Origin of the sequence: Pseudomonas sp. GOM7, assembly GCF_026723825.1 — a bacterium.
Taxonomy (GTDB): Bacteria; Pseudomonadota; Gammaproteobacteria; order Pseudomonadales; family Pseudomonadaceae; genus Aquipseudomonas.
In genome coordinates, this window is the sequence record NZ_CP113519.1 from 5246248 (window position 1) to 5303918 (window position 57671).

Annotated in this window: 50 protein-coding genes (2 of these 50 only partly in view); 31 read left to right on the forward strand and 19 right to left on the reverse strand. The window is 64.2% G+C overall.

The annotated features are described in order from the left end of the window. From OU800_RS23370 to OU800_RS23425, 12 genes are all read left to right on the forward strand, one after another. Positions 1-882: the 3' portion of a bile acid:sodium symporter family protein gene (locus OU800_RS23370; RefSeq protein ID WP_268179896.1), read on the forward strand. Its footprint begins 114 nt before the window's first position; 882 of the gene's 996 nt are visible here — the last part of the coding sequence; its start codon lies beyond the left edge, outside the window; the stop codon is at positions 880-882. 55 nt (positions 883-937) lie between these two features. Continuing rightward, positions 938-1441 (forward strand): hypothetical protein, encoded by a 504-nt coding sequence (locus tag OU800_RS23375; protein WP_268179898.1) that lies wholly within the window; start codon positions 938-940, stop codon positions 1439-1441. 72 nt (positions 1442-1513) lie between these two features. After that, positions 1514-2575 (forward strand): PA0069 family radical SAM protein, encoded by a 1062-nt coding sequence (locus tag OU800_RS23380; protein ID WP_268179900.1) that lies wholly within the window; start codon positions 1514-1516, stop codon positions 2573-2575. A gap of 61 nt (positions 2576-2636) precedes the next feature. Continuing rightward, positions 2637-3542: an AraC family transcriptional regulator gene (locus tag OU800_RS23385; RefSeq protein WP_268179902.1), complete on the forward strand. Its 906-nt coding sequence runs from the start codon at positions 2637-2639 to the stop codon at positions 3540-3542. Positions 3543-3769: 227 nt separating this feature from the next. Further along, positions 3770-5080, forward strand: coding sequence for an ABC transporter substrate-binding protein (locus OU800_RS23390; protein ID WP_268179903.1), 1311 nt, complete (start codon positions 3770-3772; stop codon positions 5078-5080). A 157-nt stretch (positions 5081-5237) separates the two neighbouring features. After that, positions 5238-6173: a carbohydrate ABC transporter permease gene (locus OU800_RS23395; protein WP_268179905.1), complete on the forward strand. Its 936-nt coding sequence runs from the start codon at positions 5238-5240 to the stop codon at positions 6171-6173. A 10-nt stretch (positions 6174-6183) separates the two neighbouring features. Beyond that, on the forward strand, positions 6184-7017 hold the full coding sequence (locus tag OU800_RS23400) for a carbohydrate ABC transporter permease (RefSeq protein WP_268179907.1): 834 nt from the start codon (positions 6184-6186) through the stop codon (positions 7015-7017). Positions 7018-7029: 12 nt separating this feature from the next. Continuing rightward, the gene (locus OU800_RS23405; protein WP_268179909.1) at positions 7030-8133 is read left to right on the forward strand and encodes an ABC transporter ATP-binding protein; all 1104 of its coding nucleotides are present in this window, start codon (positions 7030-7032) and stop codon (positions 8131-8133) included. Positions 8134-8159: 26 nt separating this feature from the next. After that, positions 8160-9635, forward strand: coding sequence for a mannitol dehydrogenase family protein (locus OU800_RS23410; protein WP_268179911.1), 1476 nt, complete (start codon positions 8160-8162; stop codon positions 9633-9635). Positions 9636-9637: 2 nt separating this feature from the next. Then, positions 9638-11137: a xylulokinase gene (gene xylB / locus OU800_RS23415; protein WP_268179913.1), complete on the forward strand. Its 1500-nt coding sequence runs from the start codon at positions 9638-9640 to the stop codon at positions 11135-11137. 18 nt (positions 11138-11155) lie between these two features. Next, positions 11156-12103 (forward strand): carbohydrate kinase family protein, encoded by a 948-nt coding sequence (locus OU800_RS23420; protein ID WP_268179915.1) that lies wholly within the window; start codon positions 11156-11158, stop codon positions 12101-12103. 182 nt (positions 12104-12285) lie between these two features. Then, on the forward strand, positions 12286-13014 hold the full coding sequence (locus tag OU800_RS23425) for a carbonic anhydrase (protein ID WP_268179917.1): 729 nt from the start codon (positions 12286-12288) through the stop codon (positions 13012-13014). 246 nt (positions 13015-13260) lie between these two features. Here the strand turns inward: OU800_RS23425 and oadA are convergent, their stop codons facing one another. Both oadA and OU800_RS23435 read right to left on the reverse strand, forming a co-directional pair. Then, positions 13261-15075, reverse strand: a complete 1815-nt coding sequence (gene oadA / locus OU800_RS23430; RefSeq protein ID WP_268179919.1) for a sodium-extruding oxaloacetate decarboxylase subunit alpha — start codon at positions 15073-15075, stop codon at positions 13261-13263. 97 nt (positions 15076-15172) lie between these two features. Continuing rightward, entirely contained in the window at positions 15173-16588 is a 1416-nt protein-coding gene (locus OU800_RS23435; protein WP_268179921.1) for an acetyl-CoA carboxylase biotin carboxylase subunit, read from the reverse strand. Between the two features lie 154 nt (positions 16589-16742). Between OU800_RS23435 and OU800_RS23440 the strand changes: the two genes are divergently transcribed. After that, a complete protein-coding gene (locus tag OU800_RS23440; RefSeq protein ID WP_330221397.1) occupies positions 16743-17687 on the forward strand; it encodes a LysR family transcriptional regulator in 945 nt (314 codons plus the stop codon). 28 nt (positions 17688-17715) lie between these two features. Here OU800_RS23440 and OU800_RS23445 read toward each other — a convergent pair whose 3' ends face one another. Beyond that, positions 17716-17919 carry a PA3496 family putative envelope integrity protein gene (locus tag OU800_RS23445; RefSeq protein ID WP_268179923.1) on the reverse strand — a complete coding sequence of 68 codons (204 nt, stop codon included), beginning with the start codon at positions 17917-17919 and terminating at the stop codon, positions 17716-17718. Between the two features lie 94 nt (positions 17920-18013). Then, a complete protein-coding gene (gene hexR, locus OU800_RS23450; protein ID WP_268179924.1) occupies positions 18014-18880 on the reverse strand; it encodes a transcriptional regulator HexR in 867 nt (288 codons plus the stop codon). Between the two features lie 194 nt (positions 18881-19074). Here hexR and zwf point away from each other — a divergent pair, with 194 nt between their 5' ends. From zwf to OU800_RS23490, 8 genes are all read left to right on the forward strand, one after another. Beyond that, positions 19075-20496: a glucose-6-phosphate dehydrogenase gene (zwf, locus tag OU800_RS23455; protein WP_268184422.1), complete on the forward strand. Its 1422-nt coding sequence runs from the start codon at positions 19075-19077 to the stop codon at positions 20494-20496. Positions 20497-20781: 285 nt separating this feature from the next. Then, a complete protein-coding gene (locus tag OU800_RS23460) occupies positions 20782-21300 on the forward strand; it encodes an Hcp family type VI secretion system effector (RefSeq protein WP_003241180.1) in 519 nt (172 codons plus the stop codon). 174 nt (positions 21301-21474) lie between these two features. Continuing rightward, positions 21475-23562 carry a type VI secretion system Vgr family protein gene (gene tssI, locus OU800_RS23465; RefSeq protein WP_268179925.1) on the forward strand — a complete coding sequence of 696 codons (2088 nt, stop codon included), beginning with the start codon at positions 21475-21477 and terminating at the stop codon, positions 23560-23562. Next, positions 23559-26762, forward strand: coding sequence for a hypothetical protein (locus OU800_RS23470; RefSeq protein ID WP_268179926.1), 3204 nt, complete (start codon positions 23559-23561; stop codon positions 26760-26762). Before tssI ends, OU800_RS23470 begins: the two co-directional genes overlap by 4 nt. Beyond that, complete coding sequence (locus OU800_RS23475) at positions 26759-27982, forward strand: hypothetical protein (RefSeq protein ID WP_268179927.1); 1224 nt, start codon at positions 26759-26761, stop codon at positions 27980-27982. Before OU800_RS23470 ends, OU800_RS23475 begins: the two co-directional genes overlap by 4 nt. A 557-nt stretch (positions 27983-28539) precedes the next feature. Continuing rightward, a complete protein-coding gene (locus OU800_RS23480; protein WP_268179929.1) occupies positions 28540-29055 on the forward strand; it encodes a hypothetical protein in 516 nt (171 codons plus the stop codon). A gap of 37 nt (positions 29056-29092) precedes the next feature. Then, on the forward strand, positions 29093-29572 hold the full coding sequence (locus tag OU800_RS23485; protein WP_268179930.1) for a hypothetical protein: 480 nt from the start codon (positions 29093-29095) through the stop codon (positions 29570-29572). Between the two features lie 276 nt (positions 29573-29848). After that, on the forward strand, positions 29849-30496 hold the full coding sequence (locus OU800_RS23490; protein ID WP_268179932.1) for a hypothetical protein: 648 nt from the start codon (positions 29849-29851) through the stop codon (positions 30494-30496). A gap of 132 nt (positions 30497-30628) precedes the next feature. Here the strand turns inward: OU800_RS23490 and OU800_RS23495 are convergent, their stop codons facing one another. Both OU800_RS23495 and znuA read right to left on the reverse strand, forming a co-directional pair. Continuing rightward, positions 30629-31894, reverse strand: a complete 1266-nt coding sequence (locus tag OU800_RS23495) for an MFS transporter (protein ID WP_268179933.1) — start codon at positions 31892-31894, stop codon at positions 30629-30631. Positions 31895-32110: 216 nt separating this feature from the next. Then, a complete protein-coding gene (gene znuA, locus OU800_RS23500) occupies positions 32111-33049 on the reverse strand; it encodes a zinc ABC transporter substrate-binding protein ZnuA (protein ID WP_268179935.1) in 939 nt (312 codons plus the stop codon). A 66-nt stretch (positions 33050-33115) separates the two neighbouring features. Here znuA and zur point away from each other — a divergent pair, with 66 nt between their 5' ends. From zur to OU800_RS23535, 7 genes are all read left to right on the forward strand, one after another. After that, entirely contained in the window at positions 33116-33601 is a 486-nt protein-coding gene (gene zur, locus OU800_RS23505; RefSeq protein ID WP_268179937.1) for a zinc uptake transcriptional repressor Zur, read from the forward strand. Next, complete coding sequence (gene znuC, locus OU800_RS23510; RefSeq protein ID WP_268179938.1) at positions 33598-34386, forward strand: zinc ABC transporter ATP-binding protein ZnuC; 789 nt, start codon at positions 33598-33600, stop codon at positions 34384-34386. Before zur ends, znuC begins: the two co-directional genes overlap by 4 nt. After that, positions 34386-35174, forward strand: a complete 789-nt coding sequence (znuB, locus tag OU800_RS23515) for a zinc ABC transporter permease subunit ZnuB (RefSeq protein ID WP_268179940.1) — start codon at positions 34386-34388, stop codon at positions 35172-35174. Before znuC ends, znuB begins: the two co-directional genes overlap by 1 nt. Positions 35175-35280: 106 nt before the next feature. Beyond that, the gene (locus tag OU800_RS23520) at positions 35281-35652 is read left to right on the forward strand and encodes a hypothetical protein (protein ID WP_268179942.1); all 372 of its coding nucleotides are present in this window, start codon (positions 35281-35283) and stop codon (positions 35650-35652) included. A 164-nt stretch (positions 35653-35816) separates the two neighbouring features. Continuing rightward, complete coding sequence (locus OU800_RS23525; RefSeq protein ID WP_268179944.1) at positions 35817-36824, forward strand: methionine ABC transporter ATP-binding protein; 1008 nt, start codon at positions 35817-35819, stop codon at positions 36822-36824. Further along, a complete protein-coding gene (locus OU800_RS23530; RefSeq protein ID WP_268179946.1) occupies positions 36824-37492 on the forward strand; it encodes a methionine ABC transporter permease in 669 nt (222 codons plus the stop codon). Before OU800_RS23525 ends, OU800_RS23530 begins: the two co-directional genes overlap by 1 nt. Positions 37493-37556: 64 nt before the next feature. Further along, a complete protein-coding gene (locus tag OU800_RS23535; protein ID WP_268179948.1) occupies positions 37557-38327 on the forward strand; it encodes a MetQ/NlpA family ABC transporter substrate-binding protein in 771 nt (256 codons plus the stop codon). A gap of 197 nt (positions 38328-38524) precedes the next feature. Here the strand turns inward: OU800_RS23535 and OU800_RS23540 are convergent, their stop codons facing one another. From OU800_RS23540 to OU800_RS23590, 11 genes are all read right to left on the reverse strand, one after another. Then, positions 38525-38953, reverse strand: a complete 429-nt coding sequence (locus OU800_RS23540) for a GFA family protein (RefSeq protein WP_268179950.1) — start codon at positions 38951-38953, stop codon at positions 38525-38527. A 126-nt stretch (positions 38954-39079) separates the two neighbouring features. Then, entirely contained in the window at positions 39080-39478 is a 399-nt protein-coding gene (locus tag OU800_RS23545) for a YbaN family protein (RefSeq protein WP_268179953.1), read from the reverse strand. Next, on the reverse strand, positions 39471-40058 hold the full coding sequence (locus OU800_RS23550; protein WP_268179954.1) for a biliverdin-producing heme oxygenase: 588 nt from the start codon (positions 40056-40058) through the stop codon (positions 39471-39473). The genes OU800_RS23545 and OU800_RS23550 overlap by 8 nt, the downstream gene beginning before the upstream one ends. Positions 40059-40098: 40 nt before the next feature. Next, positions 40099-41436, reverse strand: a complete 1338-nt coding sequence (locus tag OU800_RS23555; RefSeq protein ID WP_268179956.1) for a TolC family outer membrane protein — start codon at positions 41434-41436, stop codon at positions 40099-40101. Beyond that, positions 41433-42749, reverse strand: a complete 1317-nt coding sequence (locus OU800_RS23560; protein ID WP_268179958.1) for an HlyD family type I secretion periplasmic adaptor subunit — start codon at positions 42747-42749, stop codon at positions 41433-41435. Before OU800_RS23560 ends, OU800_RS23555 begins: the two co-directional genes overlap by 4 nt. Further along, positions 42746-44503, reverse strand: a complete 1758-nt coding sequence (locus OU800_RS23565; RefSeq protein ID WP_268179960.1) for a type I secretion system permease/ATPase — start codon at positions 44501-44503, stop codon at positions 42746-42748. Before OU800_RS23565 ends, OU800_RS23560 begins: the two co-directional genes overlap by 4 nt. Positions 44504-44669: 166 nt before the next feature. Further along, positions 44670-45287, reverse strand: coding sequence for a heme acquisition protein HasA (locus OU800_RS23570; protein ID WP_268179962.1), 618 nt, complete (start codon positions 45285-45287; stop codon positions 44670-44672). 105 nt (positions 45288-45392) lie between these two features. Beyond that, positions 45393-48074, reverse strand: coding sequence for a TonB-dependent receptor (locus OU800_RS23575; RefSeq protein ID WP_268184424.1), 2682 nt, complete (start codon positions 48072-48074; stop codon positions 45393-45395). A gap of 1128 nt (positions 48075-49202) precedes the next feature. Beyond that, on the reverse strand, positions 49203-50153 hold the full coding sequence (locus OU800_RS23580) for a FecR family protein (RefSeq protein ID WP_442964798.1): 951 nt from the start codon (positions 50151-50153) through the stop codon (positions 49203-49205). 101 nt (positions 50154-50254) lie between these two features. Next, entirely contained in the window at positions 50255-50761 is a 507-nt protein-coding gene (locus tag OU800_RS23585) for an RNA polymerase sigma factor (protein ID WP_268179964.1), read from the reverse strand. A gap of 60 nt (positions 50762-50821) precedes the next feature. Next, complete coding sequence (locus tag OU800_RS23590; protein ID WP_268179966.1) at positions 50822-51682, reverse strand: LysR family transcriptional regulator; 861 nt, start codon at positions 51680-51682, stop codon at positions 50822-50824. Between the two features lie 108 nt (positions 51683-51790). Between OU800_RS23590 and OU800_RS23595 the strand changes: the two genes are divergently transcribed. Continuing rightward, positions 51791-52216, forward strand: coding sequence for a VOC family protein (locus OU800_RS23595; protein WP_268179968.1), 426 nt, complete (start codon positions 51791-51793; stop codon positions 52214-52216). A 308-nt stretch (positions 52217-52524) separates the two neighbouring features. Here the strand turns inward: OU800_RS23595 and OU800_RS23600 are convergent, their stop codons facing one another. Together OU800_RS23600 and OU800_RS23605 are read right to left on the reverse strand one after the other, a co-directional pair. Then, the gene (locus OU800_RS23600) at positions 52525-53178 is read right to left on the reverse strand and encodes a hypothetical protein (RefSeq protein ID WP_268179970.1); all 654 of its coding nucleotides are present in this window, start codon (positions 53176-53178) and stop codon (positions 52525-52527) included. Positions 53179-53298: 120 nt separating this feature from the next. Next, a complete protein-coding gene (locus OU800_RS23605) occupies positions 53299-56181 on the reverse strand; it encodes a putative bifunctional diguanylate cyclase/phosphodiesterase (RefSeq protein WP_268179972.1) in 2883 nt (960 codons plus the stop codon). A gap of 298 nt (positions 56182-56479) precedes the next feature. Between OU800_RS23605 and OU800_RS23610 the strand changes: the two genes are divergently transcribed. Both OU800_RS23610 and OU800_RS23615 read left to right on the forward strand, forming a co-directional pair. Next, positions 56480-57187 carry a DUF1266 domain-containing protein gene (locus tag OU800_RS23610; RefSeq protein WP_268179973.1) on the forward strand — a complete coding sequence of 236 codons (708 nt, stop codon included), beginning with the start codon at positions 56480-56482 and terminating at the stop codon, positions 57185-57187. Further along, positions 57184-57671, forward strand: the beginning of a protein-coding gene (locus OU800_RS23615) for a DUF805 domain-containing protein (RefSeq protein WP_268179975.1). Its footprint extends 2185 nt past the window's final position; only the first 488 of its 2673 coding nucleotides appear in the window; it begins with the start codon at positions 57184-57186; the stop codon falls past the right edge of the window. The genes OU800_RS23610 and OU800_RS23615 overlap by 4 nt, the downstream gene beginning before the upstream one ends.

Genomic DNA, 57671 nt, shown 5'->3' on the forward strand with positions numbered 1-57671 from the left:
ACCGACCTGGCCATCGCCCTGCTGTTCTTCCTGCATGGCGCCAAGCTGTCGCGCCAGGCGATCATCGCCGGTGCCGGGCACTGGCGCCTGCATCTGCTGGTGTTCTCCTGCACCTTCATCATCTTCCCGCTGCTCGGCCTGCTGCTGCGCCCGCTGCTGGAGCCACTGCTGGGTACCGAGCTGTTCATGGGCATGCTCTACCTGTGCGCACTGCCGGCCACGGTGCAATCGGCCATCGCCTTCACCTCGCTGGCGCGCGGCAATATCCCGGCGGCGATCTGCAGCGCAGCAGCGTCCAGCCTGCTGGGCATCTTCGTCACGCCGCTACTGGTGGCCTTGCTGATGGGCGTGCACGGCGACAACGGCTCGACCCTCGATGCCATCGGCAAGATCAGCCTGCAACTGCTGCTGCCCTTCGTGCTCGGGCAGATCGCCCAGCGCTGGATCGGCGGCTGGGTCAACAGGAACAAGAACTGGCTGAAGTACGTCGACCAGAGCTCGATCCTGCTGGTGGTCTATACGGCTTTCAGCGCGGCGGTGATCGGCGGACTGTGGCAGCAGGTGCCACTGATCACCCTGCTGGCGTTGACGCTCGCCTGCTGCGTGCTGCTGGCCCTGGCGCTGCTGACCACTCACCTGCTCGGCAAGTGGCTGGGCTTCAACCTGGAAGATCGCATCACCATCCTCTTCTGCGGCTCGAAGAAGAGCCTGGCCACCGGCGTGCCCATGGCCCAGGTGCTGTTCGCCGGCAGCACCATCGGCGTGCTGATCCTGCCGCTGATGCTGTTCCACCAGATTCAACTGATGGTCTGCGCGGTGCTGGCGCAGCGTTATGCGCGCCGCCCGGAAGCCGAGGTGATCGAAGCCAGGACGGCTTCCTGAACACCCCCGCAATGCGCTAGCGTGCAGGGCGTCGATCACCCTCACAAGGATGTCCATGCGCACGCTCGCACACCTGATCGGCGCGGCCCTGCTCGGTGCCGCGCCGCTCGCCATCGCCACCGATTTCGGCCCCTCGATCTACGCCGGGATGACCGCCCGCTTCGATACCGCCACCACGTCGCCCTACCAGAACCCGGAGCCCGAACTGCGCGTCCTGCTGCAGTCGCAGAAGGCCTATGGCAGCCGCAACCACTTCTGCATGGTCGGCTATCGCTGGCCGGATGGCATGCAGTTCGCCTCCGTGCACTGGCGCGAGGGCGGTCTGATCCTGCGCTGGCATGGCGGCAGCGACTGGTCTGACGATGAATTCGAGTGGTATCTGAACAAGGCCATCGATCTGCAGACCGGCGTGATCGACGCCGATGATCCGCAGGGCAGCACCTTCCTCGTCACCCGTCGTGACGCCAACGGTACCCTGGAAGACTGCCGCCGCCATGGCCGCCAGTACCTGATCGAGCCGTTCACGCCGCCGCCTCCACCTGTCGAGGAGGACGACTGAGCGACGCTCAGCACTGGCGCGGATCGATCAATCCATATACTGTTCATCCATACAGTATATGGAGCGTTTCCCATGGCCCTGAATCTGCCCACGCGCGGTCGCGGTACCGCCAGCAACCCACACAACCGCTATGCGCCGACCCGCTCGGAGCAGGAAGACGACGGCTGGTATCAGGACGAAACCCCACCAAGCCGCGCCACTGAGGTGCGCAAGGAGAAGGCGAAGACGGCGATCACCCGCAACGACTCGCCGGACGTCGGCTTCGACCGCTCGGTGAACCCCTACCGAGGCTGTGAGCACGGCTGCATCTACTGCTTCGCCCGGCCCAGCCACGCCTACTGGGACATGTCGCCGGGCATCGACTTCGAGACCCGCCTGATCGCCAAGACCAACCTGGCCGAGCGCCTGGAAGAGCAGTTGCAGAAGCCGGGCTACGTGCCGCAGCCCATCGCCCTGGGCATCAACACCGATGCCTACCAGCCCATCGAACGCGAACAGCGCCTGACCCGCCAGGCGCTGGAGATCCTGCTGCGCTACAAGCACCCGCTGAGCATCATCACCAAGGGCTCGCTGATCCTGCGCGACCTCGACCTGCTCAGCGAGCTGGCCAGCCACAACCTGGTCAGTGTCGCCTTCAGCCTGACCACCCTGGACGACGAGCTCAAACGCATCATGGAACCGCGTACCGCCGCTCCAGCCGCCCGCCTGCGCGCCATGCGCACGCTGCATGAAGCCGGGGTGCCGGTGAGCGTGATGTGCGCGCCGATGATCCCCATGATCAACGACATGGAACTGGAAGCGTTGCTCGAAGCCGCTGCCGATGCCGGCGCACGCTCGGCCGGCTACGTGCTGCTGCGCCTGCCGCTGGAAATCGCCGGCTTGTTCGAGGAGTGGTTGCAGGTGCATTTCCCCGAGCGCGCCGCCCATGTCATGAGCCTGATCCGCCAGAGCCGCGGCGGCAAGAACTACGACAGCCGCTTCGGCAGCCGCATGCGCGGCGAGGGCCAGTTCGCCGAGCTGCTGGCCCAGCGCTTTCGCCTGGCACGGCGCAAGCTCGGCCTGGACAAGCGCGAGCGCGTGGTGCTGGACTGTTCACAGTTCTGCCCGCCGGGGCTGCAATTGAGCCTGCTATGACTTGGCGTCCGCCGTCGATATGTTAAAACGTCGCAATACGAGGCATTGAGCGACGCAGCCCATGACCCGCACCTCCCGCGTAGCCGACCCGTCCTACGAGCTGATGGACGACCACGAAGGCCATTCGCTGATCTACCGTCAGCACGGCTTTCCTTCGCCGCTGGTGCGCTGGCATTTTCACAAGGAATACGAGCTGCACCTGATCGTCGCCAGCTCGGGCAAGGTGTTCATCGGCGACTACATCGGCAACTTCTCTCCCTACACCCTGTTCCTCACCGGCCCCGGTCTGCCGCACAACTGGATCAGCCAGGTCGCGGACGGCGAGGTGGTGCAGACCCGCGACATGCTGGTCAACTTCACCGACGAGGTGCTGGAAAGCGGCAGCGCGGTGTTCGCCGAGCTCAAGACCCTGCAGCCCTTGCTGGCGCGCGCGCAGTTCGGCATCGAGTTCCGCGACCCGCAGGTGATACGCGAGGCCGCCGTGCTGCTGCGCAGGATCGCAGACAGCCAGGGCATCACCCGCCTGGGGCATTTCTTCATCCTCATGGAGCTGCTGGCCGCCAGCGAGGATTACCAGTTGCTCTCGACCCTGACCTCCTCGGAGCTGGGCGACGAGCAGCATGTCGAGCGCATCAACCGCGCGGTGGACTACATCTTCCAGCACTACGCCCAGGGCATCGGCCAGGAGGAAGTGGCCGAATACCTGGGCATGACCCCCACCTACTTCTCGCGCTTCTTCAAGCAGGCCACCGGGCGCGGCTTCGTCGAGTTCGTCAATCGCCTGCGAGTGAGCAAATCCTGCGAGCTGCTGAGCCAGAGCGACAAGCCGGTGACCGAGGTGTGCTTCGAGTCCGGCTTCGGCAACATCTCCAACTTCAACCGCCGCTTCCAGCAGCTCAAGGGCATGACGCCCTCGGGTTATCGCAAGCTGGTGGTGCAACGCCTGACCGAGCAAAACCTGTACTGAATCGGCCACGGCCTTCTCCTGCAACCTCCTCTTCAAGCCTAGTGCCAGGCAGATTCGTCTGCCGTCCGGGCAGTTTTTCACTGCTCATAGAGTGCAAAAAAGTATCGGTCACTGTGCGCTCAAGGATTTGTTCGCACGCCCTTGCGGGGGTGTAATCCGGCCCGAGCGAAACAAAAACAATAGCGTTCTTCCGTAGCCGCCCCGGCGCGGAAGAGGAGTTCACAAGCATGAACCACTCGATCAAGGCCCTGGTGGCCACCTCTTGCCTGTCCTTCGCCGTGCTTGCTCAGGGCGCCGAAACCCTGACCATCGCCACGGTCAACAACAGCGACATGATCCGCATGCAGCGGCTGGCCAAGACCTTCGAGCAGCAGCACCCGGACATCAAGCTGAAGTGGGTGGTGCTCGAAGAGAACGTGCTGCGCCAGCGCCTGACCACCGATATCGCCACCCAGGGCGGCCAGTTCGACGTGCTCACCATCGGCATGTACGAAGCGGCGCTGTGGGGCGAGAAAGGCTGGCTGGCGCCGATGACCGGGCTGCCGGCCGACTACGACCTCGACGACGTGTTCCCCTCGGTGCGCGAAGGCCTGTCGGCCAAGGGCACGCTGTACGCCCTGCCGTTCTACGCCGAAGCCTCGATCACCTATTACCGCAAGGACCTGTTCGAGCAGGCCGGCCTGACGATGCCGGAGCAGCCGACCTGGGAGCAGATCGCCGAATTCGCCGGCAAGCTGCACCAGCCGGATCAGGGCATCTATGGCCTGTGCCTGCGCGGCAAGGCTGGCTGGGGCGAGAACATGGCGCTGATCACCACCCTGGCCAACGCCTTCGGCGCCCGCTGGTTCGACGAGCAATGGCAGCCGGAATTCACCGGCAGCGAGTGGAAGAACGCGCTGAACTTCTATGTCGACAACATGAAGCAGTACGGCCCGCCCGGCGCCTCCAGCAACGGCTTCAACGAGAACCTGGCGCTGTTCAACAGTGGCAAGTGCGCGCAGTGGGTCGATGCCAGCGTGGCCGGCTCCTTCGTCACCGACAGCTCGCAGAGCAAGGTGGCCGACTCGGTAGGCTTCACCTTCGCCCCCACCCAGGTCACCGACAAGGGCGCTTCCTGGTTGTATTCCTGGGCGCTGGCGATTCCCACCAGCTCCAAGGCCAAGGACGCCGCCAAGACCTTCGCCGCCTGGGCCACCTCCAAGGACTACGCCAAGCTGGTGGCCGACACCGACGGCGTGGCCAACGTGCCGCCGGGTACCCGTGCCTCCACCTACAGCGAGGCCTACATGCAGGCGGCGCCATTCGCCAAGGTCACCCTGGATTCGCTGAAGAAGGCCGACCCGGCCAACCCCAGCGCCAAGCCGGTGCCCTACGTCGGCATCCAGCTAGTGACCATTCCCGAGTTCCAGGCCATCGGCACCAGTGTCGGCAAGCTGTTCGCCGCCGCGCTCACCGGGCAGATGCAGCCGGAGCAAGCGCTGCAGGCGGCGCAGCAGAGCACGGCACGGGAGATGAAACGCGCCGGGTATCCGAAGTAAGCAAACCGCCGTCCCGCAGGGTGGGTTAGCGCCGCCATTCGCCAAGTATGTAGGGTGGACAACGCGAAGCTTGTCCACCGCTCTATGTCGCCAATGGTGGACAAAAAGAGCGTTGTCCACCCTACGTTTCACCACGACACCGCCTTTCGGAGGCATGATGAACTCTTCGGCCATCAATACTCCTGCTGCCGCACAGGTCAGCACGCCAGGCGGGCGCAAGCCCCGGCGCCTGGCGCCCGGCTGGTTCCTGGTCAGCCCCTCGGTGGTTCTGCTGCTGATCTGGATGATCGTGCCGCTGGGCATGACCGTCTATTTCTCGCTGATCCGCTACAACCTGCTCTACCCCGGCGAGAACGGTTTCGTCGGCCTGGAGAACTTCGAGTACTTCGTCACCGATGCCGCCTTCCTCTCCGGCGCCGGCAATACCCTGTTGCTGGTGGGCAGCGTGCTGTTGATCAGCGTGGTGTTCGGGGTACTGATCGCCGCCCTGCTGGAGGCCAGCGAGTTCTTCGGCCGCGGCATCGTGCGGGTGCTGCTGATCTCGCCATTCTTCATCATGCCCACGGTCAGCGCGCTGTTGTGGAAGAACCTGATCTTCCATCCGGTGTCGGGGATTCTCGCCGCCGTCTGGCAGTTCTTCGGCGCCCAGCCGGTGGACTGGCTGGCGCACCACCCCATGTTCTCGATCATCCTGATCGTGTCCTGGCAGTGGCTGCCGTTCGCCATCCTGATCCTGATGACCGCCATGCAATCGCTGGATCAGGAGCAGAAGGAAGCCGCGCGCCTCGACGGCGCCGGCCCCATCGCCATCTTCTGGCACCTTACCCTGCCGCATCTGGCGCGGCCGATCGCGGTGGTGGTGATGATCGAGACCATCTTCCTGCTCTCGGTGTTCGCCGAGATCTACACCACCACCAGCGGCGGCCCCGGCTACGAGTCCACCAATCTGGCCTACCTGATCTACACCCAGGCGCTGCTGCAGTTCGACGTCGGCATGGCCTCGGCCGGCGGGCTGATCGCGGTGGTCATCGCCAACATCGCCGCCATCGTGCTGATCCGCATGATCGGCAAGAACCTGACCGAACGGCAGTGAGGAGCGCAGCATGCTGACCCTGAAACAGTCCCGGCGCCTGCACAGCCTGGTCATCGGCCTCCTGGCCTGGGCCATCGCCGCGCTGATCTTCTTCCCGATCTTCTGGATGGTGCTGACCAGCCTGAAGACCGAGATCGACGCCTTCGCCACGCCGCCGCAGTTCATCTTCACCCCGACGCTGGAGAACTACCTGCACATCAACGAGCGCAGCGACTACTTCGCCTTCGCCTGGAACTCGGTGCTGATCTCCGTCTCGGCGACGCTGCTGGGCATGCTCCTGGCGGTGCCGGCCGCCTACTCCATGGCCTTCTTCGAGACGCGCCAGACCAAGCGCACGCTGCTGTGGATGCTGTCGACCAAGATGCTGCCGCCGGTGGGCGTGCTGGTGCCGATCTACCTGCTGGCCAAGCAGTTCGGCCTGCTCGATTCGCGCCTGGTGCTGATCATCATCTACACCCTGATCAACCTGCCGATCCTGGTGTGGATGGTGTACACCTACTTCAAGGACATCCCCGTGGACATCCTCGAAGCCGCGCGCCTGGACGGCGCCACCACCTGGCAGGAGATCGTCCGCGTGCTGCTGCCGATCGCCCGTGGCGGCCTGGCCTCGACCATGCTGCTGTCGCTGATCCTGTGCTGGAACGAGGCGTTCTGGTCGCTCAACCTGACCAGCTCCGCCGCCGCCCCGCTGACCGCGCTGGTGGCCTCCTACTCCAGCCCCGAGGGCCTGTTCTGGGCCAAGCTTTCCGCCGTTTCGACCCTGGCCTGCGCGCCCATCCTGATCTTCGGCTGGATCAGCCAGAAGCAGCTGGTGCGCGGCCTGTCGTTCGGCGCCGTCAAATAAGAGGTTCATGTCATGGCTGATCTGAAGATCCGCAATCTGCAAAAAGGCTTCGACGGCACGGCGATCATCCAGGGCGTCGACCTGGACATCCGCGACCGCGAATTCGTGGTGTTCGTCGGCCCCTCGGGCTGCGGCAAGTCCACCCTGCTGCGCCTGATCGCCGGGCTGGAAGAGGTCAGCAGCGGCCATATCGAACTCGATGGCCAGGACATCACCGATGTCGCCCCGGCCAAGCGCGACCTGGCCATGGTGTTCCAGACCTACGCCCTGTACCCGCACATGACCGTGCGCAAGAACCTGTCCTTCGCCCTCGACCTGGCCCGCGTGGGCAAGCAGGAAGTCGCAGCCAAGGTCGCCAATGCCGCGCGCATCCTGCAGCTCGAAGCCCTGCTCGAACGCAAGCCCAAGCAGCTTTCCGGTGGCCAGCGCCAGCGCGTGGCCATCGGCCGCGCCATCGTGCGCAACCCGAAGATCTTCCTGTTCGACGAGCCGCTGTCCAACCTCGACGCAGCCCTGCGCGTGCAGACCCGCCTGGAGCTGGCGCGGCTGCACAAGGAACTGCAGGCCACCATGATCTACGTGACCCACGACCAGGTCGAAGCCATGACCCTGGCCGACAAGGTGGTGGTGCTCAATGGCGGCCGTGTCGAGCAGGTGGGCTCGCCGCTGGAGCTCTATCACCACCCGGCCAACCTGTTCGTCGCCGGTTTTCTCGGCACGCCGAAGATGGGCTTTCTGCGCGGCACCCTGCACAAGGCCCAGGACGATAGCTGCGAGGTGCAACTGGAATGCGGCGCGCAACTGAGGCTGCCGCTGTCCGCCACCGGCCTCGAGGTCGGCAGCGCGGTGACCCTGGGGGTGCGCCCCGAGCACCTCAATCTGGTCGGCGAGGGTGCCGGGCGCCTGCAGGTAAGCGCCGACGTCAGCGAGCGCCTGGGCAGCGACACCTTCTGCCACGTGCGCTGCGCCTCGGGGGAGATGCTCACGGTGCGCGTGCGTGGCGACTTCGCCCCGCGTTATGGCGAGGCGCTGAAGCTGGATTTCGACCCGGCGCACTGCCACCTCTTCGACGCCGCCGGCCAGGCCGTCGCCAAACCCTTGCAGCAGGCCGCCTGACGCCACTTCATGACGGGATCATCCAGATGAAACTCAATCGCCAGCAGCTTTCCCAGCTTGGCGGCGCCGTCGCGCTGCCGCAATACGACCCGCGAACGCTCCGCAACGGCATCGCCCATATCGGCGTCGGGGGCTTTCACCGCGCCCACCAGGCGGTCTACACCGACGCCCTGATGAACCGCGGCCAAGCCCTGGACTGGGGCATCTGCGGGGTCGGCGTGCGCAGCGAAGACCGTGCCATGCGCGACGCCCTGGCCAGCCAGGACTTTCTCTACACCCTGGTGGAACTGGGCGACGAACCGAACCTGCCGGTGCGGGTGATCGGCGCCATCACCGACATGCTGCTGATCGAGGAATCGCCACAAGCGCTGATCGACAAGCTGGCCGACCCGGCCATCCGCATCGTCTCGCTGACCATCACCGAAGGCGGCTATTGCATCGACGACAGCACGGGAGAATTTCTCGCCGAGCTGCCGGCCATCGCCCACGACCTGCGCCACCCCGAGTCGCCGCGCAGCGTGTTCGGCCTGCTCTGCGCCGCCCTGGCCAAGCGCCGCGCCGCCGGCATTCCGGCCTTCACCCTGATGTCCTGCGATAACCTGCCGCACAACGGCGAGGTCACGCGCAAGGCGCTGCTGGCCTTCGCCCACCTGGCCGACCATGAGCTGGCCACCTGGATCGACCATCACGTGAGCTTCCCCAACGCCATGGTCGACCGCATCACACCGATGACCAGCGCTGCCCATCGCCAGCAACTGGCCGAAGAACATGGCGTCGAGGACTCCTGGCCGGTGGTCTGCGAGCCCTTCGTGCAATGGGTGCTGGAAGACAGGTTCGTCAACGGCCGCCCAGCCTGGGAAGAGGTGGGCGTGCAGTTCACCGACGACGTCACGCCCTATGAGGAGATGAAGATCAAGCTGCTCAACGGCAGCCACCTGGCGCTGACCTACCTGGGCTTTCTCAAGGGCTATCGCTACGTTCACGAGACCCTGAACGACCCGCTGCTGCGCCGCTACGTGCGCACCTTCATGGATCTCGACGTAACGCCACAACTGGCGCCGGTGCCGGGCATCGACCTGCACGTCTACAAGGACACGCTGATCGAGCGATTCTCCAACCAGGCCATCGCCGATCAACTGGAGCGGGTCTGCTCGGACGGCTCGTCGAAGTTTCCCAAGTTCATCGTGCCCACCCTCAACCGCCTGATCGAGGACGGTCGGCCACTGGAACGCGCTGCGCTGGTGGTCGCGGCCTGGGCGCTATACCTCAAGGGCGTCGACGAGAACGGCGCGCACTATCGCATCCCCGACCCACGCGCCGAGTTCTGCCAGGCGCTGGTAGCCGATGACGACCAGGTGCGCCAGCGCGTGCTCGGCGTCGAGGCGATCTTCGGTACGGCGATACCGCAGTCGGCAGCCTTCGTCGCGGCCTTCGAGCTGTGTTACGACAGCCTGCGCAAGCTCGGTGTGACCCGCACCCTGCAGACCCTGCTGGGCGATTGAGCATGTACCTCGGTATCGATTGCGGCACCCAGGGCACCAAGGCCCTGGTGCTGGATGCCGGCAGCGGCCAGGTGCTCGGCGCCGGCAGCGCCAGCCATAGCCTGCACAGCGGCGCCAATGGCCGGCGCGAACAGCAGCCGCAACAGTGGCTGGAAGCTTTCGAGCAGGCGACCCGACAGGCGCTGGCGGCTGCGGGCATCAGCGGGGAGCAAATCCTCGGCATTGGCGTGTCCGGCCAGCAGCATGGCCTGGTGCTGCTCGACGAACAGGGCGACGTGCTGCGCCCGGCCAAGCTCTGGTGCGACACCGAATCGACCCCGGAAAACCAGCGCCTGCTCGCTCATCTCGGCGGCGAGGCTGGCTCGCTGCAACGCCTGGGCGTGGCCATCGCGCCCGGCTACACGGTATCCAAGCTGCTCTGGACCAAGGAGCAGCACCCCGATGCATTCGCCCGTATCGCCCATATCCTGCTGCCCCACGACTACCTCAATCACTGGCTCACCGGCCGCGCCTGCAGCGAGTACGGCGACGCCTCCGGCACCGGGTATTTCGATGTGCGTACACGTACCTGGGATACCGAACTGCTGAGCTTCATCGACCCCAGCGGGCGCCTGCGCAAGGCGCTGCCAGAGCTGATCGAGCCGGATCAGCCGACGGGCCGCATCCGCCCGCAGATCGCCCGGCAACTGGGTCTGAACCCGGAGGCGGTGGTGGCCAGCGGTGGTGGCGACAACATGCTGGGCGCCATCGGCACCAGCAATATCCGCCCCGGCGCCATCACCATGAGCCTGGGCACTTCCGGCACGCTCTACGCCTACAGCGACCAGCCGACGGTCAGCCCGCACGCCCAGGTGGCCACCTTCTGCTCATCGAGCGGTGGCTGGCTGCCGCTGATCTGCACCATGAACCTGACCAACGCCACCGGGCTGATCCAGCAATTGCTGGAGCTGGATATCCAGACCTTCGGCAAACTGGTCGAACACGCCCCCATCGGTGCCGAGGGATTGCTGTTGCTGCCCTTCTTCAACGGCGAACGGGTGCCGGCCCTGCCCCGCTCGCGCGCCAGCCTGCTGGGCATGGACAGCGACAACCTGAGCCGCGCCAACCTGTGCCGGGCGGTGGTCGAAGGCACCGCCTTCGGCCTGCGCTATGGCCTCGACCTGCTGCGCGCCAGCGGCTTGCAGAGCGAGACCATCCGCCTGATCGGCGGCGCGGCGAAGAGTCCGGTATGGCGCCAGGTGATCGCCGATATCATGGGCACCCCGCTGGTCTGTCCGCAGCACACCGAAGCCGCCGCCCTCGGCGCGGCCATCCAGGCTGCCTGGTGTCTGACGCCGGGCAGCGACCGCCAGGCGCAACTGGCCGCGCTGTGCAAGCGCTGCGTGCATCTGGATGCCAGCACCCAGACGCAACCCGACCCGGCGCGCACGGCGCAGTACGAGGTGGTCTATCAACGCTATCGCGAGCAGATCAGCCGACTCGCCGAGAGCGCCTTGGCTTGATTCATTACGGAGACGCATATGTACCTGGTCTGTGGCGAAGCACTGTTCGACGTGTTCATCCAGAACGACGGCGGGCGCAGCAACGAGCTGGCCTTCAAGGCCATCGCCGGCGGCTCGCCGTTCAACGTGGCGCTGGGCTTGCGGCGCATGGGCGCCGACTCGGCACTGTTCACCGGGATCTCGTCGGACAGCCTAGGCCAGCGTCTGCGCCAGGTGCTGGGTGAAGAAGGCGTGAGCGATTCCTACCTGATCGCCAGCGAGGCACCGACCACCCTGGCCATGGTCGGCCTGGACGCGGCCGGTTCGCCGCATTATTCCTTCCGTGGCGAGGGCTGCGCCGACCGCCAGCTACTGGCCGAGCACCTACCGACATTGGATGCACGGGTGCGCGGCCTGCACGTTGGCTCCTACTCGTTGGTGGTGGAACCGGTAGCCAGCACCCTGCTGGCGCTGGTGCAGCGCGAGCATGCCCGGCGCCTGATCAGCCTCGACCCCAACGTGCGCCTCGGCCCGGCGCCGGATATCGCCCGCTGGCGCGAGCGCGTCGAGACCTTCGCCGGCTACGCGCACCTGATCAAGGTCAGCGAGGAAGACCTGCAGGTGCTCTACCCCGAACGCGACCCGCAAGCGGTCGCGGCAAGCTGGCGCAACGAGCGCTGCCAACTGGTGTTCCTCACCCATGGCAGCGCAGGCGCCAGTGTGCATAGCCGCCACGGGCAGTGGTCAGTACCCGCGCAGGCCGTGCACACCCGCGACACCGTCGGTGCCGGTGATACCTTCCAGGCCGCGCTGCTCAGCTACCTGGCACGGCACCAGTTGGACAGCCCCGAGGCGCTGGCGACCCTGAGCCGCGAGCAGATCGGCGCCATGCTGCGCCTGGCCATCGAGGCCGCCGCGCTGACCTGCACACGGGTCGGCCCCGACCTGCCCTACCTGCACGAACTGGAGCGACAAAGCGTGCGCTGATCCGGGTAAAGCGCATTGCAGCGCTCCTGTTCCACTACACTGCCCTGGCGACACGAGCGGGCCCTGAGGAAAAACGACCAGTTGTCGCACCGGCTGCGCAAGACGAAACTGGGCGTGTGACTCACACCGCGCAGCAACAGTCGTTCTAGCAGCGTCTTTTCAGGTAACCAGAGGTTCAGAGCATGCCCTACAAACACCAGGTGATTCCGCTGCAGACCCACGAGGGCAACGAAACCGCCGAACAAGCGCTGCGAAATATCGTCGATGGCTTCAAACGCTTTCGCACCGAGGTGTTTCCCCAGCAGGAAGAGCTATTCAAGAAGCTCGCCACCGCGCAGAACCCACGCGCCATGTTCATCACCTGCGCCGACTCGCGTGTGGTGCCGGAGCTGATCACCCAGAGCTCGCCGGGCGACCTGTTCGTCAACCGCAACGTGGGTAACGTGGTGCCGGCCTATGGGCAGATGATGGGCGGCGTTTCCACCGCCATCGAATACGCGGTGCTGGCCCTGGGCGTGCAGCATATCGTCGTTTGCGGCCACTCCGACTGTGGCGCGATGAAGGCGGTGCTCAACCCGCAGTCGCTGGAAAGCATGCCCACGGTCAAGGCCTGGCTGCGCCATGCCGAAGTAGCTCGCACCGTGGTGGCGGAAAACTGCAACTGCAGCGACGACAAGGAAGCCCTGGCCATCCTCACCGAAGAGAACGTGGTGGCCCAGCTCAACCACCTGTGCACCCACCCCTCGGTGGCGGCCAAACTGGCACGCGGCCAACTTTTCATCCACGGCTGGGTGTATGACATCGAAACCAGCCAGATCAAGGCCTATGACGCCGAGCTGGGCAGCTTCCTGCCACTCGATGGCGACCAGGTGCCGATGGCCACGCCACGCGCACGCTTCGCGCAAAGCTGAAACGAGACGGCCGGAGCCTTGCGCGCTCCGGCCGATGGAAGGGAAAGGGCCATGCCCCGCGCCAGCGGTGCTGATCGCCCGCGCCGTGCTCGCGCACCTGGGGCATGGCCAGAGAACTGATGCGCTGGGCGTGGCAACCACGCCCATGGCGGCTTATGGCGCTTCAAGCGAAGCGCCCCTGAATAAAAAAGGAGCCCGGGTTACGCCCCGTCAAACTTGCCCATCCAACAGGCCGGGCTCCTGAGGTTAACCTTCGATTTCCACCAGCACTTCGCCCGGATTGACGCGGTCGCCCTTGGCCACGTGAACGGCCTTGACCTTGCCGGCAATCGGCGCCTGCACTTCGGTTTCCATCTTCATCGCTTCGGTGATCAGCACCGCCTGGCCGGCCTTGACCGTGTCACCCTCCTTGACCAGCACATCGACGATGTTGCCGGGCATGGTGGTGGACACGTCACCCGGCTCGCCGGCCTGCTTGCGCTTGCCGCCGCTGCCGGCGACGAAATCATTGAGCGGCTCGAACACCACCTCTTCCGGCATGCCATCGATGGATAGGTAGAAGTGGCGCTTGCCGTCACCCTTGACGCCCACGCCGGTGATGTCCACGCGGTAGCTTTCGCCGTGCACATCGACCACGAACTCGGTCGGCACGCCCTCGCCGCCGACCGGCGCCGGGCCCTGGCCATTGGGCATGGGCAGCAGCACTTCCGGCTTGAGGGTGCCGGCCTCGCGCTCTTCGAGGAACTTGCGCCCGATGTCGGGGAACATGGCGAAGGTCAGCACGTCCTCTTCGGATCTGGCCAGACTGCCGATCTCTTCACGCAGGCGCGCCAGCTCGGGCTTGAGCAGGTCGGCCGGGCGCACGTCGATCACTTCCTCGCTGCCGATGGCCTGCTTGCGCAGTTGCTCGTCCACCTTGCCCGGGGCCTTGCCGTAGCGGCCCTGCAGGTACAGCTTCACCTCGTTGGTGATGGTCTTGTAGCGTTCGCCGGCCAGCACGTTGAAGAACGCCTGGGTACCGACGATCTGCGAGGTCGGGGTTACCAGCGGCGGGAAGCCGAGGTCGGCACGCACGCGCGGAATCTCTTCCAGCACTTCGTTCATGCGGTTCAGCGCGCCCTGCTCCTTGAGCTGGTTGGCCAGGTTGGAAATCATCCCGCCCGGCACCTGGTTGACCTGCACGCGGGTATCCACGCCGGTGAATTCGCTCTCGAACTGGTGGTACTTCTTGCGCACGGCATGGAAGTACATGCCGATTTCCTGGATCAGCTCCAGATCCAGGCCGGTGTCGTACTGGCTGCCCTTGAGCGCGGCGACCATCGACTCGGTGCCCGGGTGGCTGGTGCCCCAGGCCAGGCTGGAAATGGCGGTGTCGATATGGTCGGCACCGGCTTCGATGGCCTTGAGCTGGCACATGGAGCCCAGACCTGCGGTGTCGTGGCTGTGGATGAACACCGGCAGGTCGACTTCGCTCTTCAGCGCCTTGACCAGCTCGAAGGTGGCATAGGGCGTGAGCAGACCAGCCATGTCCTTGATGGCGATGGAGTCGATGCCCATGGCCTGCATGGCCTTGGCCTGGGCAACGAAGGCCTCGTTGGTGTGTACCGGGCTGGTGGTGTAGGCGATGGTGCCCTGAGCATGCTTGCCAGCGGCCTTGACCGCCTCGATGGCCACGCGCAGGTTACGCACGTCGTTCATCGCGTCGAAGATGCGGAACACGTCGATGCCGTTGACCGCCGCCTTGGCGACGAAGGCCTTGACCACGTCATCGCTGTAGTGGCGATAGCCGAGCAGGTTCTGCCCGCGCAAAAGCATCTGCAGGCGGGTGTTGGGCAGCGCGGCTTTGAGCTTGCGCAGGCGCTCCCAGGGGTCTTCCTTGAGGAAGCGCACGCAGGCGTCGAAGGTAGCGCCCCCCCAGACCTCCAGCGACCAGTAGCCGACGCGGTCGAGCTTGTCGCAGATCGGCAGCATGTCTTCGGTGCGCATGCGCGTGGCCAGCAGCGACTGGTGAGCATCGCGCAGGACGGTATCGGTAACAGTGATACGACGAGTCGTCTTCATTCCTATTTCTCCTGAGCTGCAAGCCGCAAGCTACAAGCTGCAAGTAAAGGCACGCGGGCGCTTTCTTGTAGCTTGAAGCTTGAAGCTTGCCGCTGCTTCATAAGCCTGCGTGGGCAGCGATGGCGGTGGCGATGGCGATGGCCAGGTGCGACGGGTTGCGCTTGATCGAGTACTGGGTCAGTTCCGGGTGGCTCTCGACGAAGCTGGTGTTGAACTGGCCGCTACGGAATTCCGGGTTGCGCAGGATTTCCTGGTAATAGGGCGCGGTGGTGCGCACGCCCTGCACGCGCATGTCATCCAACGCGCGCAGGCCACGATCCATCGCCTCTTCCCAGGTCAGCGCCCAGACGATCAGCTTCAGGCACATCGAGTCGTAGTACGGCGGAATGGTGTAGCCGGTGTAGATCGCGGTATCAGTGCGAACGCCAGGGCCACCGGGCGCGTAGTAACGGGTGATCTTGCCGAACGAGGGCAGGAAGTTGTTCTTCGGATCCTCGGCATTGATGCGGAACTGCAGGGCATAACCCCGGTGGATGATGTCTTCCTGCTTCACCGACAAAGCCAGGCCCGAGGCAATGCGGATCTGCTCACGCACGATGTCGATGCCGGTGATTTCCTCGGTGATGGTGTGCTCCACCTGCACCCGGGTGTTCATCTCCATGAAATACACCTCGCCTTCGGCGAGCAGGAACTCCACGGTGCCGGCGTTCTCGTAGCCCACGGCCTGCGCGGCGCGCACCGCCAGATCGCCGATGTAGGCGCGCTGTTCGGGGGTGAGCTGCGGGCTCGGGGCGATCTCGATGAGCTTCTGGTTGCGGCGCTGGATGGAACAGTCGCGCTCGTACAGGTGCACGGTGTTGCCATGGCTGTCGGCGAGGATCTGCGCCTCGATGTGCTTGGGATTGACGATGCACTTTTCCAGGAAGACCTCCGCGCTGCCGAAGGCCTTGGTGGCCTCGGAGATCACCCGTGGGTAGGCCTGCTCCAGCTCGGCGCGCGAGTTGCAGCGGCGGATGCCGCGACCACCGCCGCCGGAGGTGGCCTTGAGCATCACCGGGTAGCCGATGCGCTCGGCTTCGCGCAAGGCTTCGGCCAGGTCAGCGACGTTGCCTTCGGTGCCAGGGGTGCAGGGCACGCCAGCGGCCATCATGCTGCGACGGGCTTCGGTCTTGTCGCCCATGCGGCGGATCACTTCCGCGCTCGGGCCGATGAACTTGATCCCACGCTCGGCGCAGATCTCGGCCAGTTCGGCGTTTTCCGAGAGGAAGCCATAACCCGGGTGCAGTGCATCGCAGCCGGTTTCCACCGCCAGATTGACCAGTTTGCGCGGGTTCAGGTAGCCGGCCAGCGGATCATCACCGATGCTGTGCGCCTCGTCGGCACGCTTGACGTGCAGCGCATGGCGATCCGCCTCGGAATAGATGGCCACCGAGCGGATGCCCATTTCGGCACAGGCCCGCACAATGCGGACGGCAATCTCACCACGGTTGGCGATCAATATTTTTCTTATCACGATCAATCCTCAGCGCAGAGCTGCAAGGGCCGCTGCAACAGTTGGTTGCAAACGTGGGCAAACCCTACTCCCGCTATACGGATTAACCAAAATGAATAATTATTTGATCCTGCATAAGTAATTACTTATACCTTGATCGAACGAGGACGAAACCGTGCGTAAAACCCTGCTGCGCATGACCCTGCGCCAGCTTCAGGTGTTCCGGGCCGTGTGCGAACACGGCTCCTACAGCCGCGCCGCCGACGAGATGGCCCTGACCCAGCCGGCCGTGAGCCTGCAGATTCGCCAACTGGAGGAACTGGTCGGCCAGCCGCTGTTCGAGTACGTCGGCAAGAAGCTCTACCTGACCGAGGCCGCCGAGGCGCTACGCCGCGCCAGCAGCGATATCTTCGGCCGCCTGGAAAGCCTGGACATGCAGCTATCGGATCTGCAGGGCTCGTTGCAGGGCCAGCTCAACCTGTGCGTGGAATCCAGCGCGAAGTATTTCGTACCGCACCTGTTCGCCGAATTTCGCCGCCATTACCCGGAAGTCAGCCTCAACCTCACAGTGGTCAACCACGCCCTGGTGGTGCGCCGCCTGACCCTCAGTCGCGACGATCTGATGATCATGAGCCAGGTGCCACAGGACATGGCGCTGGACTTCATGCCATTTCTCGACAACCCCATCATCGCCGTGGCGCCGCCGGATCATCCGCTGTGCGAGCGCGAAGCCCTGCTCCTGCAGGACCTGACAGCCTACCCGCTGCTGATCCGCGAAAACGGTTCGGGCACCCGCCGCGCCTGCGAGGAATATTGCCACCAGAAGCGCGCGCACTTTCCACAGACGCTGGAGATCGGCTCGCTGGAATCACAGCGCGAGGCCGTACTGGCCGGCCTCGGCCTGGCACTGCTGCCGCGCCATGCGGTACGCCTGGAGCTACAGCACGGCTCGCTACGCGAGCTGCCGGTCGCCGAACTGCCACTGCATCGCAGCTGGTGCGTGGTGAATATCCGCGGCCGACGGCTGTCGCCGGTGGCGCAAGCCTTCGTCGACTTCATCCGCAGCGAACGGGCCGCCATCGTGCGGCTGGGGGAGCGCTTTCAGCACAGCAGCCCGTAGCGTCACGGGCAAGGCAACGTAGCGCAGCTCAAGCCGCGCTACGCTGCCCATCGACCAGATAACCGCCCGGAATCAGGTCGGGGAAATCGGCCAACTCACGCTGCAAGCGGCACTGCTCGGCGTAGGTCTCGATGGCCCGGCGATAGGCCATGCGCCGTTGATCCTGCAGTTTGCGACGGGTCTTGGCATCAGGCTGGACGGCCAACAGCGCGTCATCGAAGATACGAGGCATCTCGGTTCTCCCGGAACGAGGACTGGAGGCCTCAGCTTGCTCCGAGCAGATGACGCTTTGACGGCAGCGACGTGAACAGCCGGTTAAAGACGCCTCAGTCCTCGGCCGCCTTGATCGACTTGGGTGACAGCCGCAGGCTGCGCAGGCTGCGCTTGACGCTCTTGAGGTGGTTGACCAGGCTCGGCCCGCGCGCCATGGCCACGCCCATGGCCAGCACGTCGATCACCACCAGGTGGGCGATGCGCGAGGTCAGCGGGGTGTAGATCTCGGTGTCTTCCTGCACGTCGATCGCCAGGTTGACCGTGGCCAGCTCGGCCAATGGCGTCTGACTCGGGCACAGGGTGATCAGATTGGCACCGGACTCACGCACCAGGTTGGCGGTGATCAGCAGATCCTTGGAGCGCCCGGACTGGGATATGCACACCGCCACGTCGCCCGGCTGCAGGGTCACGGCGCTCATTGCCTGCATGTGCGGGTCGGAATAGGCCGCCGCATTGAGCAGCAGGCGGAAGAACTTGTGCTGGGCATCGGCCGCCACCGCACCGGAGGCCCCGAAGCCATAGAACTCCACACGCTGCGCATTGGAGCAGGCGGAGATGGCGCGCTGCAGCGCCTCGGGGTCGAGTTTCTCGCGCACCTCCATCAGGGTGTGCAGGGTCGTGTCAAAGATCTTCAGGCTGAAATCGGCGACCGAGTCGTCCTCATGAATGGCGAACTGGCCGAAACTGGCACCAGCGGCCAGGCTCTGTGCCAGCTTCAGCTTGAGATCCTGGAAACCACTGCAACCGATGGCCCGGCAGAAACGCACGATGGTCGGCTCGCTGATGCCGACGCTGTGCGCCAGCTCGGCCATGGAGCTGTGCATCACCGATGCAGGATCGAGCAGGACATGGTCGGCCACCTTGAGCTCGGACTTGCGCAGCAGGTGGCGCGACTGGGCGATGTGTTGCAACAGATTCACAGTGTAGGGCTCTTCGCAGAAAAGGGGCAACCACGGGCACCAGATCGAGCGAGGCTCGGTTATGATCGGGAAACGGCGGTTGTAGTGACCTTGTAGTTATACTACACGGATCGCACCCGCGCACAGTCAACAGGCGGATTTCCACGACCTGTTACAACCCAGTTGGAGCTTTTTCCTTGATCATCCCCTGCGACATGCTGGTTTTCGGTGGCACAGGCGATCTGGCCTTGCACAAGCTGCTGCCCGCGCTTTACCACCTGCACCGTGATGGCCGCCTGCACCGCGACACCCGCATCCTCGCCTTGGCCCGCACGGCCCACACCCGCGAGAGCTACCAGGCCCTGGCCGAGCGCCACTGCCGCGCCCAGGTGGCGCGCAGTGACTTCGACAGCGACACCTGGAGCCACTTCGCCGCGCGCCTGGACTATTTCGCCATGGACGCGGCGCAGCGCGCCGAGCTCTCGCGCCTGGCCCGCCGCCTGGGCAGCGACGAGCGCGTGCGCGTCTACTACCTGGCCACCGCGCCCAGCCTGTTCGAGGACATCGCCTCGCACCTGGCCAATGCCGGCCTGGCCGGCCCGCTGTCGCGAATCGTGCTGGAAAAACCCATCGGCCATTCGCTGGAGTCGGCCCGCGCCATCAACGCGGCGATCGGCGCCGTGTTCGACGAGTCGCGGGTGTTCCGCATCGACCACTACCTGGGCAAGGAAACCGTGCAGAACCTCATGGCGCTGCGCTTCGCCAATGCCCTGTTCGAGCCGGTGTGGCGTGCCGGGCATATCGACCACATCCAGATCAGCGTCTGCGAAACCCTTGGCGTGGAGAATCGCGGTGGCTACTACGACCAGGCCGGGGCCATGCGTGACATGGTGCAGAACCACCTGCTGCAACTGCTCTGCCTGGTGGCCATGGAGGCGCCAGTGCGTTTCGACGCCGAGTCCGTGCGCAACGAGAAGGTGAAGATTCTCGAAGCCCTCAAGCCCATCAGCGGCCTCGACGTGCAGGACAAGACCGTGCGCGGCCAGTACACCGCCGGCAAGATCGGCGGCCAGGACGTGCCGGCCTACTACTTCGAGAAGAACGTCGACAACGACAGCGACACCGAAACCTTCGTCGCCGTGCAGGTGGAGATCGACAACTGGCGCTGGGCCGGCGTGCCCTTCTACCTGCGCACCGGCAAGCGCCTGGCACGCAAGACCTCGGAAATCCTCATCCAGTTCAAGCCCGTGCCACACCGCCTGTTCGCCGAGGGCCAGGCCAACCAGCTACTGATCCGCCTGCAACCGGAAGAACGCATCAGCCTGCAATTGATGGCCAAGCACCCCGGCAAGGGCATGCACCTGAACCCGGTGGAGCTGGATCTCAATCTGGCCAACGCCTTCAACAAGCAGCGCCGCTGGGATGCCTACGAGCGCCTGCTGCTCGACGTCATTGAAGGCGACTCGACCCTGTTCATGCGCCGCGACGAAGTGGAGGCCGCCTGGAGCTGGGTCGACCCCATCCTGCAAGGCTGGCATCAACACTACCAGAGCCCACGCCCTTACCCGGCTGGCAGCGACGGCCCGGAGCAGTTGCAACACCTGCTGGAACGCTACGGACGGCACTGGGCCGAGTGAGCCAACTGCGCAATTTCTTGCACAGCAAACCATGGATAACTCTGTGGACAAATCTCTGTAGATCGCGCTGCTAAAGGGCTTGAGGCTGCTGCGCAAAAACTTGCGCAGCACTGCGCAACTTCTTGCGCACTTTTCCGTGACCTGGCACGCAATATGACCATATATCATTTATTGGTCACGCCAAGTGCCTGATTTATATTGAGTTGTAAAAGTTGGCACGCAGATCGCTTTAGACCAGGCTCCCGGATCACTTTCGATCCATGACCCAAGGCAAGGAGAGCACTCATGCCAACACCCGCGTATCTGTCCCTCGAAGGCACCAAACAAGGTCTGATCACCGCTGGCACCTTCACCGAGGACTCGGTCGGCAACATCTTCCAGGAAGGTCATGAAGACCAGATTCTGGTTCAGGCCTACAACCACCAGGTCATCATCCCGCGTGATCCGCAGTCCGGCCAACCCACCGGCCAGCGCGTACACAAGCCGCTGATGATCACCAAGGTCTTCGACAAGTCCTCGCCGCTGATCTTCAACGCCCTGACCTCCGGTGAGCGTCTGAACAAGTGCCGTCTGGAGTGGTACCGCACCTCCTCCACCGGTACCCAGGAGCACTACTTCACCATCGAACTGGAAGACGCCGTGATCGTCGACGTGCAGTCGCGCATGCCGAACTGCCAGGACCCGAACATGGCCCACTTCACTCACCTGGAAGACGTCTACTTCACCTACCGCAAGATCGTCTGGACCCACGAAGTCTCCGGCACTTCCGGCTCCGACGACTGGCGTACGCCGATCTCTGCCTAAGTCCTGGCCGAGTTCGTGTAATACCGCAGCGGCCAGGCATCGTCCTGGCCGTTGCGTTTTGAGTGTGTACAGGCTGTAGGAGCGAGTTTATTCGCGATCAAGAGCACAGCCTTTGTCGCGCTGCCTGCCTAGAATGGCCCGCGCCTTCACGGATCGAAACGAGAGGAACACAGAATGTTCGCCCCGGCCAATCAGACCCATTTCAGCCTGAGCATCGAAGGGGGCGAGCACGACCTGCAGGTGCTCGAATTCAGCGGGCGCGAAGCCATCAGTCAGCCTTACGCCTTCCGCGTGGAGCTGATCAGCGAACGCCCCGACCTCGACCTGGAAAGCCTGCTGCACCAGCGCGCCTTTCTCGCCTTCGATCAGCACGGCGCCGGCATCCACGGCCTTATCCACCGCATCGCTCAGGGTGAGTCCGGCCAGCGCATGACGCGCTACCACCTGACCCTGGTGCCGCAACTGGCCTACCTGGCCCACCGCACCAACCAACGCATCTTCCAGCACCTGACGGTGGAGAAGATCATCAGCCAGGTGCTCGAAGAACACGGCATCCAGGCCGACGCTTATCAATTCCAGCTCGGTTCGCTCTACCCCGAGCGCGAGTACTGCGTGCAGTACGACGAGACGGATCTGCACTTCGTCCAGCGCCTGTGCGAAGAGGAAGGCATTCATTACCACTTCCGCCACAGCACCGAGGGGCATGTGCTGACCTTCGGCGATGACCAGACGCCGTTCCCGCGCCTGGCGCCGCTGGCCTACCAGCAGGACACCGGCCTGGTGGCCGACGACCCGGTGATCAAGCACTTCGGCGCCCGCGTGGAAACCCGCACCAGCCAGGTCACCCGCCGCGACTACGACTTCGAGAAGCCGCGCCTGCAACTGGAAGCCAAGGCCGACGGCGAGGCGCAACCGAAACTGGAAGACTACGACTATCCCGGTCGCTACACCGACCGCGAGCGTGGCCGCCATCTGGCCAAACGCGCCCTGGAGCGTCATCGCCACGACTTCGAGCTGGCCGAGGGCGACGGCGACTCGCCGACCCTGGTCAGCGGCCACTTCCTCGAACTGACCGAGCACCCGCGCAGCGAGTGGAACCAGCTCTGGCTGCTTACCGAAGTGCAACACGAAGGCAAGCAGCCGCAGGTGCTGGAAGAATCGGTGACCAGCGACACCCAGCCTGCCGACGGTTTCACCCAGGGCTACCGCAACCGCTTTACCGCCACGCCGTGGGACGTGCCCTTCCGCCCGCTGCTGGCCCACCCCAAGCCGCGCCTGCTTGGCAGCCAGAGCGCCGTGGTCACCGGCCCGGCCGGCGAAGAGATCCACTGCGACCAATATGGCCGCGTGAAAGTGCAATTCTTCTGGGATCGTGAAGGCCAGGCCGACGACAAGACCAGTTGCTGGCTGCGCGTCAGCTCTAGCTGGGCCGGTGACCGCTATGGCGCCATCACCATCCCGCGCATCGGTATGGAAGTGCTGGTCACCTTCCTCGAAGGCGACCCCGACCAGCCGCTGGTCACCGGCTGCCTGTACCACGCCGAACACGTGGTGCCCTACGACCTGCCGGCGAACAAGACCCGCAGCGTGTTCAAGACCCTCAGCAGCCCTGGGGGCGGTGGCTACAACGAACTGCGCATCGAAGACCGCAAGGGCGCCGAACAGATCTACGTCCACGCCCAGCGCGACTGGGACGAAAACATCGAGCATGACCAGAAGATCCGCGTCGGTAACGAGCGCCACGACACCGTCGAAGCCAATACCTATAGCCATTTCAAGGCCGAAGAACACCGCACCACCCACGCCGACCGCAAGACCGAGATCAAGGCCAACGACCACCTCAGCGTCGGCGACAGCCAGCACATCAAGCTCGGCAACGGCCAGTTCATCGAAGCCGGCCAGGAAATCCACCTCTCCAGCGGCCTGAAAGTGGTGCTCGAAGCCGGCAGCGAACTGACCCTCAAGGGCGGCGGCAGCTTCATCAAACTCGACGGCGGCGGCGTGACCCTGGTGGGGCCGGTGATCAAGATCAACTCCGGCGGCGCGCCGGGCAATGGCTCGGGGGCGGCGCCGATACCACCTGTATTGCCCAAACCGGCGGATACCGCGCCAGTGGGTGAGAAAACCGGCACCGCCATCCAAAACCTGCCGCTTCCCAGGGAAAAGGGAAGCACGGGGCCGCAACAATTGATCGTGGATGTCTGGGGTGACCCGGAGCAAGGTGGGCAAGTTGAATTGCTCGACCCGGAGGAGGACGCATGAGCGAGCTGAAGGATCAGCCTATCGAGCAAGGTGTTCGCAAGCGCACGGACTACGACAATTCACGCCGTGCCTCTATGGCCTTAAATGTGCCACGCCAGGACGGTGGCACCTTGCGCATTCCCGTGGAGCAGCAGATGCGTAGCCACGAGGAAGAGGAAAACATTCAACAGAATACCTTTCTCGCCGTTGTTCCCATGGGGCGACTGCCAGGCTACGACAAGCTTGGAGAAACGCCAAAAGGTGCGGTACTGCGCCCAGGTAGGTTGTATGTTTTTTGCCGAGGCAAACTATGGCGCGAGCTGGAAAGTGATGGCCAGGGTCAGCTATTTGAAGTGGACGTGCCGCACTGGCGAAACATCGCCAAAGCAGGGGGCGAGGCAGATGAGCGTAAACCTGTCGGTGCCAAGCAATACCTGTTGCTGCTGCCAATGCTGTTACAAGGGCGCTTCGTAGGTGACCAATATGAAATGGCCTACAGTGAATTGCCCTGGACGTGGGAATACATCGAGTGGCTGGAAGCCAGTAGCGGTCGCATCAAGCAGCGCTGTCAGAATGTTGCGCCGGCGTGGTCGGCTGCCGTGGTCGGCCCTGAGCAGTGGCGAGCCACACAAGCCATGCCCATCATCCCACTCACCCGCCTAAGCAAGGGGCTCTGCGCCCGCGAACTGCATTTCGAGACGCTCCTCGAAGACCCACTGATCTACACCTCTGGCCTGACGGAGCTACCGGCCAACTCGCTGGTTAAACAACTCGAGCAGCGCCAGCAGGAATTGGCTGCCAAGACCCAGGCTCCAGCGCCAGAACCCTTACCGCCGCTGCCCGACAGCAAGGATCTACTGAGCGAATATCAGCTACGCGGCTATCCACGCCTGGTCGGCATCATGCTGCACGACCCGATCTTCACCCTTCGCCATGCCGTCGCTCAGACCAAGCTATGCACAGAGCTGCTGCAAACACTCAATGCCCTGGTGCCCCATCAGTCATTTGGTCGTTATGCCGAAGTGCTATACCAGGAAATGCTCACACCTGCCGGATCGCTCAAGGAATTCCGCGAGCACGTCGACTTGGCTGCACTCAAGCAAGCCACGCTCCACAATGAGCGCGAGCGCGCTCGAGAACTGCTCTATCGCCTGCAGGAGCGATTGCTTGGCCTAGTACAGCAGCTCCAACCCGTTTGGCAGGACTATGTGCACAGCGAGGACGAACGCCTGCTGGAGCCTTATGCGCAACTGGTAGAGCTATTGGAAGTGCTGACATGCTCGCCCAAGAGCAGTGATCCTCGCTGCATCGAACCGACGGATACCAAGCTCGCCAAGGATGTGGAAAAACTCAGCAAACAACTGGTGCAAGCCACCCATGCGCTGACCCGCGACCTGCTGCCCGAGGCCGACAAGCTTCCCAAAGCCCTGGAGCGTCTGGAGCAACGACTTGCCAGCGGCCAGCCAATACGCCCCGAGCGCCTCGGCCTCAGTGCCCTCAGTTTCCTGAACGGCGCTTACATCGCCCAGAACATGGCAGCGGCGACCGACGAAGTGCTCAACCATGTGGCGACCGCCACCATGCTGGCGATCAAGCGCATAACAGAAAGTCCGAACGTGACCCAAGTGGAACTGCACCGCAGCTTCCTGCCAACCTTCAACACCCTCAAACGCCTGCATAGCCAGGCAAAGGGCCTGGAATTGCTGCCTCAGGGCAAGGCACTGACAGAGCAGAAGGTGGTACTGGGTGTACACGGTGGCGGGGTTAGTTTCGGTATCACCGCGGCCGAGCGCCTTACTCTGACCCGAAACAACTACTACTACGCCAACCTGACCAATCGCGGCAGAACGGTGGCCACCAGTAGCGCCAAGGCAGCGGAGCGTCTCGGCTTCGCCAGCAAGGATCTGGGTAAGGTCATGGTCGTGGTGGCTGAAGCCAACGATCCACTAGTGGAAGACTTCAGGCAGTGGCGCAGCGTTGCACCGCAACTGGATACGGCCAAGGCCCTGGCCAATAGCAAGACGATCCCCATACTGGCCACGGTCTGTGCGGCGTTCAGTCTTTATGCGAATACGGTCGGGACGAAAGAATTAATTAACAGTGAAGAATGGAGATTTCGAGCAGGAGCAGGCGGAGCACTCGTTGACCTTGGTTTAGCCGCCAATAATCTTGCGCTGAAACTATTAACGGATGCAAAGCGAGGAGCTCACCCTTGGCATGTTTTCTGGGAGCGTGGGCGATTTAACACCTCGGGTTTCTGGGCCGAAAACCTGATGAAACGCACGGGCAACAATTGGCTTAATTTATCGCGCATCGGCTCCGCTGCCGCCATGGCTGCCACTGCTGCACTATTCACCTGGGACGCTTACCGTGCTTCGCGTGATGGCGATAACGAAGTGGCCATCGCCAATCTGGTGGCCGCCAGTGGCGCGGGAGTATGGGCACTCTATACCATCGGCATTATCGCCAGCCCCTGGTTGCTCGGTGTGGGCGTAGCTCTATTACTGGTCGGTGTGGCCGGCACGGTGCTGATGGCCGCCAGCCCGCTGGAACAGGCCATCAAGCATGGGCCTTTTGGTCGTCAGCAGCGTCTGGGGCAAATGGACGACCCTCTTCTGGCCTACCAACAACTGCTCGGTATCATGGGCGCTCCTGTCGTCCGTATCGAACGCATGGCGCAGTGGCTGGAGCAAGCCAGCGAAGATGATCGCCAGCGCCTGCAAGCGAGCCAGCAGGAGCAACGTGTCGCACTCAGCGCAGGAGATTGGGTGGTGGAAATCGTCAGCCCACTGCTCGGGCAGTTCCGTAATGGCCTGGATTTCAACCTGATTGCCTGGGAGCGCCTGCGTACCCGCAGCCATTTCTCAGGCTGGAACTACCCGCGCCCTGTCAGGATCGACAAAGAGAAACTGGGGGCGGTGCTGCTGAAAGACAATCGCCTGCTGTTCGTATTGCCCGCCATGCACCAGGTGATCGCCCAGCGCGATCCACGCCGTAATCTGCAAACCATCCAATACGGCCTGAAAGTCTGTGCGCAATTCCACCTGGGGGAAACCATCTGCTATCCCAAAGATCCCTTCCCCGGCTATAACCGCATCACCCTGCCGCAACCCACTCCACGTCAATGGCAGCCCTATACCCCGGGCATGCCTGCCGATCTGGAAACCCGTGATGAAGCCGCTTACTGGCTGATCAGCAAACGAGACTTCGCCGACCAATGAATGCGCCTGCCCCATCAGATCACTACGCCCCGTCCGCCTACCGCAGCACGGCCATTCCTGCCCAGCCACCACACAAATGGCCGCAGGACGCCAACCGCAGCAGCCCCACTCGCACCCCACTGCGCTGGGGGCACTATGCTCACCTGGAGCCCTGGCAGGATATCGATGCGCAACTTCAACCCAACATGCGTAACTTTCTCGATGGCAAGGGCGAGGATGATCTTTATATCAACCATAAACGTTGGAAATTCGATAACTCCAGCAGGTGGATGATTTTGATCCCATATTTGAAATGGTGGTCAATCTTATTTGCCCCGTGGTTTTTTTGGATGCTCACCATTCCAACACCCAGCTTCAGTAATGACTCGTTAAAACTTACAGCCGAAATAGCATTAGTTTTTCTTTCCATATGCATGGTAGGCGTAAGTAGCTGGTTCATGTGGCGAGACACACCAAACTTTAGGGCTTACCTTGTCCAAGTAGGAGTAGGATTTTTTATCGCACTTACTGCATCAATACTGACATTTCAAACGTCCCAACATGGCGCGGATTTGTTTTTGGCCTGCGCAGCCATGGCATTCAGCGTCTTTATGGGGCTGATCGGTTGGGATTACCTGCAAGATCTTTATTTACGCGTCTTCGCCCATGACGGCAGCGGTTTCAATCGCCAGACCGGCATGCTCACCATCGGTCGTTTTTTGCGCAAGCCCTTCTCGGCACCGTTCTACGAGTTCGACGCCACCCTGGAATTTCGTCCAGGCCCTCATGGCAACAGCAGTTTCGCCATCTGGCTGCATCACCGTTACTACGATGTCCAGGTCGCGCTGGGTGGCAAGCTCCAGTCGCTCGGCATGAGCCTCGAAGAGGCCCTGGCATTCTGGGACAGCCTGCAGCGCTACATGGACGTCACCCAGCCCCTGCCGGATCTGCCCCTGCTCGAACAGTTCCGCCATCTGGATCCGGTTACCGCCGCCCATGATCAACAGCAGGGCCGCTCATCCCGTCGCTGGCGTGACATGCCCTATCGTGCCTGGGAGCGTCGTGGCAGAGCCGAGACCATGGCCCTTAATCGCGACTATAAATGGCAACAACAGCCTTGCATCCTGCAAGCAAAGATCGATCCCAGCCTGAGCATCGAAGCCTATTACCGCAGTCAGGAAGCCAGGGGCATAGCAGCCACTCCCAAAGCCGATGACTTCGATGCCGTTCATCGGGGATAGGGGAGCCGACAGATATCACTGCATGCCATCCAGCACATCAGGCGCAGCATCACTACAGGCACGCCATTGCATTAAGGGAACAAGGACTGACTATCCCCCGGAAATCAAGGAGCTCGCATGGCTGTAAGCGACCTGATCCAACAAGCGCGCACCCGTTTCGGGCAGGCGCCCAGTGTGCTATTGCGCGCCGACGAGCCCACTGGAGAAAAACCCCGAGAACTCTTCGTTACCGATGAGCATACCGGGCATTATCTGGCCCTCAAGACCGGTGGTGATTCTGACAGAGGAATCGTAACTGGCACTCTAGGGGGAACGGTGTCAATTGCAATGGGGCTCTTCAGCTTTTTTTTGCAATTAGGGGTGAATGGGATGGTGTTGCAGTCACCTTACCTTTTGCCCTCATTTGTCTGCTTGCCCCTCTCGCTTGGGAGGTTAGTCGTCCGCTCCCACTGCCAATTCTCTTCAACCGCCGCACCCGAGAAGTCTATTTCGATCACAATGGCAAGCTGTACCACAGCCCTTGGGACGGTATACAGGCGCTGGCAGGCGAGTTTGTTATGGTTGGCCCACATACCGGTGGTATGCGAAATGCCTCACTGGAAATTCTCGTACGCCGCCTCGGCGAGCCCGAAAACGCGTTGCTGATAAGCCTTGGTCTACCGATGGGCAAAACCCTGCAAATGCAAAAAGGCCTATGGGAATGGCTACGCGCCTATATGGACAATGGTCCCTGGTTCGATGAGAACGGCCAGCGTAGCGACTCCGATGCATACGTAAAGGAAATGCTTTCTGCCCATACCAAACCCACAGGCTTTCTTGCCTTCCGGCGGCAAAAGATTGCTGACAAAAAAGCAGCCAACGAGGGCAAGAACTATCTGGAGTGGACTGATGCGGTTCTCTATCTGGGGCACCTGCTTTTCTACCCGATGAACTGGCTGCAAGAGTTCACCTACAACATCGCCAAGCGCCGCTCCCGTAATCGCTGGCCACAGATCGTCACAGAACGCCTACAGCAAAACGGTCCTACTACGCGCCTTATCGATTTGGAGCGTGAACGTGGGCTGGACGTATAAATCCATACATAAACATCAACGATGTCAAGGAAAGACCATGCAACAAGCCACCTGGAATCATGCCCAATACCTCAGCGTGCTGTCCTGGACAATGTTCAGTGCCGCCATCACAAGCGCACAGCTATTTCTTGTATTTTTCCCTTTTGGCAATCTGGATGAGTACGTGCTGGGTTGGCCTCTCGGACTATCGCTGACCGCAAACGCCATACTAGTTATTGCGTCCACTTTAGGTCGCCGCGACCAATATGTTCGTATCTCACTGACGGATAACGGAATCCAATATGCTGACGAATCCGAGTCCTACCGTCGCAACGAACTGCTTCGTGCCAGTGAAATCAAGAAGATCCGCGTTCGACGCAATCCATTCTTCAAATCACTGATGATCGACATGAAGGAAAACAACCAACGCTTCTTTCTGAGCAATGCGTCTATCACAGAGAATTTTTTGGCTGAAGCCAATGCGCTCATCAAGCAAGGAGCGGGCAACGTGCCGCAAGTCGACCTGCAAAAGGCGTAAGTTGCGACGGGAGGCAACCCTGCAGGGCACTTCAGTTTGACGGCCAGGACTTCACCCATACCACCGCCAAACGTTGCCCTGTAATCGCCGGCACAGATCGTCACAGAGCGCCCGCAACCCAGTGCCCCGGCCACACGGCTGATCGATTTGGAACGAGACATCGGATGGGATGTGTGAGGCGACCGAGCATCGCACTGAAGAGGTCACCCGATTAAGAGCCACAACCAGTCGATTGCAGCGTTTTTCGGCCCCTACCTCACATGACCACATAGCGCTATGAGTGCACTGATAAAGGTTTTCCCGGATAGCATTTTTACCGTCGATGACACTGGCAGCGTTTCAATGATCGAACGCCACTCTGCCACGTTCATGACCCATGTGTTGAGATGGGGCTGGTTAGTACTTCTTCTGGCTTTTATAGCGTCATGCCGGGTCGACGTTGCAGGGCTCACGGTCACATTGTTCTGCTTGTTGGGAGGATATCCGCTCATTGTGTTGGTAATCGCAAACTGGATATTTCCCGACACAACCTACGAGGCTCACTTCGACGCTGAGGGGCTTCATCTGGCCATCGGCCAAGCGCAAGACCTGACGGCCCATGCCAGTATTTTCGTTCCTTACCGGGAGATCGCTGAGCTGGTGACTCTTGACCATTATCGAAATATGGGCCGATACGGCACCACATGGATTCGTAGCTACATCATCAAAACGAAAGTGCCATACGGCGAAAAGCCTCACCTGCAAATCAACACCAAGCGCAGTGCGGAGTCGGTGTATTCCGTTTTGAATCGAGTCGCTCAACTGCCTGCGGCACAACACATCCGCATACCACCGATGGTCACCATTGGCGATCCACCCTTCAGTCCGGCAAGAAGACGCCAGCAGCGCGAAGAGCGTGAGAGGCGTCTACGCGGAGAGGTGTAATGGCTAGAGAGCACAAAGTTGCCGACGGACAGAACCCGGCCTAGATAGCGAAGTCCAGTCCCAGTGGAGCCTTCCGCCAGCGCGACCTGCGACGCCCCATCATCGAGATAATTTGCCGAGGTGCGAAAAGCATCAGGGCCGGAGCCGAACGCCTTTATTAGCTGCTTCGTGCCGAGCATGCGCCAACACGTTCAGCAGTATCAACAACCCCAGCATTCCCGCCCCAACGAACAACCCCTCATATCCCAGCGCCTTGGCCAGCAGCCCGCTGCTGGCGCCGACGACACCGGACAGCAGCACCTGTGCCGAAGCCTGCAGGGTGAAATCGGCGCCTTCGTGTTCGGGGCGGCACATGCGCATCATGGCGGCGAACAGGGCAACGGTGGACATGCCGTCGGCCACTTGCTCGAACAGGGTCACGGCATACACCAGCGCGGTATTGGCGCCCTGCCCCACCAGCAAGGCCAGGGCTGCTATGCCGATGGCCTGTAGGGCGCCGAACAGGATCAGTGCACGCAGCACGCCGATGCGGGCGTAGAGCAAACCGCCGAGCAAGGCGCCGCCGATGCCGGCCAGGCTGCTGATCAGGGTCAGTTGGCCGAGCGCTGCGGTGCTCCAGCCCTGATCCACCAGCATCGGCTTGAGCATCGGCGAGCCCAGCGAGTCCCCCAGCTTAAAGGTGAGCACCACCACCAACCACAGCAGCATGCCGGGCTGCGCCAGCAGGCCGCGATAGTGGTTCAGCAACAAGCGCGGGCCGAGGGCGCTTTCCGCCAGGGCGGGCTGAAAGGGCAGTACGCGACGTTCGGGGAACAACCAGATCGGCATGGTCATCAAGAGGATCAGGCCGGCCAGCAGGCCGAGTGCCAGGTTCCAGCCCAGCGGGTCGATCACCAGCAACAGGCCGCTGCCGCTGACGATCATGCCGACCTTGTAGCCGCCCACCTGCAGGCTGTTGCCCAGGCCACGCCAGCGCTCGGGTAGCAGGCGCACGGTGAGGCCGTCGGTGGCCACGTCCTGGGTCGCTGCCAGCAGGTTGATCAGCAGCAAAAGACCAAGCAGGCCCCACAGGCCGGCGCCGAACAGGGTTTGCGGAGCCAACAGCGCCAGCACGGCGACGCAACCGATCACCCCGCTTTGCAGCGGCAGGATCCAGCCACGGTGATGGCCCAGACGTCGCGATGCCAGGCGGTCGATCCAGGGTGCCCAGAGGACTTTCAGCAGCCAGGGCAGTGCCAGCAGTTTGAGCAGGCCGATCAGTGCCAGATCGACGCCGTGCTGGCGCAACAGTACCGGCAGAGCGTGGGCGATCAGCCCGGAGGGAAGGCCCTGCGCGCAATAGAGCGAGGCCAGCAGTACCAGTGTGGCGTTGGACGGGCGAGGTGCGGTGGGCGACATGGCGGGCGCTCGCGGCAAAAGCGCAAGCCTAGTGGTTTGCGCCGGCGAGCGGCAACGCGGCGATGGTTACAGTTCGTAGCTTGGCGGGTCGCGGCTGAAGCCCCTCCCACAAAGCCTCGCAAGCCCGTAGCCCGGATGCAATCCGGGGCCGCTTCAATTGCGGAACCTACACAGGGCCTGCCGCTGGATTCTCCAGTGCGTAAGGTGTATTCCGCCCTACAGACTATTCAGGCACTCGCTCAGGCCGTTCGCCAGATTCTGCAGCAGGTGTTCGTAGCCTTCGGCATTTACCGGCAGGGTGCCGCCCAGGGCATCGAGTTCCGCCAGCTTGACCGGCAGACCGGCAGTGAGGGTTTCGGCCAGGCGCGGGCGTAGCGGCGGTTCGCTGAACACGCAGCTCGGGCCGCTCTGCTGCAGGCGCTCACGCATGGCGGCGACGTGCTGGGCACCGGGCTGCACTTCGGTGAGCACACTGAATACGCCGGCATGCTTGAGGCCATAGGCGGACTCGAAGTAATCGAAAGCCTCGTGGAAGACGAAGTAGGGTTTGCCGTGCAGAGCCGTCATTTGCGGGCGAATACGCTTGTCGAGGGCGTCCAGGCGCAGCTCGAAGGCTTGCAGATTAGCGGCATAGCGCTCGGCATTGGCGGCATCCAGCTTGCTCAGGTCAGCCGCCATGCGTGCGGCGATCACCCGCGCATTGGCCGGCAGCAGCCAGAGGTGGGCATCCAGGCTGCCGGGGCGATGGTCGTGGTCATGACCCAGGTCAGCGCTGGGGTGTTCGTGCTCGTGCGCATCGTGGTCATGACCGTGCTCGTCATGGCTGTCGCCGAAACGGCGCAGGGTCATGCCTGGCAGGTCCTGCACGGCCACCTGCGGTTTGTCGCGGCTTTCCAGCACGCGCGGCAGGAAGGCCTCCATGTCCGGGCCGATCCAGTACAGCAGGTCGGCGTCACGCACGCGCCGTACGTCGGATGGGCGCAGCGCGTAATGGTGCGGTGATGCGCCGGGCGGCAGTAGCACTTCGGGTTCGCCGATGCCGTCCTGCACCGCTGCGGCGATCAGTTGCAGCGGCTTGATACTGGTCAGAACGCGCACCTCGGCCTGGGCGCTGGTGACAAAAAACAGGGCGATAAGACAGAAAAGACGCAACACGGGGCATACTCAAGCGGGATTGAACAGGTAACATAATAACGTCTCTTACCCGCGCCGTCCTTGCCCATGACCGACACACCCCTGGCTGCACGCCCACATGATCACTCCCGCTGCGTCAGCCATGCGCTGGCCGAAGCCGAAGCCATCTGCGCACGCCAGGGCCTGCGTCTGACCGCTCTGCGCAAGCGTGTGCTGGAGCTGGTATGGGCCAGCCACAAGCCGCTCGGCGCCTACGACATCCTCGGCGTACTGAGCGACGAAGATGGCCGCCGCGCCGCGCCACCTACCGTCTACCGTGCGCTGGATTTCCTCCTGGAAAACGGCCTGGTGCACCGCATCGCCTCGCTCAACGCCTTCGTCGGCTGCAGCCACCCGGAGCACTCGCACCAGGGTCAGTTCCTGATCTGCCGCGTCTGCCATGCCGCCACCGAGCTGGAGCAGCCGGCCATCAGCCAGGCCATAGTCGAGGGTGCCGCCGGCGTCGGTTTTGCCGTGGAAAGCCAGACCGTGGAAGTGGTCGGCCTGTGCGCGGGCTGCAAGGGCAAGGCATGAACGAAGCCTTGATCCAGCTCGAGGGCGTCGCGGTCAGCTTCAACGGCCAGGCGGTGCTCGACGACGTGCAACTGAGCGTGCGCCCTGGTGAGATCGTCACCCTGATCGGCCCCAACGGCGCCGGCAAGACCACCCTGGTGCGCGTGGTGCTCGGCCTGTTGCAGCCCGAGCGTGGCAGCGTGCGCCGAGCGCCACGCCTGCGTATCGGCTACATGCCGCAGAAACTCCATGTCGATGCCACCCTGCCGCTGTCGGTACTGCGCTTTTTGCGCCTGGTACCAGGCGTGGATCGCAAACGCGCGCTGGCGGCACTGGCCGAGGTGGGCGCCGAGCAGGTGATCGACAGCCCGCTGCAGAACATTTCCGGTGGCGAGATGCAGCGCGTGCTGCTGGCCCGCGCCCTGCTGCGCGAGCCGCAACTGCTGGTGCTCGACGAGCCGGTGCAGGGCGTCGACGTGGCCGGCCAGGCCGAGCTGTACCGGTTGATTTCGCGGCTGCGCGAGCGCCATGGCTGCGGCGTGCTGATGGTCTCGCACGACCTGCATCTGGTGATGAGCGCCACCGATCAGGTGGTCTGCCTCAACCGCCATGTGTGCTGCTCGGGGCACCCTGAACAGGTTAGCGGTGACCCGGCCTTCATAGAACTGTTTGGCCAGGACGCCAAGAGCCTGGCCGTCTATCACCACCATCATGACCACGATCACGACCTGCATGGCGGCGTGGTTCAGCCCGGCCTGACCATCCATGGCCCGGCCCACGTCCACGGCCCGAACTGTAAACACTGATGCCCGATTTTCTTCTCAACGCCCTGCTCGCCGGCCTGACGCTGGCCCTGGTGGCTGGCCCGCTCGGCTCCTTCGTGGTGTGGCGGCGTATGGCCTATTTTGGCGACACCCTGTCCCACGCCGCCCTGCTCGGCGTGGCCCTGGGCCTGATGCTGGACGTCAGCCCGACCCTCACGGTGACCGTCGGTTGCGTGCTGCTGGCCGTGCTGCTGGTGACCCTGCAGCAGCGCCAGCCGTTGGCTTCGGACACCCTGCTCGGCATCCTCGCCCACAGCACCCTGTCGCTGGGCCTGGTGGCGCTGAGCTTCATGCACGACGTGCGCATCGACCTGATGAGTTACCTGTTCGGCGATCTGCTCGCCGTCAGCCCCGCCGACCTGGCCTGGATCATGGGCGGCAGCGCGCTGGTGCTGGCACTGCTGGCCTGGCTGTGGCGGCCGCTGCTGGCGATCACCGTGCACGAGGAACTGGCGCGGGTCGAAGGCCTGCCAGTGGCGGCGATCCGCCTGGCGCTGATGCTGCTTATCGCCGTGGTGATCGCCGTGGCGATGAAGATCGTCGGCGTGCTGCTGATCACCTCCTTGCTGATCATCCCCGCCGCTGCCGCCCAGCGCCATGCGCGCACGCCGGAGCAGATGGCCGTGGGCGCCAGCCTGCTCGGCCTGCTGGCGGTGTGCTGCGGCCTGGCGCTGTCCTGGTATCAGGACACCCCGGCCGGGCCGTCCATCGTGGTCAGCGCCGCGGGCTTGTTCCTCGCCAGCTTCGCCCTGCCCAGACGCAACGCCTGAAGCCTCGCCGCCCAGGTTTGCACAGCCCGCGCCGCCGAGCGGCATGAAATCGCACGGGCAACAGGGTATGATTGCGCGTTTTTTGCACAACACGAGACGCACACGCATGAAGTCGTTCGTTCTTCGCGGCCTCGCACTCGGCCTCGCACTGCTGCTGGCCGCCTGCCAGAGCACGCCTGCGCCCGTCGATACGCTGGCCCCGGCCTTGCAACAGATCGAGCAGAGCCTTGCACAGGCGAAGCTCGACAGCGCCCGCGAGCAGCTTGCCGCACTCCAGGCGCAGGCCGGTCAGGACGCGCGCGTGCGGCAGTACCAGCGGCGACTGGCCGACGCCTATATGCAGCAAGGCCGTGAGGCCTTGCAGCGCGGCGATCTGGATGCCGCCGCCAAGGCCATCGGCCAGGCACGCAGCCTGCTGCCCGACGCGCCGGCCCTGGGCAGCGACGTGCGCCAGACGCTGGAACAGGCTCGGCAATGAGCCTGACCAGGCTTAATTTCATTTTGAAATAACCATAGGCCAACAAAGATTTTCTCGGCCTAAAAATCGCCGGGTAAACTAGCGCCCTTTTGCGCCCATCCGGCGCCGATCGGCCGCTTTGCATCCCAGAACCCGGCCCTGAACACACCCAAAAGGTCGTTCGCGTGATCCAGTTTCAATCCGTCCACAAGGCCTACCGCGTCGCCGGCCGCGAGACTCCGGCACTACAGCCCACCACGCTGCAGATCGGCAGCGGCCAGGTATTCGGCATCATCGGCCACTCCGGCGCCGGCAAGAGCACCCTGCTGCGCCTGATCAACCGCCTGGAAGATCCTTCCGGCGGGCGCATCGAGATCGACGGCGTCGACGTCACCGCTCTCGATAGCACAGGCCTGCGCCGCTTCCGCCAGCAGGTCGGGATGATCTTCCAGCACTTCAACCTGCTGTCGTCGAAGACCGTCGCCGACAACATCGCCATGCCGCTGCGCCTGGCTGGCGAGCTGAGCCGCGCCGAAATCGACACCCGCGTCGCCGAACTGCTGGCCCGCGTTGGCCTGCAGGATCACGCCCACAAGTACCCGGCCCAGCTCTCCGGCGGGCAGAAGCAGCGCGTCGGCATCGCCCGCGCGCTGAGCACCCGACCGAAGATTTTGCTGTGCGACGAAGCCACCAGCGCTCTCGACCCGCAGACCACCACTGCCGTGCTGCAGTTGCTGGCCGAGATCAACCGCGAGCTGGGCCTGACCATCGTGCTGATCACCCACGAGATGGACGTGATCCGCCGTGTCTGCGACCGCGTGGCGGTAATGGACGCTGGCGTCATCGTCGAAGAAGGCCCGGTGACTGACGTCTTCCTGCACCCGCAGCACGCGACCACGCGGCGTTTCGTGCAGGAGTCCGAGCACATCGACGAATCCGGGCAGCGCGACGATTTCGCCCATGTCGCTGGCCGCATCCTGCGCCTGACCTTCCGTGGCGAAGCCACCTACGCCCCGCTGCTGGGCACCGTGGCCCGCGAAACCGGGGTGGACTACAGCATCCTCGCCGGGCGCATCGATCGCATCAAGAACAGCCCCTACGGCCAGCTCACCCTGGCCCTCACTGGAGGCGACATCGACGCCGCCCTGGCGCGCTTCGAGGCCGCCGAGGTTGATATGGAGGTACTGCGCTGATGCTCGAACAACTGCTGCCCAACGTGTTCTGGCCGGAAATCTGGCAGGCCAGCCTCGACACCCTGAACATGCTGCTCGGCTCGATGCTGTTCACCGTGCTGCTCGGCCTGCCGCTCGGCGTATTGCTGTTTCTCACCAGCCCGCGTCAGCTATTCGAGCAGTCGGTGCTGTACGGCCAGTTGTCGCTGGTGGTGAACATCCTGCGCTCGGTGCCCTTCGTCATCCTCTTGATTCTGATGCTGCCGCTCACCGAGCTGGTGGTCGGCACCTCGCTGGGGGTGGCCGGTGCCATCCCCCCGTTGGTAGTGGGTGCCACACCGTTCTTCGCCCGCCTGGTAGAAACCGCGCTGCGCGAGGTGGATCGCGGCATCATCGAGGCAACCCAGGCCATGGGTGCCAGCACCTGGCAGATCATCACCCGTGCGCTGCTGCCCGAGGCCCTGCCCGGCCTGCTCGCGGCCACCACCGTCACCGCCATCACCCTGGTCGGCTACACCGCCATGAGCGGCCTGGTAGGTGGCGGTGGCCTGGGTGATCTGGCGGTACGCTACGGTTACCAGCGCTACCAACCGGATGTGATGACCGTGACGGTGATCCTGCTGCTGATTCTGGTGCAGGTGCTGCAGATGGTCGGGGATCTGCTGGTGGTGCATTTTTCTCGCAAGTAATCACGACAAGCGGCGACTCGCCACCCGCGAGACCCGCGCCAACCGTCCCAAAAGGAACCTTGAAATGAAGAAACTGCTGACTGCCCTGGCCGCCTTCGCGGCCTTCTCGGCCCAGGCCGAAACCCTCAACGTTGCCGCCACCCCGGTACCGCACGCGGAAATCCTCGAATTCGTCAAACCGGCCCTGGCCAAGGAAGGCGTGGAGCTGAAGGTGCGCGTGTTCACCGATTACGTGCAGCCCAACCTGCAGGTGCAGCAGGGCAACCTGGACGCCAACTTCTTCCAGCATCAGCCGTACCTGGACGAGTTCAACGCCAGCCGCAAGACCGATCTGGTCAGCGTCGCGGGCGTGCATGTCGAGCCCTTCGGCGCCTACTCCAGCAAGATCAAGAGCCTCGACGAGCTGCCGCAAGGCGCCATCGTCGCCATCCCCAACGATGCCACCAACGGTGGCCGTGCCCTGCTGCTGCTGCAGAAAGCTGGGGTGATCAAACTCAAGCCGGATGCCGGCATCCTCGCCACGCCGAAGGACATCGTCGAGAACCCCAAGGCCATCAAGGTGCGTGAACTGGAAGCGGCCACCCTGCCGCGCGTGCTGAGCCAGGTTGATCTGGCCCTGATCAACACCAATTACGCCCTGGAAGCCAAGCTGAACCCGACCCAGGACGCGCTGGCCATCGAAGGCAGCGACTCGCCCTACGTGAACATCCTGGTGACCCGCGCCGACAACAAGGACAACGCCGCCGTGCAGAAGCTGGTCAAGGCGCTGCACAGCGCCGAGGTGAAGCAGTTCATCGAAGAGAAGTACAAGGGCGCCGTCGTACCGGCGTTCTGATTGCCACTGACAGCCTTCGCCCTACCTGATGCCGCGCCGCTGCCAAGCCGCGCGGCATTTTTATGCGCGGAATGTGTCGGCGAACCCTAGGGTGCGCCATGCGCACCAAGCCCACCTCGCCAGCATCCCGGATTGCATCCGGGCTACGGTAATCCGCAACCCTCGGTGCGCACAGCGCACCCTATCCGGCTGGCTGCTCATGACGGGATAAAGCGCAATACGCCGGCTTGCCGCGCCCCCGCTCCCGTCGGGTCGTCACTGGGATGGGCGATGCCATCGGTGACCGGCACCTCGGCGAAATCGAACGGGCTGATGCCCTCCAGACAGGCGACGTTGACGCCGTACTGATGGGGATTGGAGCGGCGCCGGTGGTGGGTGTAGATGCCGCAGCGCGAGCAGAAGAAGTGCTCTGCGCTCTTGGTATTGAAGCGATAGGACGTCAGCAGTTCTTGACCCTGAAGAATACGCAAGCCGGCCAGCTCGGCCGAGACCGCCACCGCCCCGCGCATCCGGCAGTAGGAACAGTTGCAGCGCCGCGCGCTGTGCAAGCCATCGCTCAAGGTCACGTGAAAGCGCACACCGCCGCAGTGGCAGGCGCCGTTGATCTCGCCGATATCCTTGTTCATCGCCGTCACCCCCTCAGTTCGATCGAACACAGAGCATAAGCCAAACATCGCTCGAACAGCGGGTGATGCAATTGCCCGTAGGGTGCGCCGTGCGCACCACAAGACCGCTGGTGCGCACAGCGCACCCTACCCGGCCTTGGGTTTCTCCGGCCGTGTCCAGATGAACAGCGCACCGCAACTCATGCCGACCGCGGCGAACAAGACCGATGGCCGGTGATCGACCGTCAGCAGCATGATCGCCAGCGCCGCCAGCATGCTGGCGCTGGCCAGCCACTTGCTGCGCCGGGCGATCCGGCCGCCATTCTTCCAGCCCCGCAGCAGCGGGCCGAATAGCCGATGCTGCTCCAGCCAGGCGGCCAGCCGTGGCGAGCTGCGCGATGCCGCCCAGGCGGCCAGCAGCACGAACTCGGTGGTGGGCAGGCCCGGCAGGATCACGCCGAGCATGGCCATGCCGATGCTCAGGTACGCCAACAGCAGCCACAGCCAGCGCTGCCAGGCGGCCCGAACCTGGGATGCCTCAGGCAAAGCAGCGCTCCAGGTGCTGGTTGAAGCGCTCGAAGGCAACGATGGCCGCAGCTTCAGCCAGACGTTCCTGCTCGGCATCCAGCTCGACGCTGTCGAGCACCGCCGTGAAGGCTTTCCAGCCTTGCGCCCGCCCACCCTCCGGCTCGCCCAGGTGGCGCGCGCCGAAGGTTTCGCTCAGGCCCAGCGCCGGCATGCGCTTGAGCAGAAAGGCCGCGCCGAGCTTGGAGCCTTCGGAGACGAACAACCAGGCCAGCGCTTCGCCAAGATCCATCTGCCGATCACGGATGCTGTCGTCGCCCTCGGGCAACGGGCGTTGCAGGTCGGCCAGATCCAGCACGGTCTGCTGCACGCGGCAGCGCTGCGGCAGGTCGGGGATCAGCCCGACCAGGCGAGGGTCCTGATAGAGGTTCTGCAAATCGCGCTGGAACAGGTATTGCGCCGCCACGAAATGGGCAAAGCGCTCGACGCTGGCAAAAGGCTCATGGCTTTTCACCCGGGCGTCGAGGCGGCTGTGCGGCTCGTGGGTGATGGCATTGAGGCGCTGCGAGCGCAGCGGGTGGAACAGTGCGGATGCGGTCATGATGGTTCCCCATGTATTCGATGAAATAAGGACGAATCACTCAGCCTTTGTCAGTAATCCGCACCTCACTGAAGTAACCGGCCAGGCGCTGCAAGTCCGTGACATCGAGCTGGCCGGCCAACTGGCGTAGCTGCAACCAGGCGCGCAGGTAGCCGTGCCGCGCCTCGGCCAGGTCGCGGCGGGCACCATGCAGTTGCTGCTCGGCGTCGAGCACGTCGAGGTTGACTCGCTCGCCGCCGGCCACGCTCCTGCGCGTCGCCGCCACCAGCGTCTCGGCCGCGCTCACCGCCAGGCGATAGGCACGTACGCGCGCGGCGGCGCTGTTGCACAGATTGAACTGCTGACGCAGGCGGGTGAGCACCTCGGCGGTCTGCGCATCCAGCTCGAAGCCGGCCTGCACATGGGCGGCCGTGGCCTGCCGGGTCGCCGCGCTCACCCCGCCACCGGCGAACAACGGCAGGCTGAGCTGGATGCCGATGCTGTCGGTGTCGTAGCGCTGGTTGTAGCTGCTCTCCGAATCGGAGTTGGTCAGGCGACTGTTGGCCACCAAGCTCAGGGTCGGCAGGTGGCCGGCACGCTGCTTCTCGATGCCCTGAGCCGCCACCTCGACGGCGCGCCGCTGCGCGGCCAGCTCGGCGTTGGCGGCCATGGCCAGGTCGCGCCAGGCCTCGAAACGCGCCGGCTGCGGCGGCTGGATGGGAAAATCCTCGAGCAGCGGCTGCAGGTCGCTGCGCGCCAGCGGCTCGCCGATGATGGCCTCCAGCGCGCGCAGGGCCAGGTCCAGGTCGTCCTGCGCCTGGATCAGTTCGGCCTCGGCCAGGGCCAGGCGCGCCTCGGTTTCCAGCGCATCGGTACGGGTGCCCTCGCCGGCCCGCAGCAGACGCTGGTTGAGCTGCAGGCGTTCGGCCAGCGCGCGGCGCTGGGCACGCGCCAGGGCGATGCGCTCGTCACTCAACAAGGCCTGGCTGTAGGCCTCGAAAAGGCGCACCGCCAGTTCCTGGCTGCGCGCGCGAAAGCGCTCGTCGGCCAACAAGGTGCGCGCCACGCCCTGGCGGTAATCGGCCCAGGCGGCGTAATCGAACAAGGGTTGCTGCAAGCTGAGCACCGAGGCGTAACTGCGGTAGTCGCGCTCGACGCGGCGCTCGCCGGCCGTCACCTGCGAGTCGTTACGCTGGTTGCTGTAGCTCCACGACAGCCGTGGCAGCAACCCGGCGCGGCCGATGGCCTGGTTCTCCAGGCCGGCATCGCGCTCGGCAATGGCAGCCTGGAAACTCGGGTCATGGCGCAGCGCCAGGGCATAGGCGTCGAGCAGGCCGAGGGCGTTTGCCGGCAGGGCACAGCACAACAGCAAGCAGAAGCACAGCAGGCGCACGCTCATTCCTCCGCCAGGGCCAGGTGGGTACGGTCGAGCAGCGGCTTGAACAGGTAGTTGAGCAGCGAGCGCTCGCCACTGCGGATAAAGGCCTCCACCGGCATGCCGGGGCGGATGCGCAGGCCGGCCAGTGGCTGCATGGCGTCTTCGTCCACGCGAATGCGGATGGCGTAGTACGGCTCGCCGCTGCGTTCGTCCTGCAGGCGGTCGGCGGAAACCAGCTCCAGGGTGCCAGCGACCCGTGGCGTGGTGCGCTGCTCGAAGGCGGTGAACAGCAGCTCCACCGGCAGGCCGGGATGCACCTTGTCCACCAGCGCCGGGCTCAGACGGCCTTCGACCAGCAGCGGTTGATCCTGCGGGACAATCTCCATCAGCGCCTGGCCGGGCGCGACCACACCGCCTTCGGTGAACACGCTGAGGCCGACCACCAGGCCGCTGGCCGGTGCCCGCAGCAGGGTACGCTGCAATTCGATCTCGACCCCGGCCAGGCGATGGTGCAGCTCCTCGCTGCGAATCTGCGCCTCGGCCAGTTGGCTGCGCACCTGTTCCTGAAACTGCTCGCGGCGCTGCGCGGCGCGCAGGCGCAGTTCGGCGATCTGCCGCTGCAACTGGCCGATGCGCCCGGCGTCGTCGGCCAACAGGCCGCTCAGCTCGGCCCGCTGGCGTTCGGCATCGAGCAGGCGATTGCGCGGGATGTACTGCTCGGCCGCCAGTTCGCGCAGGCCCAGCAGTTGCTCGTCGAGCACGCGCAACTGCGCTTGCTTGCTGCCATGCAGCGCACGCAGGCCACCCAGTTGTGCCTCGCTGCCGGCCAGGTTCTGCGCCAGGCCGTCGAGTTCCAGGGCCAGGGCCTGACGGCGGCTGGCGAACAACTGGCGTTGCAACTCCAGGCTGGCGAGCGCCAAAGGGTCATCCGCACGCGCCAGCAACCAGGGGTCGAAGTCGATGTCCGCCGCGCCATCGCGCTCGGCAGCCAGGCGCGCGGCGCTGGCGCGGCTACCGATCAGTTGCGCACGCAGAGCCTCGGCCTGTGCCTGCAAGGCCTGGTCGTCCAGCTCCAGCAGCGGCTGGCCGGCCTGCACCGCATCACCATCGCGGGCCAGGATGCGTCGCACCGTGCCGCCCGTGGGATGCTGCAGCGCCTGGCGGTTGCCGCTGACCATCACCGTGCCGCTCACCGGCACGCCCTTGTCCAACGGCGCCAGCGCGGCCCAGGCGAGAAAGCCGCCGAAGCCGGCGAGCAGCAGCCACCAGCCGAGCCGCGTCGGCGCCCGGGCATCGACCACATGCAGAGGGGGCAGCGAAACTGGCGCGCTCATCGTGGGCCTCCCGGCACGGCGCCATAGCTCATGCTCAGTGTCGGCGTGACACGCCGTACCGGTGCGTTCTGCGCCGCCGGGCGTGCGGCCTGCTGCAGGTCCTGCAGCACCCGGCTGGCCGGGCCGAAGGCCTGCATCTGCCCGCCGCGTAGCACCAGCAGTTGATCGGCGCCCGCGAGCAGTGCCGGGCGATGGCTGACCAGCACCAGGGTGCGGCCCTGTTCGCGCAAACGGTCTAACGCCGCCAGCAGCGCCTGCTCCCCTGCTTCGTCGAGATTGGCGTCAGGCTCGTCGAGCACGATCAGCGCCGGCAGGCCATAGACCGCGCGGGCCAGGCCGATGCGCTGCTTCTGCCCACCGGAGAGCCCGGCGCCGCCCTCGCCCAGGCGCGTGTCGTAGCCCTGCGGCAGGCGCAGGATCAGTTCGTGCACCCCAGCCATCTGCGCCGCGGCGACCACCTTGTCCGCCTCCACCTCGGCGAAGCGGGCGATGTTCTCGGCGATGCTGCCGGCGAACAGTTGCACGTCCTGCGGCAGGTAGCCCAGGTGTGGGCCGAGCGCGTCCTTGTGCCACTGCTGCAGGTCGGCGCCGTCCAGGCGCACCTTGCCGGCCAGCGGTGCCTGCGCCGCCACCAGCAGGCGCGCCAGGCTGGACTTGCCACAACCGGACGGGCCCAGCACCACCAGGCGCTGACCCGGCTCCAGGGCGAAGCTGACCCCGGCCAGCACCGGCGTGCGCGAGCCCGGCGCGCAGGCCGACAACTGCTCCACACGCAGGGCGCCACGCGGCGCCGGCAGGCTCATGCCGCAAGTGCGCGGCGGCTGCGCGCGGAGCAGATCGCGCAGGCGCTGGTAGGCCTGCTGCGCGCCGCTCCACTGTTTCCAGGCATTGATCAGTTGATCCAGCGGGCCGAGCACGCGCCCGGCGAGGATGGAGCCAGCGATCATCATGCCGGGGGTGATCTGCCCGTCCACCGCCAGCAGCGCGCCGAGGCCGAGCATCAGCGACTGCAAGGCCAGGCGCACGGCCTTGGACGCCGCGCTAAAGCCCGCGCCCTGCTCGCTGGCGTGGTTCTGCAGGTGCAGGAAGCGGCCATGCTCGGCCTGCCAGCGCTGACGCAGGCGCGCCAGCATGCCCATGGCCTCGGTGGCCTCGGCGTTGCGCAGGTGCGAGCTGGCCGCCTGGGTGGCCTGGATCGCCAGTTGCCCGGCCTCGGCCAATGGCGCGCGGGTCAGCCACTGGTTGCCCCAGGTCAGCGCCAGCAGCAACGCCGCACCGCCCAGCGCCAACCAGCCGAGCCAGGGGTGGAAGAGAAACAGCACGGCCAGGTAGAGCGGGAACCAGGGTGCATCGAACAGGGCGAACAGGGCGTTGCCGGTGGCGAACTGGCGCAGGCTGGTCAGGTCGTTGAGCGGCTGCGCGCTGCTGCCACGACCGAGGCGCAGGCTGGCATCGAAGGTGGCGTCGTAGACGCGCTCACCCAGGCGCTGGTCGATCTGCGCGCCGAGGCGAATCACCACCAGGCTGCGCACCCATTCCAGCAGGCCCATGAAGAGGTACAGACCAAGCGCCATCAGCGTCAGCATGGCCAGGGTCATGTGGTTGCCGGAGGCCAGTACGCGGTCGTAGACCTGCAGCATGTACAGCGCCGGCGCCAGCATCAGCAGGTTGATCACCGCGCTGAACGCGCCGACGCTGACGAAGCCGCGCCGGCAGGTGGCCAGCGCGGCGAGGATTTCATTGCCAGGTTGCATGCCGTAGCACCCCAGAAACGCCGCCTGCCGCGATTGACGCAGCAGGCCGCGAATGTCGAGAATTCCTTCGGCCACCGTGGCGCGAGTTGTTCAGGCCAGCACCACGGTAGTCGTTGCCGGCGGCCGGGAGAGCGATCTCCCCGCCGCCTTTTTCATCACCGCGCGATCAGGCCGCCATGGCCAGGTCGTCGGCCAGCTCCGCTACGCCGACCGTCTCGGCCGAGCTGCTGCTCAGCGGGCCGGCAGCCAGGGCGGCGGCGACCACGTCGAAGGTGTCGTCGGTGGACACGCCATAGGCGGCGAACAGCTCGTCCAGCACCGATTCCAGCGGCGCGGTGTTGCCCTGCATCAGGCCATAGATGGTTTCGTGCACTTCGTTGCCGGCACGGCCAGCACCGTAAGCGGCGGACAGATCCAGACCGCTGAAGGTGACCACGTAGTTGCTCAGGGTGAAATCGCTGCCCGAACCACCGCCAAGCACCTCGCCCAGGGAGACGTTGTCCAGTTCCCCGTAGAGGTAGTGGTTCTGGTTGCTGCTGGCCGGCAACAGCGGGTTGAACACGTAGTGCAGGCCATTGCTGGTGTCGCTGTCGGCGATGAAGGCGTAGTCCGAGCCATTGGCGCCGTGGGTGGCGTACTGGTCGCCACTGAATGTGCCGTTGCTGAAACCACCGGTGTTGCTCTGACCATGGCCGGCAGTGGCGAAGCCGCTCGTCCAGAAGGCCAGGTAATCGTCGATGGTGGAGCTGCCGAAAATCGGGTCGTAGGTAACGGAAACGCTCATGACAAGTCCTCGTGTGACAGGGTGTGTTGGACGCTGCTGCAACAGGCTGCAGCGCCTTTGCCCAACCTGGGCAAAGCCTTGCCCCGGCCCCTTGGCCGGGGCCGTTCAGAAGCGATACTCGAGCATCCCGGTGAGGGTGCGGCCACGGGCCAGGGACAGGTTGTTGGCATCGCCCATGGCGACGAAGTAGGCCTGGTCGGTGACGTTCTCCATCGACAGCGCCAGGTTCAGGCTGCTGGTCATCCAGTAACTGGCGTAGAGGTCGTAGACCTTGTACTGCGGCCAGAGCGCCTGATCGATCTGCGAGTAGGAGTGGTTGTCGAGGTTCTCGCCATTGCCGGCGCTGTAACGCAGGCGCGCGCCCAGATCCAGGCGTCTGTCGAGAAAGCGCATGCCCAGGGTCAGCGAGCCGCGATCAGCCGGCATGTAGGCGGCATTGCCCATGATGTGATTGCAGGAAACCTGCTCGTTCAGCGCCTCGTTGGGCTGCGCCTCGTAGAGGGGCCGCCGCACCGGAATCAGGCGCGTCCCGACGCGGATGAAGGTGGTGACGGTGCCCACCTGCACACGCTTCTGCGCCCCGCCCAGGTAGAAGTCCTTCGAGCAGAACTCGTTGCTGCCGATCATGTGGGTGTAGCTGAGCTGCGCGTAGTAGTCACCGGCGTCGTAATCGAGGTTGTACTCGACACCGCGAAAGCGCGTCTGCTTCAGGTTGTTCTGGTAGGCCGAGCGGCCAAGGGCCGTGCCGCCCACCGTAGCTCCCGGCACGCTGACGTTGATATCCATGAAGGAGAAATCGTCGATACGGGTATCGAAATAGGCCACCTTGATACCCAGGCGGTCGCCGTCACGCAGCAAGGATTCCTTGAAGACGTTGAAGCCGGCCTCCCAGTTGTACGAGCGCTCCGCTTCGAGGAAGGGGTTGGGATAGACCATCTCGTTACCGCCGCCATGAGGGCGGCCAGACATGAAGGCCTCGGTCACAGCCGGTGGACGCCAGCCCTTGCCCCAACGGGTGTAGAGCTGCAGCCAGTCCACCCCCGGTTTGATCGCGAGGCCCAGGGTCGGCGAAAAACGTCCCTCTTCACGATCCACGTCATAGACCAGCGAGCGCTCCACATTGTTGCTGGCGGTGAACTGGCCCTCGGGCAGCATCCACCCCGTAAGGCCCGTGTCGCCCTCCAGGCGATAGCGGTCGTAGCGCAGCCCGGCATCAAGCGTCAGCCACTGCTCGTAGTCGTAGATCACCTGGCCGAACAGGCTGGCCAGGGTGCGCTCGCCCTCCGGCGTGGCGCCCTTGATATAGGGGTAGGCCGTTTCGTTGGTCGAGGGGGTACGTGCGGTCGAGGGCTTGAAGCTGTCGCGGAACAGTTCGCTGCCATAGGTGAAGGCGAACTGGTGCGCGTCGCCCAGGTAGAAGCGTGAGGTGTTCTGCAGTTGCAGGCCCCAGGTATCGGTACGGTACTTGTCGCTGTAGTCGGGGTACCAGTTGCCGCTGCCCGGGCTGGCCGCGCTGCCGGCATTCCAGCGATCCTGGCGGGTGCTGACGTAATAGAGCTTGGCCTTGAAATCGATCAGGTCGTTGTCGGGGCTGTAGCTATAGTCCAGCGCGGTGTTGCGGGCGATCACGTCGCTGGTGCCCTGGCGGCGGTAATAGGTGCTCTGGTTGTCATCAGCGATATAGGCCCAGGCATCCTTGCTGTCGGTGTCGTACTCCATGTAACTCAGTTGCAGGCGCTGATCCGTCGGCAGATTCAAGCCCAGCTTGAACAGGCGCGAGCGGGTCACGCTGTCCATTTCCCCCACCTCGGACTCCAGCCAGTCCTCCCAGGCGCGCGGCGCGATAGTGCGAATGCGGATCTCGCTGCCGAGGTTGTCCTTGTCCTGGGTACCGGCGCGATAGTCACCGAAGTGACGCTCGCTGACGCCCAGCAGCACGTCGCCTATCTCGTTGCCGAAGGCGAACAGGGCGCTGCCGTTGAAGTAGGTGCCATTGCCCAGTTCGCCGATGCCATGCCCGCCGCGCAGACGCCCACCGTATTCCTTGCCCTCGCCGAGGAACTCGCGCGCCTCGACCGAGTTGAACGAAGCGATGCCGCCCAGCACCCCGGCGCCGCCCATGCCGGCGCTGGTACCCTTGTAGATCTCCACGCTGGAGATGAATTCGGGATCGACGAACATCACCCCGTTACGCTGCTGGTGGCCGTTGACGCTGAAGTTCTGGCGCATGCCGTCGACGTTCATGTTGACCCGGCCATAGTCCTGCACGCCGCGGATGTTCACCGACAGGCCAGGGTCGCGCTGGTTGACGGCGGTGTAGACGCCGGAGGTTTCCTCGAGCATGTCGGCGGCATGCCGGGGCGGGCGCCGGTCGATCTGCTCGCGGTCGATCACCGCCACCGAGCGCGGCTTGAGGTAGGTTTCCTGGCGTTCGCTGAGCCACTGGCTCTGCACGTTGGTGGGTTGCAACTGCAATGCCTGCTCGGCGCCCACGCCCCGGCGGATCAGGGTAACCTGCTGCGCGCCGTCGAAGCGGTAGTCCACCGGCGCGCTGCCGAGCAGGCGGCGGAGGCCCTCATCGAGCGAGTAGCGCCCTTTCAGCGGCGTGCTGGCCAAGTCCTGCAGGCGCGCGCTGTCGAAGAACACCTGCACCCCGGCCTGCTCGGCGAAGGCCAGGGCGGCGCGATCCAGCGGCTGGGCGGCGATATCGAAGGCCACCAGTTGATGCTGGGTGCTGGCCGCCTCGGCTGCCGGCTGGGCAGCGAAGGCAAGGCCGTTCATGGCCATGGCAACCCCCAACGCGACACCGCCAAGCAGCGGCAGCGAGCCGCCCCGGCGCCGGGTGGGAGGTACTACGCGACGACTATGACTCACGACTGACTCCATTCCGTTGTTGTTAATGAAAATCACTAACAACAAAGACGCGCGATGCGTGGAAAGTCAGTAAGGCAATCTGGAAAATTTTTGATGGTTCGTTTCTGGTGAGGGGAGATGCTTGATTGATACCGGACTGGCAAGTTTGTGTGTTGGTTCGTTGAGTGTCTTGGACGCCGCTTTGGGTGTCTTCAGATAGTCCGGGTTTCGCCCCCTCGGGCGACTCACTTTTCTTTGAAATCGGATTGCCGCCCAGCGCAAAGAAAAGTAAGCAAAAGAAACGCACCCCCGCCATCCGGCCCCGGCTGCGCCGGGGTTCGTTCGTTCCATCATTGCTCCGAGGGCCCGACCGGATGCGGCCCACCGACGAAGGGCCATCCCTGGCCAGTCGCGGCTCTCGCGGCATCCATGCCGCTCAACCCTCTACACAACGATTCCACTCACCCTCCTGAAGGGGGACATTCGCGCGCCTGAACGAACCGGCATTCCAAGGTACGCCTGGCGTGTTCTGGTAGCTGTAAAGTTGCGATGTGGCCGTCGAATTAAACCAATACTTTCATTCGCGCAGTTTCATGTATTGAACAGCTTGCCGGCTTGCAGCCGGCATTCAGGTCAGCCCTAAGGCTGACCAATGTTCAAGCACTCCGTGCTACTTCTGGGTTACCTCGCGTTCAGGCGCGTGCAGAGCCCGCCCAGGAGGGCGAACGGAGTCGTCGTGGAAGAGGTTGAGCGGCATGGATGCCGCGAAAGCCGCGATGGGCCAGGGATGGCCCACCGCGGCGGGCCTCTGGAGCGGCGATGGAGTGAGCGAACCCTCGCGCAGCGAGGGCCGGATGACCGGGCGGAGGGTTTTGGTTACTTTTGCCCCGCAAAAGTGACTCGCCCGGGAGGGCGAAACCAAAAACATCAGCAAAAACGCGGCAATTCGGAACAGGCACCAGAACAACTCACACCGTATTGCCAGCCCGGTATCAAGCCTGATCGCCCAAAGAAACCACGCCCCCAATTCTCCCTGCCGTTTTCGAGCGAGCCGCACCGGCCTCAGTAGAGCAGACTGACTCCCAGCAACTCACGATGCTGCAGATGCATCTCCCGCGTCAGGGTGGCCAAGGCGGCGTCCAGCCCGTCAAGGCGGAAAACCCCACTGACCTCACGCTGCGCCAGCGCATCATCACCGATGAAGATATGACCCGGCCGATACCGGTTGATCCGTTCGATCACCTGCCCCAGCGGCTGGCGGTCGAAGATCAATAGCCCCCGTTGCCAACTGGTGGTGCGCGGCAGGTCGAGCGCCAGGTCATGCAGGCCCTGGGCGTCGTAGCACAGGCTGTGACCTTCCTCCAGGCGCCGCTGCTGGCCCATGGCGCTCACCTGCACGGCATGTTCGAGCACGCCCACCCGCGTTTCGTCCGCTTCGCGCTGCACCAGAAAGCGCGTACCCAGGGCCTGGACGCTGCCGCCGGCCGCCGCGACGACGAAGGGTCGGTCGGCCTGCGGCGCGACCTGGAAGATCGCCGCCCCGGCGAGCAGCTCGACCCGGCGCTGGCCGCTGGAATAATCCAGGCGGATGGCACTGGCGCCGTCCAGAGTCACTTCGCTGCCATCTTCCAGGGTCAGGCTGCGCACCTCACCAGCGGCGGTGCGCTGATCGGCCAGCAGCGGCAGGAGCAGCCGTTCGCTCTGGCCCAGACCCAACCCGCCGAGCAGCAGCGCCAGACAAGCCGCCGCCCCCCAGCGGCGCAGGCGCGCAGGCCGGCGCGGTCGAGCGCGCCGGCCGGGCGCAACGGCAACCATGGGCGGCGTGGCCGGTAAGCGACCCAAAGCGGCCCAGGTGCGCTGGGCCACGGCCAGCGCTTCGACATGCCCGGCATCGGCCTGCAACCATTGTTGCAGCGCCTGCCGCTGGGCGTCGTCGAGCGGGGCATCGGCCAGCAGCACCGCCCACTCGGCGGCCACCTCGCGGACACTCCGCTGCTGTGGTTCTTGGCTAATCAGGCTCACTCTCGGATCTCGTTATGGGTCGTTGCGGGCTGGGCGGCGCAGGCCCCTTTCAGGTAATGACGCGCGACGGTGGATCTTACCGTAATGCTCCGTCATGCCCGCTCGTCGTCCAGGCACGCCATCACATGCGCCAGGGCACGGGCCAGGTGCTTTTGCACCGAGCTGTCGGAAATTCCCAGGGTCTGCGCTACCTGAGCGTGAGTCAGGCCGTCGATCCGGTTGAGGCGGAAGATGGCTTGGGTGCGTGGCGGCAGCTCGGCGATGGCGCGTTGCAGGCGCTCGACGCTCTGGGACGCGGCGGTGATGTCGTCCAGCGAGCTGCCGGCGGCCTCGACCTCATGCAGCACGTCCTCGCCGAGCAGATCGGTCTTGCGCCGGATCTGCTGGCGCTGGTGGTCGATCAGCAGGTTGCTGGCGGTGCGGTAGAGGTAGGCCGCCGAATTGTCGATGCGCTCGCCGGTGCGCTGCTCGGCCAGGCGCAGGAAGCTTTCCTGAGTGAGGTCGGCAGCCAGGTGCGGGTCACGGCTCTTGCTCAACAGAAAGCTGTGCAAGGCCTTGGCGTGCTTCTGGAACAGGCCTTTGAGATCCAAGTCCGACAATCGTGCATCCCTGGTCTTGGGCGAGAGGGAAATGCATCTTATTTTTATTGAGAACCATTTTCAATTCGTCGCATCAAGACAGTGCAGCAGACAATCCAGTGCGGGCTGACGCTGCGCCCGGCGCACCAGGGCCACCAGCTCGCGATGAAAGCTCAGCTCGCCCAGCTCGATCACCCGCACGCGCGTCGGCCGCTGCAACCACAGGCCAGCGCGCGGCACCAAGGCCACGCCCATGCCGTTCTCCACCAGGCGCACGATGGCCTCCACTTCGTCCAGCTCCAGGGCCTCGCGCACGTTCAGGCGCTGCTCGCGGAGAAAGCGGGTCACCTGGCGCCCGCCGAAGGAGGTGCGGTCGTAACGCACGAAGGGCTGCTCGGCGAGCAGTTGCAGCGGCTCGTCCCCCTTCACGTGCAAGGGCGCGATCAGCACGAAGGGCTCGCGCGCCAGGGGCACTTCCAGCACCTCCTTGGGCAGGGCGAAAGGCGGCTTGATCAGCAAGGCCAGATCCAGTTCGCCGGCATCCAGTTGGCTGAACAATTGCAGCGATACTCCTGGCACCAGTTTCAGCTCGACCAGCGGCGCGAGCTGGCGAAAACGCGGCAGCGCCTCAGCCAGCAAGCCGGTCTGCAAGGTGGCGATGGCGCCGACACGCAGCTCGCCCTGCCACTGATCGGCTGCCTGTGGCAGCGCCATCTGCGCGTACAGTGCGAGCATCTGCTCGGCCAGCGGCAACGCATGGCGCCCCGCTGCATTGAGCACGGCAGCGCGGCCGCTGCGGTCGAACAGGCGCACACCGAGGTGCTGCTCGAGCACGCGCATCTGCGCACTGACCGCCGATTGCGTCAGCCCCACCTGCTGGCCGGCGGCGGCGAAGGTGCCCAGGCGGGCGACGGTGATGAAGGTTTTCAGTTCGCGCAGCATCGCCACCCCATTGATCGAAAATATTTGAGCTTGCAAGCAAGAATATTCGCTTTCGATCGATTTCGCTGTTGGTAGGCTGGGCCGAAAACCCAACAGAGGAAATCCGTGATGGCCCTTGCACCCTTTCACCTGGCGATTCCCGTTCATGACCTGGCCGCCGCGCGGCACTTCTACCGCGAGCTGTTCGGCTGCGCCGAAGGCCGCAGCAGTGCGCATTGGGTGGATTTCGATTTCTTCGGCCACCAGTTGGTGATCCACGAGGCGCCGAAGATGGCCTATCAGGAGGCGGCCGCGAGCAACCCGGTGGACGGCCACGACGTGCCGGTGCCACATTTCGGCGTGGTACTGGCCTGGGACGACTGGCAAGCGCTGGCCGAGCGCCTGCGCAGCCGTGGGACGAAGTTCGTCATCGAGCCTTACGTACGCTTCCAGGGGCAAGTCGGCGAACAGGCCACCCTGTTCCTCCTTGACCCTTGCGGCAATGCCCTGGAGTTCAAGGCATTCAAGGACATCGGCCAGTTGTTCGCCAAGTGAGCCTGGCCCCTCTAAAAACTACCTCGGCTTTGGCTTCCTGCGTCGCTCTACCTCCTGCATCCATGCAGTCGTGCGTTGCCATCGCTGCGTTAAAAACAGCCTCGCGTGCGAGCCCAGGCTAGGCGCCCTCGTCAAAAATGCTCATTTACAACAGGTAAACCCGAGTGCGGGCCCAGTGCTTCTTGACTCACTGCGTTCGCCCTTCGGGTCAGCCTTCGGCTGTTACTCCCGCTGGTCGTTGCGGCTGTTTTTGCGGGGCCGCCATGGGTATTTCGCTGGCTACCTCGCCTACGTTTTTAGAGGTGCCCTCAGGCCTGCTGCAGGTGCTCGGGCAAGCGCTCGTGCAGCTCGGGGTTGGCGGCCAGTAACAGTGGCAGCAGAGGCTCGCGCACCTGAGCTGGAAGGTGGTCGCAGATGTCTGCCTGGCGCGCCAGTGGCAGACCGCCAAGCACCAGTGCGGATATCGCCACATTGTCGTCCGCCCAGGCCGCTTCGGTCAGGCGGCACAGGTACTGGGTGGAGAAGGTGCGCAGGCTCTGCACGATGAGCCCGATATCGACGATGTAACGGGCGATCTGCAGGATGTGCTCGGCATCGTTGATGCCATAGATCAAGACCTTGACCTGGCGCGGCGAGAGGCATTCGGCATAGCGGGCAGCGGTGGCGAAAGCCCCGTCGGCGCAGAGCTGGCGCGCTACCTCCAGGTGCAATTCGTCCGGCAGGCTGAGGTAGGTCTCGAGAATCGTCTGGGGGTCGAGGTGGATGATGGCGCGGGCAATGAAGGGTACCGGCAGGTTGAGGATCAACTCGCGCAATTGCTCGGCCGGCATGTACGGCGCCAGCAACGCTGTCTGCTCGGGACCGAGCCGCTGCGCCAAGGCGCTCTTCAGCGCCAAGGGCGCCATGCTCTGCGAAGCCAGCAATAGACGCTGAGCCATATTCAGGGATGGGGCTTTGTGCATCGCTAGGCTCCTTCTTCACGGCTGAGTCTGCAGCATCGCGCGCGCGGGCGCCGGATGCAGCCATCTTTGCGTCAGTTGGCGCACGTGCCTCGAGGCACGTTGGGTAGAGAGGAAACGCTCTCAGTGCAACGCTGAGTCGAGTTGCGCACTCAACAGCTCGGCGAAGGCGATGGCATCGCGTGGCCGACTGATCAGATAGCCCTGGATCTCGTCGCAGCCCTGGCTCTTGAGGAAGTCCATCTGCGCCTGGGTTTCCACGCCCTCGGCCACCACCTTGAGTTCCAGGCTGTGGGCCATGGCGATGATGGCGCGGGTGATCGCCGCATCCTCGCCACCGGGCGAGAGGTCGCGGATGAAGGTCTGATCGATCTTCACGTAGTCCACCGGGAAGCGCTTGAGGTAACTGAGCGAGCTGTAGCCAGTGCCGAAGTCGTCGATGGCCAGCTTCACCCCCATGTCGCGCAGTTGCTGGAAGGTGGAGATGACGCTGTCGACGTTGTCGAGCATCTGGCTCTCGGTCAGTTCCAGCTCAAGCCAGTGCGGCTCCAGGCCGGTGTCATCGAGCACCTGGCGCACCAGGCTGGTCAGGTTGCCCTGGCGCAACTGGTGCATCGACAGGTTGACCGACACACGAATGTTGGCCAGCCCCTGCAATTGCCAGGCGCGTGCCTGGCGGCAGGCCTGGCGCAGGACGAACTCGCCGATGGGCATGATCAGCCCGGTTTCCTCGGCCAGGCCGATGAACTCGCCCGGAGAGATCACCCCATGCTCGGGATGGCGCCAGCGCACCAGCGCCTCGGCAGCGCTGAGGCTGTCATCGCGCAGATCCAGCTTGGGCTGATAGAAGACTTCTAGCTGCCCATCCTCGATCGCCCGGCGCAGGCGGTTTTCCAGTTGCAGCCGCTCCAGGGTGCAAGCCTGCAGGTTCTCGGTGAAGAACTGGAAAGTGTTACCACCGAGGTGCTTGGCATGCTGCACGGCCATGTTGGCCTGGCTGATCAGGGCACCGATCTCGCGCGCATAGTCCGGCAGCAGGCTGATGCCCAGCGAGGCGCTGACCACCAGTTCGTGGCCACCGGCGGTCATCGGCACGCGCAGCTTGGCCAGCAGGCGGCTGGCCATGCGTGCCAGGCCGGAAAGGCTGCTGTAGGCATCGAGAATGATGGCGAACTCGTCACCGGACAGCCGCGCGATGCAATCGGCCTCCGGCACGGTATGGGTCAGGCGGCGGCTGATCTGGCGCAGCAACTGATCGGCCACCTCATGCCCAAGACTGTCGTTGAGCACCTTGAAGCGATCCAGATCGATATGCAGCAAGGCGATGCTGCGACCCGTCTGGCGAGCCCGCTGGCTGGCCTCGTGCAGACGCTCGCGGAACAGGCTGCGGTTGGCCAGGCCGGTCAGCTCGTCGTAGTGCGAGAGGTAACGCAGGCGCTCCTCGGCCTCACGCCGCGCGGTGAGGTCGGCGAGGAAACCGACGATATGGCTGCGCCGGCCCGCGGCATCGTGCACCAGGTTGAGCTGCAGCCATTGCGGGTAGAGCTCGCCACTCTTGCGCGTTTCGATCAGTTCGCCCTGCCAGCTACCGTTATTGTCGAGTTCCTGGAGAATCGTCGGGTACTGGCGGCGCATCTCGCGGCTGCCGAGCAGGCTGATGACCTTGCGCCCCAATACCTCTTCACGGCTGTAGCCGGTGACGATGCTGAAGGCACGGTTGACGGCGAGAAAACGGAAATCCGCATCGAGGATGCAGATGCCCTCGCTGGCGGCCTCGAACACCATGGCCGCCAGGCGCTGCTGCTCTTGCTGCTGGCGTCGCTCGCTGACGTCACGTCGTGTGCCGAGCATGCGCAGCACGCGCCCGGCGCTGTCGCGCTCCACCGCGCGACCTCGGTCTTCGACCCACACCCAGTGTCCGTCGGCATGACGCACGCGGTATTCGATGTGGTAATCCTCACTGCGCCCTTTCAGGTGCTCGATGAGCATCCGGCGCAACACCGGCAGGTCATCGGGATGCAGGCGTGGCGTGAGGTCGCGCAGCATCACCTGCACCTGCTCCGGTTCCAGGCCGAACAACTCGCGCAGGTGGGTGTGGTGTACCTGGTCACTCTCCAGCTCCCAGTCCCACAACCCCAGTTCGCTGGCCTCCAACGCCAGGGCCAGGCGTGCCTGGCTCTTGCCCAGGGCGTAGGTCGCCTCGTCCAGCTCCAGGGTGCGCTCGGCCACGCGTCGCTCCAGCTCGCCATGGGCACGACGCAACTCGCGCTCGGCACGACGACGCTGCTCTACCTCACGCGCCAGCTCCTCGTTGAGACCTTCGGCACGGCGCTTGGCATGTTCCAGATTGGCGATCAGCGCCTGGTTCTGGAAGCGCTGCAGCAAGCCGCGCTGCACCAGGCGATTGACCTGCCAGGCCACGATCAGCAGGGCCAGGAACAGGATGATGCTGAGCAGGCCCCAGCCCTGCTGGATGCGATTGCCCGCCAGCAGCAGGAAGGCCGTCGAGGGCACCATGCAGGGTAGCGCGAAGGTGAGAAAGGCCGGCAGGCTGACGGCATAGGCAACGCTGGCGGAGAGGATGGCGGCGGCGATCAGACCATAGACCAGCGCCTGCTGGTAGAACACGTCGGCCGGCACCAGGACGATCACGGCGAAGGCCAGGGTCAAGCCCGAAAGGCCGGCGCCGAAGAGGAAAATACGCTGCCAGTAAGGATCGGCCTGGCGGGTCGGCAGGGCCGTGTTGAACGCTTTCACCTGGGTCAGGCGCAACAGCACCAGCAACAGCAACCAGCCCAGCCAGACACCGAGCAGGACGGCATCCTGCAGATTCCATAGCAAGCTGGTGCCGGATAGACCGACCAGCAGCATCAGTAATGTAGGTAGACGCGAGCCCTGATAGAGCAGGCGCGTACGCTCGACGGCGATATCCGTGACGAACTGACGCTCGACCTGAGACGGATCCAGCGTCACCTCTTGTAATACGGCGCTAGTAGTGGCGGTCATAGGCGATGTTCTTGTAATAGCTGCCTAGGGGCTGTGCCGAATGCACACAGCAGCCAGAACCCTGACATGGCGGCAGAATACCCGAGACAGACGCTGTGCCCAACCAAGATGTGGGCAATTTCACAGACTCGCCCCCAACTTTCGACGGGATGATTGCACTTGGCCACCCATGCTAAAGCCGCTTGTCCGCTGACTCGCCAGTCGTCGCCTAAAACCCCTGTTGCAGACGCTTGCGGGAGGCCTGCCACAGCTCCTAGGATGAGCGCCTCACGCCTCGAGGATGCCTGACCGAACCGTTATGGAAGACTTACAGCAACGCTGGCTCTTCGCCCTTTCCGCGCCCATGGTCGCCGTCAACCGCCATGCCGGAGCGGACTATGCCCTGGCCAGCCTCTATCCCGACAATGAATTCGTCGACCTCAAAGAATCCTGGGATATCGCCGAGCGCGCCGACCTGCTGGCGATGATCCAGCGCATGACCGACGACGGCCACGCCCGCGAACTCAGCAGCGCCTACTGGGAACATGCCCGCCTGCTGCCGAGCCAATGGCAGGCCCTGCTCGACAGCCTGCAGCCAGCGCAACGGGTGGCCTATGAGTTCGTCGCCGAAACCAGCATGGTCTGTGGCGCCGCCGGTATCCGTGCCTGGGATCTGGGGCGCATGAGCTTTCTCGCCCGCATCGGTCAGCTCAACGGCTGGCTGAACCTTGAAGAAAACCTCTGGCTGCACAGCCGCTTCAGCCTGCGCGCGCGCTACTACTACCAGAGCTGGCACAGTTACCTGGCCGGCTTCGTCATCGGCCGTGCCTACTGGAACTGCCTGGGCCACGAGGAGGCAAACGAGCAGGCCCTGAGCCTGAGCCGCCAGGGCAGCGAGCCGGCTCACCGCGCCATGGTGCGCGAACTGGCCCTGAGCCCGGCTGCCGGCTTCGACGAACTGCCCTGGGACATGGAACTGGAGCTGCCCGAGAAACCCGAATCGCTGGAGGCGTTCGACTGGTCATGAGTTGCTGGGAACACCTGGGCCTGGAGCCGACAGAGGATCAGACCCTCATCCGCAACGCCTACCGTGCATTGCTGCCTGGCGTGCACCCGGAGCGCGACCCCGAAGGTTTCCAGGCCCTGCGCAGCGCCTATGAAGAGGCCCTGCGCCAGGCGCGCGAGGGCGTCTCGGCGGTCAGCACGCTCGCTGCACCGCCCAGCGCCAGCGAAGCAGCCGTGCAGGCCTTCGTCGATTTGCTGCAGGATGCCCAGCGGCGCTTCCAGCCCGATGCCTGGCACGACTACTGCCGCCTGCTCGATCGCTTGCCGCTGGAAGAGCTGGATGGTGTCGACACCAGGCTGCGCGGCCTGCTGCTGAGCAACGGGCCACTGGGGCATGCCTGCGTGAGCATCCTCAGCGAGCGCATGGCCTGGGCCAAGCGCCTGATGCAACTGCCGTTCGAGGAGGCCGAAGCGCTCGACCACTTCCTCCAGCGCATCGCCGAAGC

Bases quoted from the DNA above. Each gene is read 5' to 3' on its own strand.
- OU800_RS23565 (WP_268179960.1), bottom strand. From the start codon at position 44,503: ATGCAACCTGGCAATGAAATCCTCGCCGCGCTGGCCACCTGCCGGCGC.
- OU800_RS23590 (WP_268179966.1), bottom strand. From the start codon at position 51,682: ATGCTGCGCGAACTGAAAACCTTCATCACCGTCGCCCGCCTGGGCACC.
- OU800_RS23400 (WP_268179907.1), top strand. From the start codon at position 6,184: ATGCTGACCCTGAAACAGTCCCGGCGCCTGCACAGCCTGGTCATCGGC.
- znuC (WP_268179938.1), top strand. From the start codon at position 33,598: ATGAACGAAGCCTTGATCCAGCTCGAGGGCGTCGCGGTCAGCTTCAAC.
- xylB (WP_268179913.1), top strand. From the start codon at position 9,638: ATGTACCTCGGTATCGATTGCGGCACCCAGGGCACCAAGGCCCTGGTG.
- OU800_RS23535 (WP_268179948.1), top strand. From the start codon at position 37,557: ATGAAGAAACTGCTGACTGCCCTGGCCGCCTTCGCGGCCTTCTCGGCC.
- OU800_RS23610 (WP_268179973.1), top strand. From the start codon at position 56,480: ATGGAAGACTTACAGCAACGCTGGCTCTTCGCCCTTTCCGCGCCCATG.
- OU800_RS23425 (WP_268179917.1), top strand. From the start codon at position 12,286: ATGCCCTACAAACACCAGGTGATTCCGCTGCAGACCCACGAGGGCAAC.
- tssI (WP_268179925.1), top strand. From the start codon at position 21,475: ATGTTCGCCCCGGCCAATCAGACCCATTTCAGCCTGAGCATCGAAGGG.
- OU800_RS23555 (WP_268179956.1), bottom strand. From the start codon at position 41,436: ATGAGCGTGCGCCTGCTGTGCTTCTGCTTGCTGTTGTGCTGTGCCCTG.
- OU800_RS23570 (WP_268179962.1), bottom strand. From the start codon at position 45,287: ATGAGCGTTTCCGTTACCTACGACCCGATTTTCGGCAGCTCCACCATC.
- oadA (WP_268179919.1), bottom strand. From the start codon at position 15,075: ATGAAGACGACTCGTCGTATCACTGTTACCGATACCGTCCTGCGCGAT.
- OU800_RS23460 (WP_003241180.1), top strand. From the start codon at position 20,782: ATGCCAACACCCGCGTATCTGTCCCTCGAAGGCACCAAACAAGGTCTG.
- OU800_RS23420 (WP_268179915.1), top strand. From the start codon at position 11,156: ATGTACCTGGTCTGTGGCGAAGCACTGTTCGACGTGTTCATCCAGAAC.
- zwf (WP_268184422.1), top strand. From the start codon at position 19,075: ATGCTGGTTTTCGGTGGCACAGGCGATCTGGCCTTGCACAAGCTGCTG.
- OU800_RS23550 (WP_268179954.1), bottom strand. From the start codon at position 40,058: ATGACCGCATCCGCACTGTTCCACCCGCTGCGCTCGCAGCGCCTCAAT.
- OU800_RS23605 (WP_268179972.1), bottom strand. From the start codon at position 56,181: ATGACCGCCACTACTAGCGCCGTATTACAAGAGGTGACGCTGGATCCG.
- OU800_RS23410 (WP_268179911.1), top strand. From the start codon at position 8,160: ATGAAACTCAATCGCCAGCAGCTTTCCCAGCTTGGCGGCGCCGTCGCG.
- OU800_RS23560 (WP_268179958.1), bottom strand. From the start codon at position 42,749: ATGAGCGCGCCAGTTTCGCTGCCCCCTCTGCATGTGGTCGATGCCCGG.
- OU800_RS23390 (WP_268179903.1), top strand. From the start codon at position 3,770: ATGAACCACTCGATCAAGGCCCTGGTGGCCACCTCTTGCCTGTCCTTC.
- OU800_RS23380 (WP_268179900.1), top strand. From the start codon at position 1,514: ATGGCCCTGAATCTGCCCACGCGCGGTCGCGGTACCGCCAGCAACCCA.
- OU800_RS23470 (WP_268179926.1), top strand. From the start codon at position 23,559: ATGAGCGAGCTGAAGGATCAGCCTATCGAGCAAGGTGTTCGCAAGCGC.
- OU800_RS23600 (WP_268179970.1), bottom strand. From the start codon at position 53,178: ATGCACAAAGCCCCATCCCTGAATATGGCTCAGCGTCTATTGCTGGCT.
- OU800_RS23520 (WP_268179942.1), top strand. From the start codon at position 35,281: ATGAAGTCGTTCGTTCTTCGCGGCCTCGCACTCGGCCTCGCACTGCTG.
- OU800_RS23575 (WP_268184424.1), bottom strand. From the start codon at position 48,074: ATGGCCATGAACGGCCTTGCCTTCGCTGCCCAGCCGGCAGCCGAGGCG.
- OU800_RS23445 (WP_268179923.1), bottom strand. From the start codon at position 17,919: ATGCCTCGTATCTTCGATGACGCGCTGTTGGCCGTCCAGCCTGATGCC.
- OU800_RS23395 (WP_268179905.1), top strand. From the start codon at position 5,238: ATGAACTCTTCGGCCATCAATACTCCTGCTGCCGCACAGGTCAGCACG.
- OU800_RS23485 (WP_268179930.1), top strand. From the start codon at position 29,093: ATGCAACAAGCCACCTGGAATCATGCCCAATACCTCAGCGTGCTGTCC.
- OU800_RS23385 (WP_268179902.1), top strand. From the start codon at position 2,637: ATGACCCGCACCTCCCGCGTAGCCGACCCGTCCTACGAGCTGATGGAC.
- OU800_RS23475 (WP_268179927.1), top strand. From the start codon at position 26,759: ATGAATGCGCCTGCCCCATCAGATCACTACGCCCCGTCCGCCTACCGC.
- zur (WP_268179937.1), top strand. From the start codon at position 33,116: ATGACCGACACACCCCTGGCTGCACGCCCACATGATCACTCCCGCTGC.
- znuB (WP_268179940.1), top strand. From the start codon at position 34,386: ATGCCCGATTTTCTTCTCAACGCCCTGCTCGCCGGCCTGACGCTGGCC.
- OU800_RS23480 (WP_268179929.1), top strand. From the start codon at position 28,540: ATGGTTGGCCCACATACCGGTGGTATGCGAAATGCCTCACTGGAAATT.
- OU800_RS23595 (WP_268179968.1), top strand. From the start codon at position 51,791: ATGGCCCTTGCACCCTTTCACCTGGCGATTCCCGTTCATGACCTGGCC.
- OU800_RS23540 (WP_268179950.1), bottom strand. From the start codon at position 38,953: ATGAACAAGGATATCGGCGAGATCAACGGCGCCTGCCACTGCGGCGGT.
- OU800_RS23530 (WP_268179946.1), top strand. From the start codon at position 36,824: ATGCTCGAACAACTGCTGCCCAACGTGTTCTGGCCGGAAATCTGGCAG.
- OU800_RS23375 (WP_268179898.1), top strand. From the start codon at position 938: ATGCGCACGCTCGCACACCTGATCGGCGCGGCCCTGCTCGGTGCCGCG.
- OU800_RS23405 (WP_268179909.1), top strand. From the start codon at position 7,030: ATGGCTGATCTGAAGATCCGCAATCTGCAAAAAGGCTTCGACGGCACG.
- OU800_RS23495 (WP_268179933.1), bottom strand. From the start codon at position 31,894: ATGTCGCCCACCGCACCTCGCCCGTCCAACGCCACACTGGTACTGCTG.
- OU800_RS23490 (WP_268179932.1), top strand. From the start codon at position 29,849: ATGAGTGCACTGATAAAGGTTTTCCCGGATAGCATTTTTACCGTCGAT.